39 protein-coding genes and 1 rRNA gene (1 of these 40 running past the window's edge) are annotated in these 42,178 nt (G+C 72.7%); 17 read left to right on the plus strand and 23 right to left on the minus strand.

Going from position 1 to position 42,178, the window contains the following annotated elements:
- Positions 1-243, minus strand: partial view of a MarR family winged helix-turn-helix transcriptional regulator gene (locus ACZ5FU_RS05490; RefSeq protein WP_451529535.1) — the 5' portion only. The gene continues 231 nt to the left of window position 1, outside the view; 243 of the gene's 474 nt are visible here — the first part of the coding sequence; the start codon lies at positions 241-243; its stop codon lies beyond the left edge, outside the window.
- A 247-nt stretch (positions 244-490) separates the two neighbouring features.
- Here ACZ5FU_RS05490 and ACZ5FU_RS05495 point away from each other — a divergent pair, with 247 nt between their 5' ends.
- The 3 genes from ACZ5FU_RS05495 to ACZ5FU_RS05505 are packed head-to-tail and all read left to right on the plus strand — an operon-like array spanning position 491 to position 2,224.
- Positions 491-1,270 carry an SDR family NAD(P)-dependent oxidoreductase gene (locus ACZ5FU_RS05495; protein ID WP_451529536.1) on the plus strand — a complete coding sequence of 260 codons (780 nt, stop codon included), beginning with the start codon at positions 491-493 and terminating at the stop codon, positions 1,268-1,270.
- Complete coding sequence (locus ACZ5FU_RS05500; RefSeq protein ID WP_451529537.1) at positions 1,267-1,440, plus strand: hypothetical protein; 174 nt, start codon at positions 1,267-1,269, stop codon at positions 1,438-1,440. The genes ACZ5FU_RS05495 and ACZ5FU_RS05500 overlap by 4 nt, the downstream gene beginning before the upstream one ends.
- A gap of 28 nt (positions 1,441-1,468) precedes the next feature.
- Positions 1,469-2,224, plus strand: a complete 756-nt coding sequence (locus ACZ5FU_RS05505; RefSeq protein WP_468643227.1) for a tyrosine-protein phosphatase — start codon at positions 1,469-1,471, stop codon at positions 2,222-2,224.
- 71 nt (positions 2,225-2,295) lie between these two features.
- On the opposite strand, the gene ACZ5FU_RS05510 is transcribed toward ACZ5FU_RS05505, so the two are convergent.
- Positions 2,296-3,489, minus strand: a complete 1,194-nt coding sequence (locus ACZ5FU_RS05510; protein ID WP_451777572.1) for an RtcB family protein — start codon at positions 3,487-3,489, stop codon at positions 2,296-2,298.
- 203 nt (positions 3,490-3,692) lie between these two features.
- On the opposite strand from ACZ5FU_RS05510, the gene ACZ5FU_RS05515 reads away from it, so the two are divergent.
- The 3 genes from ACZ5FU_RS05515 (at position 3,693) to ACZ5FU_RS05525 (ending at position 7,026) form a co-directional block, all read left to right on the plus strand.
- On the plus strand, positions 3,693-4,544 hold the full coding sequence (locus ACZ5FU_RS05515; RefSeq protein ID WP_468833807.1) for a DUF3558 domain-containing protein: 852 nt from the start codon (positions 3,693-3,695) through the stop codon (positions 4,542-4,544).
- 118 nt (positions 4,545-4,662) lie between these two features.
- Positions 4,663-5,628: a DUF3558 family protein gene (locus tag ACZ5FU_RS05520; protein WP_451529541.1), complete on the plus strand. Its 966-nt coding sequence runs from the start codon at positions 4,663-4,665 to the stop codon at positions 5,626-5,628.
- A 75-nt stretch (positions 5,629-5,703) separates the two neighbouring features.
- Positions 5,704-7,026: a DUF2637 domain-containing protein gene (locus ACZ5FU_RS05525; protein ID WP_468833811.1), complete on the plus strand. Its 1,323-nt coding sequence runs from the start codon at positions 5,704-5,706 to the stop codon at positions 7,024-7,026.
- Positions 7,027-7,097: 71 nt separating this feature from the next.
- Here ACZ5FU_RS05525 and lysS read toward each other — a convergent pair whose 3' ends face one another.
- Positions 7,098-8,864, minus strand: a complete 1,767-nt coding sequence (lysS, locus tag ACZ5FU_RS05530; protein ID WP_451777564.1) for a lysine--tRNA ligase — start codon at positions 8,862-8,864, stop codon at positions 7,098-7,100.
- A 142-nt stretch (positions 8,865-9,006) separates the two neighbouring features.
- On the opposite strand from lysS, the gene argS reads away from it, so the two are divergent.
- The gene (argS, locus tag ACZ5FU_RS05535) at positions 9,007-10,776 is read left to right on the plus strand and encodes an arginine--tRNA ligase (RefSeq protein WP_451530973.1); all 1,770 of its coding nucleotides are present in this window, start codon (positions 9,007-9,009) and stop codon (positions 10,774-10,776) included.
- A 93-nt stretch (positions 10,777-10,869) separates the two neighbouring features.
- On the opposite strand, the gene ACZ5FU_RS05540 is transcribed toward argS, so the two are convergent.
- On the minus strand, positions 10,870-11,316 hold the full coding sequence (locus ACZ5FU_RS05540; protein ID WP_451530969.1) for a peptidoglycan-binding domain-containing protein: 447 nt from the start codon (positions 11,314-11,316) through the stop codon (positions 10,870-10,872).
- 262 nt (positions 11,317-11,578) lie between these two features.
- On the opposite strand from ACZ5FU_RS05540, the gene ACZ5FU_RS05545 reads away from it, so the two are divergent.
- The 3 genes from ACZ5FU_RS05545 to ACZ5FU_RS05555 all read left to right on the plus strand — a co-directional run bounded on the left by ACZ5FU_RS05545 (position 11,579) and on the right by ACZ5FU_RS05555 (position 14,185).
- Positions 11,579-12,373 (plus strand): peptidoglycan-binding protein, encoded by a 795-nt coding sequence (locus ACZ5FU_RS05545; protein WP_469044631.1) that lies wholly within the window; start codon positions 11,579-11,581, stop codon positions 12,371-12,373.
- Positions 12,370-13,323, plus strand: a complete 954-nt coding sequence (locus ACZ5FU_RS05550; RefSeq protein WP_469044632.1) for a helix-turn-helix domain-containing protein — start codon at positions 12,370-12,372, stop codon at positions 13,321-13,323. Before ACZ5FU_RS05545 ends, ACZ5FU_RS05550 begins: the two co-directional genes overlap by 4 nt.
- A gap of 76 nt (positions 13,324-13,399) precedes the next feature.
- Complete coding sequence (locus tag ACZ5FU_RS05555; protein WP_451777555.1) at positions 13,400-14,185, plus strand: DUF4253 domain-containing protein; 786 nt, start codon at positions 13,400-13,402, stop codon at positions 14,183-14,185.
- A gap of 6 nt (positions 14,186-14,191) precedes the next feature.
- Here ACZ5FU_RS05555 and ACZ5FU_RS05560 read toward each other — a convergent pair whose 3' ends face one another.
- Entirely contained in the window at positions 14,192-15,424 is a 1,233-nt protein-coding gene (locus ACZ5FU_RS05560) for an aminotransferase-like domain-containing protein (RefSeq protein ID WP_468833818.1), read from the minus strand.
- Between the two features lie 168 nt (positions 15,425-15,592).
- On the minus strand, positions 15,593-16,999 hold the full coding sequence (locus tag ACZ5FU_RS05565) for a helix-turn-helix domain-containing protein (protein ID WP_469044634.1): 1,407 nt from the start codon (positions 16,997-16,999) through the stop codon (positions 15,593-15,595).
- A gap of 215 nt (positions 17,000-17,214) precedes the next feature.
- Here ACZ5FU_RS05565 and ACZ5FU_RS05570 point away from each other — a divergent pair, with 215 nt between their 5' ends.
- Positions 17,215-17,964 (plus strand): DUF4232 domain-containing protein, encoded by a 750-nt coding sequence (locus ACZ5FU_RS05570; protein WP_468643240.1) that lies wholly within the window; start codon positions 17,215-17,217, stop codon positions 17,962-17,964.
- 81 nt (positions 17,965-18,045) lie between these two features.
- Here the strand turns inward: ACZ5FU_RS05570 and hemB are convergent, their stop codons facing one another.
- Positions 18,046-19,038 carry a porphobilinogen synthase gene (gene hemB, locus ACZ5FU_RS05575; protein ID WP_451530962.1) on the minus strand — a complete coding sequence of 331 codons (993 nt, stop codon included), beginning with the start codon at positions 19,036-19,038 and terminating at the stop codon, positions 18,046-18,048.
- 287 nt (positions 19,039-19,325) lie between these two features.
- Between hemB and ACZ5FU_RS05580 the strand changes: the two genes are divergently transcribed.
- Positions 19,326-21,593, plus strand: a complete 2,268-nt coding sequence (locus ACZ5FU_RS05580) for a peptidoglycan recognition protein family protein (RefSeq protein WP_469044636.1) — start codon at positions 19,326-19,328, stop codon at positions 21,591-21,593.
- Between the two features lie 78 nt (positions 21,594-21,671).
- Here ACZ5FU_RS05580 and ACZ5FU_RS05585 read toward each other — a convergent pair whose 3' ends face one another.
- Together ACZ5FU_RS05585 and ACZ5FU_RS05590 are read right to left on the minus strand one after the other, a co-directional pair.
- Complete coding sequence (locus tag ACZ5FU_RS05585; protein WP_469044637.1) at positions 21,672-22,010, minus strand: hypothetical protein; 339 nt, start codon at positions 22,008-22,010, stop codon at positions 21,672-21,674.
- 1,373 nt (positions 22,011-23,383) lie between these two features.
- The gene (locus tag ACZ5FU_RS05590; RefSeq protein WP_469044638.1) at positions 23,384-23,794 is read right to left on the minus strand and encodes an ATP-binding protein; all 411 of its coding nucleotides are present in this window, start codon (positions 23,792-23,794) and stop codon (positions 23,384-23,386) included.
- A gap of 174 nt (positions 23,795-23,968) precedes the next feature.
- Here ACZ5FU_RS05590 and ACZ5FU_RS05595 point away from each other — a divergent pair, with 174 nt between their 5' ends.
- Positions 23,969-24,805, plus strand: a complete 837-nt coding sequence (locus ACZ5FU_RS05595; protein WP_468643247.1) for a helix-turn-helix domain-containing protein — start codon at positions 23,969-23,971, stop codon at positions 24,803-24,805.
- Positions 24,802-25,008, plus strand: coding sequence for a DUF397 domain-containing protein (locus ACZ5FU_RS05600; RefSeq protein ID WP_468643249.1), 207 nt, complete (start codon positions 24,802-24,804; stop codon positions 25,006-25,008). Before ACZ5FU_RS05595 ends, ACZ5FU_RS05600 begins: the two co-directional genes overlap by 4 nt.
- A gap of 94 nt (positions 25,009-25,102) precedes the next feature.
- Here ACZ5FU_RS05600 and ACZ5FU_RS05605 read toward each other — a convergent pair whose 3' ends face one another.
- From ACZ5FU_RS05605 to ACZ5FU_RS05625, 5 genes are all read right to left on the minus strand, one after another.
- Positions 25,103-26,806, minus strand: coding sequence for a bifunctional uroporphyrinogen-III C-methyltransferase/uroporphyrinogen-III synthase (locus ACZ5FU_RS05605; protein ID WP_451530958.1), 1,704 nt, complete (start codon positions 26,804-26,806; stop codon positions 25,103-25,105).
- Positions 26,803-27,762 carry a hydroxymethylbilane synthase gene (gene hemC, locus ACZ5FU_RS05610; protein ID WP_451530957.1) on the minus strand — a complete coding sequence of 320 codons (960 nt, stop codon included), beginning with the start codon at positions 27,760-27,762 and terminating at the stop codon, positions 26,803-26,805. The genes ACZ5FU_RS05605 and hemC overlap by 4 nt, the downstream gene beginning before the upstream one ends.
- A 5-nt stretch (positions 27,763-27,767) precedes the next feature.
- Positions 27,768-29,471: a glutamyl-tRNA reductase gene (locus tag ACZ5FU_RS05615; RefSeq protein WP_451530956.1), complete on the minus strand. Its 1,704-nt coding sequence runs from the start codon at positions 29,469-29,471 to the stop codon at positions 27,768-27,770.
- Positions 29,468-30,235, minus strand: a complete 768-nt coding sequence (locus ACZ5FU_RS05620) for a redox-sensing transcriptional repressor Rex (RefSeq protein ID WP_451530955.1) — start codon at positions 30,233-30,235, stop codon at positions 29,468-29,470. Before ACZ5FU_RS05620 ends, ACZ5FU_RS05615 begins: the two co-directional genes overlap by 4 nt.
- 288 nt (positions 30,236-30,523) lie before the next feature.
- Positions 30,524-30,811 (minus strand): glutaredoxin family protein, encoded by a 288-nt coding sequence (locus ACZ5FU_RS05625; RefSeq protein ID WP_451777530.1) that lies wholly within the window; start codon positions 30,809-30,811, stop codon positions 30,524-30,526.
- Positions 30,812-30,931: 120 nt separating this feature from the next.
- On the opposite strand from ACZ5FU_RS05625, the gene ACZ5FU_RS05630 reads away from it, so the two are divergent.
- The 3 genes from ACZ5FU_RS05630 (at position 30,932) to ACZ5FU_RS05640 (ending at position 34,547) form a co-directional block, all read left to right on the plus strand.
- Positions 30,932-31,834, plus strand: coding sequence for an HAD family hydrolase (locus tag ACZ5FU_RS05630; RefSeq protein ID WP_392248135.1), 903 nt, complete (start codon positions 30,932-30,934; stop codon positions 31,832-31,834).
- Positions 31,835-32,222: 388 nt separating this feature from the next.
- Positions 32,223-33,056 carry an ECF subfamily RNA polymerase sigma factor, BldN family gene (locus ACZ5FU_RS05635; RefSeq protein WP_451777527.1) on the plus strand — a complete coding sequence of 278 codons (834 nt, stop codon included), beginning with the start codon at positions 32,223-32,225 and terminating at the stop codon, positions 33,054-33,056.
- A 264-nt stretch (positions 33,057-33,320) separates the two neighbouring features.
- Positions 33,321-34,547 (plus strand): DUF5667 domain-containing protein, encoded by a 1,227-nt coding sequence (locus tag ACZ5FU_RS05640; RefSeq protein ID WP_468643255.1) that lies wholly within the window; start codon positions 33,321-33,323, stop codon positions 34,545-34,547.
- A gap of 156 nt (positions 34,548-34,703) precedes the next feature.
- Here ACZ5FU_RS05640 and ACZ5FU_RS05645 read toward each other — a convergent pair whose 3' ends face one another.
- The 9 genes from ACZ5FU_RS05645 to rrf all read right to left on the minus strand — a co-directional run.
- Positions 34,704-35,795 carry a lysophospholipid acyltransferase family protein gene (locus ACZ5FU_RS05645; protein ID WP_451530951.1) on the minus strand — a complete coding sequence of 364 codons (1,092 nt, stop codon included), beginning with the start codon at positions 35,793-35,795 and terminating at the stop codon, positions 34,704-34,706.
- Positions 35,796-35,809: 14 nt separating this feature from the next.
- Entirely contained in the window at positions 35,810-36,871 is a 1,062-nt protein-coding gene (locus ACZ5FU_RS05650) for an NAD-dependent epimerase/dehydratase family protein (RefSeq protein WP_451530950.1), read from the minus strand.
- Positions 36,872-37,159: 288 nt separating this feature from the next.
- On the minus strand, positions 37,160-37,258 hold the full coding sequence (locus ACZ5FU_RS05655; protein WP_003948845.1) for a 30S ribosomal protein bS22: 99 nt from the start codon (positions 37,256-37,258) through the stop codon (positions 37,160-37,162).
- Positions 37,259-37,413: 155 nt separating this feature from the next.
- On the minus strand, positions 37,414-37,626 hold the full coding sequence (locus ACZ5FU_RS05660) for a helix-turn-helix domain-containing protein (RefSeq protein WP_004984898.1): 213 nt from the start codon (positions 37,624-37,626) through the stop codon (positions 37,414-37,416).
- A 134-nt stretch (positions 37,627-37,760) separates the two neighbouring features.
- Positions 37,761-38,558, minus strand: a complete 798-nt coding sequence (locus ACZ5FU_RS05665) for a phosphatase (protein ID WP_469044743.1) — start codon at positions 38,556-38,558, stop codon at positions 37,761-37,763.
- Positions 38,559-38,918: 360 nt separating this feature from the next.
- Positions 38,919-40,091: an acetoin utilization protein AcuC gene (locus ACZ5FU_RS05670; protein WP_451530949.1), complete on the minus strand. Its 1,173-nt coding sequence runs from the start codon at positions 40,089-40,091 to the stop codon at positions 38,919-38,921.
- A complete protein-coding gene (locus tag ACZ5FU_RS05675; RefSeq protein ID WP_468833843.1) occupies positions 40,042-41,268 on the minus strand; it encodes an MFS transporter in 1,227 nt (408 codons plus the stop codon). Before ACZ5FU_RS05675 ends, ACZ5FU_RS05670 begins: the two co-directional genes overlap by 50 nt.
- Before the next feature lie 90 nt (positions 41,269-41,358).
- Positions 41,359-42,003, minus strand: coding sequence for an HAD family hydrolase (locus ACZ5FU_RS05680; RefSeq protein ID WP_451777521.1), 645 nt, complete (start codon positions 42,001-42,003; stop codon positions 41,359-41,361).
- An 80-nt stretch (positions 42,004-42,083) separates the two neighbouring features.
- Positions 42,084-42,178, minus strand: a 5S ribosomal RNA gene (rrf, locus tag ACZ5FU_RS05685); the annotation flags it as partial.

Raw genomic sequence — 42,178 nt, forward strand, 5'->3', positions numbered from 1 at the left:
CGCCTTCTCCAGCCGGTCCACCAGCCGCGTCGCCGACCCCGTGGTCAGCCCCGTCAGCTCCGCGACCCGGCCCGCCGTCACCGGCTCCCGCTCCAGCGAGAGCAGGTTCAGGCACTGCAGATCGGTCGGGTGCAGCCCCAGCCGGTCCGCGACGGCCTGGTTGAACAGCGCGAACGCCGCGACATACCGCCGGGAGACCGCGGACAACTCGCCGAGCAGCCGCGACCGTACGTTCCCCGACATCGCCCGCACACCCCTTCGTAGCGTCGTCCGCAGATCGTACGACGTACCCGGACCCGCCCCGTCGACAGCGCGACCCCGCCCGCCGGGACGTCTCCGGCGCCCTCGTCCGCCTCGCCGGCGGGGACGTCGTCAGGGGGCACCGCGCGGACGGTGGGCGCGCGGCCCCGCCTATCCTGACCGGGCGGGCGCCCGCCCGTCCGCGTTCCGCGCACGTCCGCCCCGCCCGAGGAACCGAGGAGCAGCCCCCATGGCCACCGCCGCCCCGTCCGCCGCGTCCCGCATCGCCGTCGTCACGGGCGCGAGCAGCGGCATCGGCGCCGCCACCGCCCGGCAGCTCGCCGCGGCCGGCTACCGCGTCGTCCTCACCGCCCGCCGCGCGGACCGCATCGAGGCGCTCGCCGAGGAGATCACCGCGGCGGGCGGCTCCGCGACGGCCTACCCGCTGGACGTCACCGACCGCGCCGCCGTCGACGAGTTCGCGACCGCCTTCCGCACCATCGGCGTCCTGGTCAACAACGCGGGCGGAGCACTCGGCGCCGACCCGGTCGCCACCGGCGACCCCGCCGACTGGCGCACGATGTACGAGACCAACGTCATCGGCACCCTGAACCTCACCCAGGCCCTGCTCCCCCGGCTGGTCGCGAGCGGCGACGGCACGGTCGTCGTGGTCTCCTCCACCGCCGGCCACGGCACGTACGAGGGCGGCGGTGGCTACGTGGCCGCCAAGCACGGCGCTCACGTCCTCGCCGAGACCCTCCGCCTGGAGATCGTCGGGCAGCCCGTCCGCGTCATCGAGATCGCCCCCGGCATGGTCAGGACCGACGAGTTCGCGCTGACCCGCTTCGGCGGCGACGCCGAACGGGCCGCGAAGGTCTACGAGGGCGTGGCCGAGCCCCTCACCGCCGACGACGTGGCCGAGACGATCACCTGGGCGGTGACCCGTCCCAGCCACGTCAACGTCGACCTGCTGGTCCTGCGTCCGCGCGCCCAGGCCTCCAACACCAAGGTCCACCGGGAACCGCGATGACCGGCGCGGAGGCGGGCCTCCCGCAGACCCCCGAACGGGCCGCGGAACGACGCCGCCTGGCCCAGGAGACCAAGGACGAACGCCAGGTCTGGTACTTCCTGGCCTACTTCCTCTTCGGCATCCACGTCATCGCCTTCGTGATGATCTACGCCGTGAGACACGGCAACTGAGCAGGGTGCCCCGCGAGTCCTCACCGGTGTGGACAGACATCTTCCCTTCGAGGCCCTGCACAACTTCCGCGACCTGGGCGGCCACCGCACCCCGGACGGCCGCCACCGCGTCCGTCCGGGCCGCCTCTACCGCGCCGACTCCCTGGGCAAGCTCACCCCGGGCACCCCCGACTGGGACCTCTTCCTCTCCCTGGGCATCGCCACGGTCGTCGACCTGCGCCACCCCTGGGAGGCGGAGCGCGCCGGCCGTGTCCCGGCGCACCCCTCCTTCACGTACCGCAACCTCAGCATCGAGCACCGCTACTACGACCAGGCGGCACAGACCCCCGACGTCGCACCCGGCCCCTACCTGGCCGAGCGGTACATGGAGGTCGCGCAGGACGGCACCGCCGAGATCCGCGAGGCCCTGGAACTCATCGCCGGCACGGACGCCCCCCTGGTCTTCCACTGCGCCTCGGGCAAGGACCGCACCGGCCAACTGGCCGCCCTGGTCCTCGCCCTCCTGGGCATCGACGACGACCTGATCACCGAGGACTACACCCTCACGGAACGCGCCACCCCCGCCCTCCTCGCCGACTGGCGCGCCCGCCACGACGGCGCCTCCCCCACCTGGCCGTACTACCTCCACGCCCCCGCGTCGGTGATGCGCCTGTACCTGGCGGCCCTGGCCTCCCGCTACGGCTCCACGGACGGCTACGTCGAGAAGGCCCTGGGCATGGACCCGAAGACCCTGTCCGCGACCCTGCGGAACAACCTCCTGGAGCCCTCGGGCGAAGCCGCCTGAGGCCCGGCGCCACCGCCCGCACGGGCGGCACCGGTGGGGCGCGGCCCGTGCGCCGCGCCCCACCGGTGCCGCTATCCCTTCACGCAGACGACCTGCTTGAGCTTCGCCACGACCTCCACCAGGTCCCGCTGCTGGTCGATGACCTGCTCGATGGGCTTGTAGGCCCCCGGGATCTCGTCCACGACGCCGGAGTCCTTGCGGCACTCCACGCCCCGCGTCTGCTCCTCCAGGTCCGTCGTGGTGAAGCGGCGCTTGGCCGCGCTCCGGCTCATGCGCCGACCCGCCCCGTGCGAGGCCGAGTTGAACGCCTTCTCGTTCCCGAGGCCCTTCACGATGTACGAACCCGTGCCCATGGAACCGGGGATGATCCCGTACTCACCGGAGCCGGCCCGGATCGCGCCCTTGCGGGTGACGAGCAGGTCCATCCCCTCGTAGCGCTCCTCGGCCACGTAGTTGTGGTGCGCGCTGATCTCCTTCTCGAAGGTGGGCTTGGCCTTCTTGAACTCCCGGCGGATCACGTCCGTCAGAAGCGCCATCATGATCGTGCGGTTGTGCCTCGCGTACTCCTGCGCCCAGAACAGGTCGTTGCGGTACGCCGCCATCTGCGGGGTGTCCGCGACGAACACGGCGAGGTCGCGGTCGATCAGGCCCTGGTTGTGCGGGAGTTTCTGCGCCACGCCGATGTGGAACTCGGCGAGTTCCTTGCCGATGTTCCGGGAACCGGAGTGGAGCATCAACCAGACAGAACCCGTCGTGTCCGTGCACACCTCGACAAAGTGATTTCCGCTGCCGAGCGTTCCCATCTGCTTCGTGGCGCGTTCCTGACGGAATTTGACCGCCTCCGCGATCCCCCCGAACCGCCCCCAGAAGTCGTCCCACCCGCCGGTGGCCAGTCCGTGGAACCGGCCCGGATCGACCGGGCTGTCGTGCATCCCGCGTCCCACCGGGATCGCCTGCTCGATCTTCGAGCGCAGCCGGGACAGGTCCCCCGGCAGGTCGTTGGCGGTCAGGGAGGTCCTGACCGCGGACATCCCGCAGCCGATGTCGACCCCGACCGCCGCCGGGCACACCGCGCCCTGCATGGCGATGACCGAACCGACCGTCGCGCCCTTGCCGTAGTGGACGTCCGGCATCACGGCCAGGCCCTTGATCCACGGCAGGGTGGCGACGTTGCGCAGCTGCTGGAGCGCGCCGTCCTCGACCGTCGCGGGGTCGGCCCACATGCGGATGGGCACCTTCGCGCCCGGCATCTCCACGTACGACATATCGTCCTCATTCCCCCGGAAAGCAACAGAAGTCCCGAAACGCAAAACCGGTGCCAAGGTCGGCAAGAGGGACGGCGGACCGGCATCCACGGCGTTGCGTGCGATACACATTGTCTGCCGGTGCCGCCCCCGTCCGGCAAGCGAATAACCAGCGGGGACACTGGACCCGCCATCCACGATGTGACCGTCGAGAGGAGCCGACCGTGCAGCGGAAGGCGTACGTACCCGGCGTCGCCGCGCTCCTCGCGGCCCTGCTGGCCGGCTGCTCGAGCAGCGCGGACGACGGCGGCCCGACGGACAACTCCAATCCGGGCGACGCCGGCACCGTGACCGCCGCCGCGCAGCCGGGTCGCTACGACGCCCTCCCCGAGGCCTGCGGGGCGGTGGGCCGCGGCACCCTGGACTCCCTTCTGCCGGGCATCGCCCTGATTCCCGACGAGGCGCGGCGCGAGGCCGTGTACGCGGGCCAGGCGACGCCGACGTTCGACACGGACCGCAAGGCGGGCTGCCGCTGGAAGGTGGACTCCACCGACGCCATCGACCACCTGAGCGTCGACTTCGAGCGGGTGGTCTCGTACGACAACGCGGTCAGTGACGACAGCCAGGCCGAGACGCTGTTCGCCGGGAAGGTGACGGCGGCCGGTCTGCCCGCGCCCACCGCGTCGCGGGCGGCGGTCGACGCGGCGACTCCCCCCGGCGGTACGACGGCGGCCCCTTCCGCCCCGTCCTCCTCCGCCCCGTCACCCTCCGCCTCCGCCTCCGCGTCGGCGTCCGCCTCCACTTCCCCCTCCGCCTCCGCCTCCGCCTCCGCCGACCTCCAGTCCCGGCTCCTCGACGATCTCGGGGACGAGGCCTTCGTCGACGACGTGCTCGCCGACTCCGGTTCGACGGCGAAACAGCGCACGGTGACTGTGGTGTTCCGCACGTCGAACGTCATCGTGACCATCGGGTACGAGGAGCAGGCGACGTCCCTCGGCGTCGTCCCGGACAGCAAGGAAATGCAGGACAACGCCCGGAAACTGGCCGCGCAGCTCGCCGACTCCCTGGCCGGCTGAGGCCACTTCGGGCGCACGGGCCCCGCGCGTGCGATGCCCCGGAAGCGGAAACGCACGACTCCCTCACCGCGTACCGTGGCCCACCGGACCCGATCCGACCGCAGGAACCACGAGCGTCATGAGTGAAGGAACCATGCAGCGACGAGCCCAGCGAGACGACCAGTGCGACCGGCGAGACCGGCGAGCGATGCGTGCGGGAGGCGTGAACCGTCTCCTGGCCGCGGCGACCGTGGTCCCCGTGATGCTGATCGCCGCGGGCTGCTCCTCGGACTCCGGCTCCGACTCCGCCTCCGGCTCCGGTGGCGGGTCCGCGGCGCAGAAGACCGGCGGCGCGTCCGCCACCACCCCGAGCGCCGAGCCGACCGTGCAGGCGGCCGCGTACCGGACGCTGCCCGAGGCGTGCGGCGTGCTGTCGAAGAAAACGCTGACCTCGTTGGTGCCCAAGGCTCCGGCCAAGGGCAAGGAGGGCACGTCGAGCGACGCGGCGGCGCGGGCCTCCTGCTCCTGGTCGAGCCTGGACAACAACGGGGTGAAGGGGTCGCAGTTCCGCTGGCTGAACGTCTCGATGGTCCGTTTCGAGACGGACGCGGCGAGCAGCGGCGAGCAGCAGGCGCAGGAGTACTACGCGAAGCAGGTGCAGGGGGCGTCGGCGACGACGGGGGCGAAGAACGCGAAGTCGCAGCCGCTCGCCGGGGCGGGTGACCAGGCGACGACCGTGCGCTACGACCTGAAGAAGTCCGAGGGCGCCTTCAAGCAGCAGACGGTGGTCGCGCGCGTGGAGAACGTGGTCGTCACGCTGGACTACAACGGCGCCGGTCTGGCCGGTGAGAAGACGCCGGACGCGGACGCGCTGGTGAAGTCCGCGGAGCTGGCGGCGAAGGAGACGGTGGCGTCGGTCGAGGCGGCCAACGGCCAGGGCTCGGGCGGCGGTTCGGCCTCCCCGGCACCGTCGGGCACCTCGTCGAAGGCCCCGTCCGCGTCGGCGTCGCCCTCGGCCCCGTCGTCGGCGTCGGCGGCGGCCTCGGCCGCGGCATCGGCGGCGGTCGCCAAGAAGACCTCGACGCCGGCCGCCGGGAAGAGCTGACGTACCGGCAACACGTGTGCCGCACACATGTGCCACCCTGTTGCGCGCAACAACACGCAAGGGAGGGGAGTACGGGTGGCCGCGCCAATCCAGCTGACCCGGACGCACCGCATTCTCATCGGTGTGGTCGTGGCCGGCGCCGTGATCATCGCCGCGATCGGCTTCGCCGGTTCCTATGCGGCCGTTCGCGAGCTGGCCATCGAGAAGGGCTTCGGGAACTTCGCGTACGTGTTCCCGATCGGCATCGACGCGGGCATCTGCGTCCTGCTGGCCCTGGATCTGCTGCTGACGTGGATCCGTATTCCGTTCCCCCTGCTGCGGCAGACGGCGTGGCTGCTGACGGCGGCGACGATCGCGTTCAACGGCGCGGCCGCCTGGCCGGACCCGCTGGGCGTCGGCATGCACGCGGTGATCCCGATCCTGTTCGTGGTCTCCGTCGAGGCGGCCCGGCACGCGATCGGCCGGATCGCCGACATCACGGCGGACAAGCACATGGAGGGCGTGCGGCTGACCCGCTGGCTGCTGTCCCCGGTGCCGACGTTCCTGCTGTGGCGCCGGATGAAGCTGTGGGAGCTGCGCTCCTACGAGCAGGTCATCAAGCTGGAGCAGGAACGTCTCGTCTACCAGGCCCGGCTGCGTTCCCGCTTCGGCCGCGCCTGGCGCCGCAAGGCCCCGGTGGAGTCCCTGATGCCGTTGCGGCTGGCCCGTTACGGCGTTCCGCTGGCGGAGACGGCCCCGGCGGGCCTGGCGGCGGCGGGGATCGAGCCGGCGGTGCTTCCGCCCGCACCGGCGCAGACCCTCGCGCCCCAGCAGGAGCTGCAGGAGCTGTCGGCGGGCCCGGCACCGCAGCAGTTGCCGCAGGGGCGGCAGCGGCAGCAGGAGGAGCGGGTGCCGCAGCAGCAGGCCCGGCAGCAGGACCGGCGGACCGAGCAGGCGGAGCAGGCGGAGCAGCCGCCCGAGGACGACCAGAGCCCGTGGTTCCAGTCGCCGCACGAGGTGCGGTACCAGGGCGGCTACGACCCCACCTACGACCCCTCGGAGCAGTACGCACGCTGGTACGAGGAGCAGCAGCAGGCCGAGCAGTACGCGGACCAGTACCAGGAGGAGCCCCCGGCGCAGGAACCCTCCCCGGAGGAGACCGGTTCCTTCCCCATCCCGGTGGTCCCGGGCCGCAACCGCGAGCTCGGTGAGGGCGGCGGCAGCCCGGAGCCGACCGAGGAGGACTACTACCTGGTCTTCAAGAAGTCGATCAACGGCAGCTACCCCACCTCGGGCCAGCTCAGGGACGACGTGGAGGCGACGTTCGGCGTGGCGCTCCCGCCGCGCGAGGCCGACCGCATGGTCAACCGCTTCACCAACCGCCACACGGCGGAACTGCAGGACGACCACATCGCGTAGCCGGCCGGCACGGAGACGACGGAAGGGCCCCCGGTGCCGGCACCGGGGGCCCTTCCGTCGTCCGGCCGGGGCTACTCCCCGAGCAGCGCCCGCACCCTGTCCTGGCCCACGGCCAGCAGCAGGGTGGGCAGCCGCGGCCCGGTGTCGCGTCCGACGAGCAGGTGGTAGAGCAGCGCGAAGAACGTCCGCTGGGCGGTCTTGATCTCCGGCGGCAGTTCCCTGGGCGTGGCGTCCGGGGAGAACCCGGCCTGCACCTTGGGCACGCCGTACACGAGGTGGGTGAGCCCGTCGAGGGACCAGTTCTCGGCGAGGCCGTCGAGCAGGAGCCGCAGCGACTGGCGGGCGTCGTCGTCGAGGGACTTCAGCAGTTCGCCGTCGGGCTCCTCACGCACGACCGTCCGCTGGTCGGCGGGGACGTGCGTGTTGATCCAGGCCTCGGCGCGGTCGAAGCGGGGGCGTGCCTCGTCGAGGGTGGCGAGCGGGTTGTCGGGGTCCAGTTCGCTGAGGATGCGCAGCGCCTGGTCCTGGTGTCCGGCGGTGATGTCGGCGACGGAGGCGAGGGTGCGGTAGGGCAGCGGCCGGGGCGTGCGGGGCAGCTCGCCGCCGGCGGTGCGGACCGCGCGGGAGTGGGCGGCCACGTCGGCGGGCAGGGCGGAGCCGTCGGCGACCTTGCCGTCGAGCTTGTCCCACTCGTCGTAGAGGCGCTGGATCTCCTGGTCGAAGGCGATCTTGAAGGACTGGTTGGGGCGGCGGCGGGCGTACAGCCAGCGCAGGAGCTGCGGCTCCATGATCTTCAGGGCGTCGGCGGGGGTGGGGACGCCGCCCTTGGAGGAGGACATCTTGGCCATGCCGCTGATGCCGACGAAGGCGTACATGGGGCCGATCGGCTGCCGGCCGCCGAAGATGCCGACGATCTGCCCGCCGACCTGGAAGGAGGAGCCGGGCGAGGAGTGGTCGACGCCGCTGGGCTCGAAGACGACGCCCTCGTACGCCCAGCGCATCGGCCAGTCGACCTTCCAGACCAGCTTGCCGCGGTTGAACTCCTCGAGGCGGACCGTCTCGGAGAAGCCGCAGGGGCCGCAGACGTACGTCAGCTCGGTGCTGTCGTCGTCGTAGGCGGTGACGGTGGTGAAGTCCTTCTCGCAGTTGCCGCAGTAGGGCTTGTACGGGAAGTAGCCGGCCGAGCCGGAGCTGCCGTCGTCCTCGGCGGCGGCGCCGGAGCCCTCGGCGGCCTCCAGCTCGGCCTCGTCGAGCGGCTTCTGCTGCTGCTTCTTGGCCGGGGCCTTCTTGGTGCGGTACTGGTCGAGGATCGCGTCGATGTCGCCGCGGTGCCGCATGGCGTGCAGGATCTGCTCGCGGTAGACGCCGGAGGTGTACTGCCGGGTCTGGCTGATCCCGTCGAACTCGACGCCCAGCTGCGCCAGCGACTCGACCATCGCGGCCTTGAAGTGCTCGGCCCAGTTCGGGTGGGCCGAGCCCGGCGGGGCGGGGACGGAGGTCAGCGGCTTGCCGATGTGCTCGGCCCAGGACTCGTCGACCCCCGCGATCCCGGCCGGGACCTTGCGGTAGCGGTCGTAGTCGTCCCAGGAGATCAGGTGGCGCACCTGGTGGCCGCGCCGGCGGAGCTCGTCGGCGACGAGGTGCGGCGTCATGACCTCGCGGAGGTTCCCGAGGTGGATGGGGCCCGAGGGGGAGAGACCGGACGCGACGACGATCACCGGGGCGGTTGCGGGTGATGTCGCCTCACCCCCGGCCCGACGCTCCGACTCCTCGATGACCTCATCCGCGAAACGGGAGACCCAGTCGGTGGTCTCGGTGCTCTGAGCCACGATCGGCACGTCCTCTGGTGTGAAGGCTTGACGGTTTGCAGTGCGTTCCATTGTCCCAGGCCGGGCCGCTTCCGCGAAAACCGCTTTTCACCGCGTGGGATACTCGGTGTCCGTAGTACGTCCGGAACCCGAGCAGAACGGCAGCCACCCCATGGCCTCGGTCACGTCCCTCACTCACTCCGTCGAACAGCGCCTCGCGTCCGCCCTCTCGGCTGCTCTGCCGGAGGCCGTCGGCGCGGACCCGCTGCTGCGACGCAGCGACCGGGCGGACTACCAGGCGAACGGGATCCTGGCCCTGGCGAAGAAGGCGAAGGCCAATCCGCGGGAGCTGGCGACGCGGGTCGTCTCCGAGGTGGTCGCCGGTGACCTGATCCAGGACATCGAGGTCTCCGGCCCCGGCTTCCTGAACGTGACGCTCACCGACCGGGCGATCGTGGAGAACCTCGGCGCGCGGTACGCGGACGCCGACCGCCTCGGGGTGCCCCTCGCGGACGCGCCGGGCACCACGGTGATCGACTACGCCCAGCCGAACGTGGCGAAGGAGATGCACGTCGGCCACCTGCGGTCGGCCGTCATCGGTGCCGCGGTCGTGCGGATCCTGGAGTTCACCGGCGAGACCGTGGTGCGCCGGCACCACATCGGCGACTGGGGCACCCAGTTCGGCATGCTCATCCAGTACCTGGACGAGCACCCGCACGAGCTGGACCACAAGGACGCCGAGGTCAGCGGCGAGGAGGCGATGTCGAACCTCGACCGCCTCTACAAGGCCGCGCGCAGGCTGTTCGACGCGGACGAGGAGTTCAAGACGCGGGCCCGGCGCCGGGTCGTGGACCTGCAGGCCGGGGACCCGCACACCCTCGCGGTGTGGCAGCGGTTCGTCGACGAGTCGAAGATCTACTTCTTCTCCGTCTTCGAGAAGCTGGACATGGAGGTCCGGGACGAGGACATCGTCGGCGAGTCGGGGTACAACGACATGCTGGCGGAGACCTGCCGCCTCCTGGAGGAGTCGGGCGTGGCGGTCCGCTCGGAGGGCGCCCTGTGCGTCTTCTTCGACGACGTCAAGGGCCCGGACGGCAACCCGGTCCCGCTGATCGTGCAGAAGTCGGACGGCGGCTACGGCTACGCGGCGACCGACCTGTCGGCGATCCGCGACCGCGTCCTCCAGCTCAAGGCGGACAAGCTCGTCTACGTCGTCGACGCCCGGCAGTCGCTGCACTTCAAGATGGTCTTCGAGACCGCGCGCCGGGCCGGCTGGCTGAACGGCGACGCCACGGCGCACCAGCTCGCCTTCGGCACGGTCCTGGGCAAGGACGGCAAGCCGTTCAAGACCCGTGAGGGCGAGACGGTCAAGCTGGTCGACCTCCTCGACGAGGCGGTCGAGCGGGCCACGGCGGTCGTGCGGGAGAAGGCGGAGAAGGTCGGCCTGTCCGAGCGGGAGATCGAGGAGAACGGCCGGTACGTCGGCATCGGCGCGGTCAAGTACGCCGACCTGTCGACCTCCGCGGTGCGCGACTACAAGTTCGACCTGGACCAGATGGTCTCGCTGAACGGCGACACGTCCGTGTACCTCCAGTACGCGTACGCCCGGATCCGGTCGATCCTGCGCAAGGCGGGCGAGGCCCGCCCGGTCGCGCACCCGGAGCTGGAACTGGCCCCGGCGGAGCGGGCGCTGGGCCTGCACCTGGACCAGTTCGGCGAGACGGTCGGGGAGGTCGCGGCGGCCTATGAGCCCCACAAGCTGGCCGCGTACCTGTACCAGCTGGCCTCGCACCTGACGACGTTCTACGACCAGTGCCACGTGCTGTCCGCCGACAACGCGCCGGAGGTCGTCGAGAACCGCCTCTTCCTGGTGGACCTCACGGGCCGCACCCTCCACCAGGGCATGGCCCTGCTGGGCATCCGGACGCCCGGGCGCCTGTGAGCACCGGCCGGCCGTGACGGCCGGCGTACCGCGGCCCGTCCTCCCCTCCCCCGTTCTCCGGGGAGGAAGGGCCACGGTCGTGGCGGTGGTCCGTCAGCCGGCGAACCGCTTGAACGCCGCCCGGGTCTCGGTACCGGCGATGCCGTCGATCTTGCCGGTGTAGCCGTAGTCGTCCGCGAGGAGCCGCTGGAGCGCCTTGATCGTGTTGGTGCCGGGGTCGCCGTCGATGGCACCGGTGTAGCCCCAGTACTTCTTGAGGCAGCGCTGGAACGCCTTCCAGCTCTCGGTGCCCAGCAGTCCGTCGATCTTGCCGGTGTAGTCCCAGTCGCCCGCCAGGAACGTCTGGACGTTCTTGGCCTGGGCGGTGGTCAGGCCGAAGTTCTCCGTCGCGAGTGCGGCGGCGGGGGCGCCCACCGCGGCCGTCGTGGCGGTCGGCGCGGACGCCGCGTGGCCGGTGCCCGCGGCCGCCAGACTCGTGACGGCGATGCCGGCGACGGCGGTGAGGCTGACGGCGGTCCTGGCCAGGACGTGCGATCGCATGTGTTCCTCTTTCGGGATCGTGGGTGGACGCCCGGCTCGGCCGGCGAGCGGGTGACGGATCGAGAGTGCGGGGTGGCCGGCGCCGGCCGCCACGACTTCTGCGCAAGTGACGGCCATCCGGGACGCGGCACGCGCTGACCTGCGCGGACACCGTCCAACGGGACGCCTCGGCGGGACAGTTGTGGCAGACGTCGTGATGCTGATGCAGAATGCGACGCAGCGGGGGGCCGTTGACCATGGCCATGACCGCATTGGGGGGAACATGCCGCGCCGCACAGCGCTGCCCGCCGAACCGAACCCGCACGCAGAGCAGTTGGCGGAGCGGCTGCGCCGGCTGAAGGACCACGGCGAGCTGAGCATGCGCGCGCTGGCCGTGAAGACGGGGTACAGCGCGAAGTCGTGGGAGCGCTACCTGGCCGGCAGGTCGTTGCCGCCGCGGGCCGCCGTGGAGGCGCTGGCCCGCGTCCGCGGCGTCGATCCGGTCCCGCTGCTGGCCCTGCGCGAGGTGGCCGCCTGCACCCGGGACGGCGACCGCGGGTCCCCGCCGCCGCCGCACGACGCGGCGTGCCCCGAGGAGGTGCCGGTGGTTTCGGACACCGTGGCGCCGGGGGCCGGGACCGGGCCGTCCGCCGGGCGGGCGCTGCGCATCGCGTTCGGGGCGGGCGCCGTCGCCCTGGTGCTGGCGGTCTCCTCGGCCGTCCTGCTGATCGGGCGCCTGGGCGCGGACGAGGGCGGACCGGCGGTGTCCTCCCCCGTCCCGGCCGCCGCCCCGGCGTCCGCAGCGGACCCCGTCTACACCTGCAGGATCCAGCGGATCGACGGACTCTGGTACGCGGGCGTCAGCCGCACCCTGGACGCCGAGCTCTCCTACGGCAACGGCGGGCCCGAAGTGGCCGAGGCACAGTGCCTGTTGCGCCGGGCGGGCATCTCGCCGGGAGGCATCGACGGGATGTTCGGCCCCCTGACGCAGCGCGCGGTCAGGGCCATGCAGAAACGGTCCGGTCTGGTCGCGGACGGCATCATCGGGCCGCTCACCTGGAAGGCCCTGCGCGGATGAGCCGGCCGGTCCCGTCCCCCGGGGGCGAGCGGCTGGCGGCGGCCCTGCGGGAGTCGAGGCGGCGCACGGGTCTCAGCCTGGCGGGGCTGGCGGACCGGACGGCGTACAGCAAGTCGTCCTGGGAGCGCTACCTCAACGGCAGGACGCTGCCGCCGCGTTCGGCGGTGCGGGAGCTGTGCCGTCTCGCCGGGGAACCGGACGGGCGGTGTCTGGCGCTGTGGGAGATCGCGAAGTCGGAGAGCGGCGGGCAGCCGAGGGAGGCGGCGCGGCCGCGGCCGCCCGCCCCGACGCAGGGACCGACGGCCGCGGCCCCGCCTCCGGAGGCAGGGACGGAGGCGGAGGCGGCGCCCACGTCCGCCGTGCCCGTGCAAGCGGCGGAAAAACCCGCGCCGGCCGGGCACCGGGGCGCGGCCGTCGCGGCGGTCCTGGCGTCGGTGTGTGCCGTGGTGTTCGGGGCCGTCGCGCTGACCCTGCTCCTCCTCCCGGACGACGGGCCCGCCCCGCGGCCGGTGGCGGCCCCGTCCGGTGCCGGCCCGTACTGCCGGGGAGCCGCGTGCGAGGGCCGGAACGCGATGGCCATGAAGTGCGCCGCCGCGCCGGAGACGCTCGCCGAGCACGTGACCGCCACCGGGGCCTCGGTGCAGTTGCGCCACAGCGCGGTGTGCGGGACGAGTTGGGCCCGGATGTGGGGCGCCCGGATCGGCGACCGGATCGAGTTCACGGCGGCCGGTGGCGCCGGCGGCTCCCGCGGTGCCCGGGTGGAGAACCAGGCCGACGCGGACGGTTACGTCTCCACCCTCATGACGGTGACGCGTCCCGGCACCGCCGTCCGGGCCTGTTTCCTGCCCACGCCGGGCGGCGACGGACGGGAGTGCTTCGAGGCCCGGGTGGGCCAGGGGCCGACGGCCACCGCACCCGCCCCGCGCACCGGCTCCGCCACCGCGCGCTGACCCCTGCCGCGCGCCGGTCCCCGCCGGTTCCGGTCACGACGGCACGGTGTCAGTGCCTGCCCCTACAGTCACCGGCATGGCGACTCTTCCCAACCCGCTGCCCAGGCTGGCCTCCGACCCCAGCGGACGTTCCCTCGGTCTCCAGCTCCCGCCGGGGCGGCTGATCGACACGACGGACCGGGGGGTGTGGCACGAACCGCTGTTGTGGCATGCCGAGCGGGCGGCGGCACCGGGCAACTGGGCAGCGCTGGGCGGGTCGGCGGGGCGGGCCGGACTGGTCCCGGTCCTCGTCGACCTGGGCGGTTCCCGGGGCGGGCCGCAGCGGTGGGACCTGGCGCCCGCCGACATGTCCTACCCGGGCGACCACGACGCGGAGGAGGTGCTCGCGGACCTCTGGGAGGAGTGGGCGGCGGAGGACGAGGAGTGGCCCGGTCTGGCCGACGCCCCCTCGCTCCACGCCGATCCGGACGCGCGGGCCGCGCAGGTCGCCGACCTCCTCGCGGGCGAGGGACCCTCGTGGTTCGAGGCGCCGCACCTGGCCCTCGTACCGGCCCGCCGCAGCGCGGACGTGCCGGCGGCCATCGGCTGGTCGGGCCCGACGAACCACGAGAACGACACGGCGCGGCTGTCCGCGGTCCTGCGTTCGTGGGAGGACCGCTTCGGCATACGGGTCGTGGGCGTCGGCTTCGACGTCCTGGCCGTCTCGGTGGCGGCCCCGCCCACCACCGTCGCGGAGGCGGAGTCGGTGGCCGCCGAACACTTCGCGTTCTGCCCGGACAACGTCCTGCAGGGCTCCGGCACCCTGAAGGCGTACGCCGCCGGGCTGATCGGCGAGCACGCCTGGTCCTTCTGGTGGGACTGACCGCCCTCACCGCTCTGTCCTGAGCCCCCGTCCCAGCCTCCGCAGGCCCTCCGCGATCTCCTGCGGGGTCTGGGTCACGAAGCACAGCCGGAGGGTGGAGCGGTCCGGGGCACCGGCGTGGAAGGGGGCGCCGGGGACGTAGGCCACGTCCTGGCGCACCACCGCGGGGAGCAGTTCCGTGGTGTCGTACGCCGCGGGCAGCCGGGCCCACAGGAACATGCCGCCCTCGGGACGGCTCCACACCGAGCCCTCCGGGAGGGCGTCCGGCAGGCCGGCGAGCATGGCGTCCCGGCGCTCGCGGTACACGCCGGCGACCCTGGCCACGTGGGCGTCGAGGTCGGAGGCGGCCAGGTACCGCGCGGCGGCGAGCTGGTTGACGGTCGGGGTGTGCAGGTCGGCGGCCTGCTTGGCGACCGCGCAGGCCCGGCGCAGCCCGTCCGGTGCGCGCAGCCAGCCCAGCCGCAGGCCGGGGGCCATGACCTTGGAGAGGGAGCCGAGCAGCACGGTCCGGTCGCGGGCGTCGGGGTGGGCGGCGATCCAGGGGACGCGCTCGCCGTCGTAGCGGAGTTCGCCGTAGGGGTCGTCCTCGACGATCCACAGGCCGTGCCAGGCGGCGACGGAGGCGAGGGCGGCGCGGCGCCCGGCGGGCAGGGTGCGGCCGGTGGGGTTCTGGAAGGTGGGGACGGTGTAGAACAGCTTGGGGCGTTCGCGGACGATCAGGTCGGCGAGGGCCTCGGGGTCCGGTCCGTCCGCGTCCCCGGGCACGGCGAGGACCCTGGCTCCCGCGAGGCCGAAGACCTGGAGGGCGGCCAGGTAGCAGGGCTCCTCGACGAGGACGGTGTCGCCGGTCTCGAGGAGCGCGGTGGCGAGCAGCGACAGGCCCTGCTGGGAGCCGGTGGTGACGAGCAGGTCGTCGGCGTCGGTCGGCAGCCCCCGCACGGACATCCGCCGCGCCAGCCGTTCCCGCAGGGCGGGCTCGCCCTCGGTGGTGGCGTACTGCAGCGCCCGCCCCGGCGTCTCCTCCAGCACGTGGCGGAAGGCGGCGGCGACGCCCTCCCGGTCGAACAGCTCGGGCGCGGGGAGCCCGCCCGCGAAGTTGATCACCTCGGGCCGCGCGGTGACCGCGAGGATGTCCCGCACGGGCGACCCCCCGACGGCACGGACCCGCGCCGCGAGCGGCGGCAGCGGTGCGGAAGCGGCGACTTCGGCGGCTGTGGCGGGGGCGGCGTCGACGGTCATGAACGGCTCCTTCGGCTGCGGGCGCGGCGGTCACGCACACGGTCTTGCGCGCACCCGCGCAGCCTAGGGAAATGCCTTCCACCTACACATACTTTTTCACCATGCGGACGCCGGACGACGTGGGCCGGACGGCGTGGGACGACGGCGGACGACCACGACTCCGGACGGTTACGACGCCGGTGACGCCCCCGTCCGCTGCCACGCGGACCCGCCGAGCGGGAACTCGTACGCGGGCCGCCCGTTGTTGCCGCTCGTGCGGAAGGGCCTGCCCTTGTCGTCCACGACCAGCGTGCCGTGCCGGGACCCGCTGGACCAGGACAGCTCCAGCGTCCAGCTCACGTCGTACGCGGAGGCGTCGGCGTCGATGTAGTAGACCTCGGGGTCGGACTCGCTGACCTTGAAGGGGAAGTCGGCGTGCCCGGCCTCCGGCACCAGCGCCGGCCGCGCGGCGTCGAGGGCCACGGTGAAGTAGTGGGTCGGCACCCCGCCCCCGCAGCCGACGCCCGGATAGCCCATGGCGTAGTCGTTCCAGGCGAGCGGCGTCCGCTTCTGGACCGTGCGGACCTTCAGCCCGTCGACGACCACCGTCTCCTCGCCGGTCCCCTGCACGGTCACCTGCACGAACTGCGACCCCGAGGACACGGCCCCGTGCGCGGCCACCCAGGCGGGCGCGTCCTGCTCGACGGGCGGCGGAGAGACCCGCCCCGGCTCACGGTCGATCAGGTAGCGCTGGCCGCAGGGGTCCAGCCAGGCGTTCGGGCGGACCTCCACCGTGAGCGGAGGAGCGCCGGTGCCGTCCTCGACGGCCGCGCCGGGCCGCCCGCCGTCGGAGGCCGAGGGCGACGGGGACGCCGCAGGGGACGCGGAGCCGGATGCCGAGGGGGACGCGGACGGCGAGGCGGAGACCGGCCCGCTCCCGGACGGCGTCACGCTCCCCGCCCCCCGCACGGACGAGGCGGCCCCGGCTCCCCGCGCGCCCGGGGTGTCCCCGGCCCCACCGTCGGACAGCCGCATCCCGAGCACCACGGCCCCGGCCACGGCGACGACGGCGACCCCGGCCAGCACGGCCCGGCGCCGGCCGGCGGGCGAGGGCGGTACGCCGTCCCGCACGAGGTCGGTGACGAGCCCGGCCGGCTCGGGGCCGGGCTCAGGGGGAGGACCGGGGGCGGGGTCGAGGGCGGGGGCGGAGTCGAGGGCGGGGTCCAGGCCGGAGGCAGAGCCGGGGCCGGAGCCGGGCTCAGGGGCGCCTCTCCCCTCCTCCACGGACCCCGCGTCCGGCCCGGCCGCCGGCACCGCCGCCGGCCCGCTCTCCTTCTTTCCGCGCCCCGCGTCCTTTCCGCGTCCCGCGTCCGCGAGCACCCACCGTCGGTGCAGCTCCACCAGCTCGGCCGGCGAGGCCTTGCACAGCCGGGCGAACCGTTCCACGGGCGCGTAGTCCGTGGGGACGGCGTCCCCGTTGCAGTAGCGGTGCAGCGTCGACGTACTCATGTGGAGCCGTTTCGCGAGCGTGCCGTAGCTCAGCCCGGATCGGTCCTTCAGTTCTCGCAGCAGTTCCGCGAACTCGGCCGCAGCCACCGTTCGTCCACCCCTCGTGTCCCGTCCCGGCGTTCCAGGGACGGCGTGTTTCCCCAGCTCAGACCCGCTGCGGGCGTTCCAGCGTCCCGGATCGTCCGCAGGTCGTGGCGGCCGGGACGGATCTCCCCACAAGCTGTGGCCATCCAAGCACGCCGCTCCCGGCACCCGGTCGAGCGGTGTACGCCAACCACCCTTTTCGGCAAGAGGAATTCACCATGCGCATCCGCCGCACCAGCCGCCTGCTCGTCCCCGCCGTCGCCGCGCTCGCCGCCCTCTCGCTCACGGCCTGCGAGAACGGGACGGGCACCGAGGACGAGGGCGCGTCCACCCCCGCGTCGTCGGCCACCGCGCAGCCGCAGGGGACCGACAAGCCGGCCACCGGCTCGGGCACGGGTACCGACACGGGCACGGGCACCGGATCGGGCACCGGAAGCACCGGATCGGGCACGGGATCGAGCGCCAAGCCGGCCGGCGGGACGTCCGCCGGGACGGGCGCCGCCCCCGCCACGGACGACGAGGACCCGAACGCCCCCGAGAACCGCGTCCTGTGCAACGGCTCGAACACGAAGGTCACCGCGCAGCCGGTCCCGCGCCCCCTCAACCACATGCTGATCACGGTCACCAACACCGGCAGCAAGGTGTGCGACCTGACCTACTACCCGGTGCTCCGCTTCGACGAGATGCAGTGGGCGCCGACAGCGGCCGAGGCGACCAAGCCGCAGGCGGTCACGACCCTCTCGCCCGGCGAGTCCGGCTACGCGGGCGTCCTGCTGTCGGCGGCCGACGGCAGCGGCGACGGCGGCACGACCGCGAAGAAGCTGACGATCGCCTTCCAGGGCCGTACCCCGAACAGCGACGGCGGCGCCTCCGCGGTGCCGCCGCTCCCGGCCAAGGGCGTCTACTACGACAGCTCGCTGACGGTGACGTACTGGCAGCAGAGCATGGACGACGCGCTCGCCTGGTGAGCCGTCGCGCCGACGGGTCACCAGGCCCGCGGATCACCAGGCCCGCGGATCACCAGGCCCGCGGGTCACCAGGCCCGCGGGTCAGCGCAGGTTCCGGGCCACCTCGGTGGCCCAGTAGGTGAGGATGTTCCGCGCGCCCGCCCGCTTGATGCCGGTGAGCGCCTCCAGGATCGCCCGGTCGCGGTCGATCCAGCCCTTCTCGGCGGCGGCCTCGATCATCGAGTACTCGCCGGAGATCTGGTAGGCGGCGACGGGCACGTCCACCGCGTCGGCGACCCGCGCGAGGATGTCGAGGTAGGGGCCGGCCGGCTTGACCATCACCATGTCGGCGCCCTCCTCGAGGTCGAGGGCCAGCTCGCGCAGGGACTCCCGCGCGTTGGCGGGGTCCTGCTGGTAGGTCTTGCGGTCCCCCTGCAGCGAGGAGCCGACGGCTTCCCGGAAGGGCCCGTAGAAGGCGGAGGAGTACTTGACGGTGTAGGCGAGGACGGCGACGTCCTCCCGCCCGATCTGGTCGAGGGCGTCGCGGACGACCCCGATCTGCCCGTCCATCATGCCGCTGGGCCCCACGACGTGGGCGCCCGCGTCGGCCTGGACCTGCGCCATCTCGGCGTACCGCTCCAGGGTGGCGTCGTTGTCGACCCGGCCCTGCTCGTCGAGGACCCCGCAGTGCCCGTGGTCGGTGAACTCGTCGAGGCAGAGGTCGGACATCACCAGCAGATCGTCCCCGACCTCGGCCCGCACGTCCCGCAGCGCGACCTGGAGGATGCCGTCCGGATCGGTGCCCGTGGTCCCGAGGGCGTCCTTCTTGGAGTCCTCCGGCACCCCGAAGAGCATGATTCCGGAGATCCCTGCCTCGACGGCCTCCGCTGCGGCCTTCTTCAGGCTGTCGCGGGTGTGCTGCACGACCCCGGGCATCGCCTGAACCGGCACCGGCTCGCTCACGCCCTCCCGCACGAACGCGGGAAGGATGAGGTCGGCCGGGTGCAGCCGGGTCTCGGCGACCATGCGCCGCATGACGGGAGTGGTCCGCAGTCGCCGCGGACGCGAACCGGGAAAGGATCCGTACGTCGTCATGCGTCCACGCTACGCCCGTCCCGCCCACCCCTTTGCCGACGCCCCGTCGGTCCCGTCTCGGCCGCGCACCGGCGCACGCGCCGGACCGTCGACTCCCCTGCGGGTGTGACGCTCTGCGACAAGCCGCCGCTGTATGCATGGGCCACCTTTTTTTGGATGTGCCCTTTATGGCAGTTTTCGCGAGATAGGGGTGGGGTTTCGTCGTGAGTCGACGTCAACGCCGTGGTGCGACAAGGGCGTACAGACCGCTGAGCACGCGCAGGAGGACCTGGCTGACGCTCGCGGCGGTGCTGCTGGGGAGCGGCGGGGTGGTGGCTTACGCCTCCGCCGACCCGTCCGGCGGCCGGAGCACCCGGCCCGAGCGGCCGGTGAAGGTCCACGGCCTCGCGCTGAAGGGCGCCGCCGCCGACCGCCGGGAGCTGCCGCGCACGGACACCGAGCCGTTCTCGCTGCTCGGCGTCACCTGGACCGGGGGCGCCAGGCGGCTGGCGGGCACCGCGCAGGTGCGCACCCGCAGCACGGCGACCGGAGAGTGGAGCGCCTGGCGCGGCCTGGAACTGGACGCCGACCCGCTGGACCGGCCGGGCCCGAAGGTGCGCGGCACCTCCGAGCCGGTCTGGGTCGGCCCGTCCGACGGCGTCGAGGCGCGGGTCGTCCGCAGGAACGGCACCACCGCCGCCCTGCCCGCCGGGCTGCGGGTCGACCTGGTCGACCCGGGAGTGGTGACCGGCGCCGAGACGAGGACCGGCGCCGAGCCCGCCGCCTTCGTGGCGGACCCGAGCCCCGGCGGCACGGACCCCGCCATCGCCGATCCCGGCACCGCGGACCCCGGGACCACCGACCCGTCCGCCTCCCCCGGCGACCCCACCGACACGCCCCCCGGCACCTCCGGCGAGCCCACCGACACCGTCTCCGCCTCCCCGACGGAGACCACGCCCGAGGCCACCGCGAGCACCCCGACGGACACCGCGTCCCCGGACGTGAGCCCGTCGCCCACCACGTCCGCGCCCCCCGTGCCCGCCGCGCCGGCGTCCACCGTGCCCCGGCCGCCGATCCTCTCGCGTGCCGAGTGGGGCGCCGACGAGTCGATCAGCCCGGACGCACCGGAGTACAACGCCGACGTCAAGGTGGTGTTCGTCCACCACACGGCCGGCAGCAACGACTACACCTGCGACCAGGCCCCGGCGGTCATCCGCAGCATCTACACGTACGACGTGCAGGTCCTCGGCTGGAAGGACATCGGCTACAGCTTCCTCGTCGACAAGTGCGGCACCCTCTACGAGGGTCGCAGGGGCGGCACGGACCTGCCGGTGTTCGGCGCCCACACCTACGGCTGGAACCGCGAGTCCGAGGCCGTCGCCGTCATCGGCGACCAGACGCGGACGGCCGCCACCGACGCCACGCTGACCTCCGTCGCCCGCCTGGCGGCCTGGAAGCTCGGCCAGTACGGCGCCGACCCGGCCGGGACCGTCGAACTCACCGCGGGCGCCACGCAGAAGAACCTGTCCGGCACGTCCTTCACCACGGGCGGCCGCTACACCTTCGACCGGATATCGGGCCACCGCGACGGCTACAACACCGAGTGCCCGGGCGGCCTGCTCTACGACCAGCTGCCGGCCGTCCGCGCCCTGGCGGCCGGACCCGTGCAGGGGCTGAAGGTCACCTCGGTGGCCGGCGGCGCCAGCCTGACGGGCTCGACGTACTACACCAAGGGTGCCGTCACCGTGACGTGGGCGACGGCCACGCCCACCGCGCTGATCTCGAAGTTCGAGCTGCTGGCCGACGGCAGGGCCGTCGCCACCGCCGCCGGCACCGCCACGTCCGCGAGCGCCGTCCTGCCGGCGGGCGGCCACACCCTCGCCGTACGGGCCGTGCACCAGTCGGGCAGGGCCACGACGACCACCGCGCTGAGCGTCGTGGCGGACGCCACGGCACCGCTGTTCCCCACCGCCCCGAAACTGTCCCTGCGCACCGGCACCGTCGGCGCCACCGCCGTCCCGGTCACCCTGGCCTGGAAGGCCACCGACGACCGGGCGCTGCGCTCCGTGCGGCTGCTGTCGCCCACCACCGCGACCTTCGGCCCGACCGTCACCGCCTCCAGCCGCACCGCCAGGCCGGCCACCGCGACGACCTGGTCGATGCGGGCCTACGACTACGCGGGCAACTACCGCACGGTCTCGGCCTCCTCGACCCCGGTGATCCTCCAGGAGACCTCCGCGACGAGGTCCGGCAGCTGGACCTCGCGTTCCGGCTCCAGCTACCTCGGCGGCAAGTCGTACTCCAGCGGTACGAAGGGCGCGTCCCTGACCTGGACCTTCACGGGCCGCTCCGCCGCCTGGACGGTCTCCCGTGCGGCCAGCTCCGGCCAGGCGTACGTCTACGTCGACGGCGTGAGGACCGCGACGGTCGACCTGAAGTCCGCCACCACGCTCTACCGCCAGGCGATCTGGACGAAGACCTGGTCGGGCAGCGCCAAGCACACGGTCAAGATCGTCGTGGTGGGCACCAGCGGCCGCCCGACGATCACGACGGACGGGCTGGTCTACCTCAAGTAGCCCACGGACCCGGCTCCACGGCATCGGCGACGGCCCTCACGATCACCTCCGACCGTGAGGGCCGTCGCCGTCCCGGTCTCACGTGGACGCCGACCGGCCGCCCTCGCCGCCGCCCTCGCCGGGGACGACGCGCAGCGCGGGCTCCGGCGCGAACTCCCCCACCCCGAACGCGGCGTCACGCCAGTTGACGCACAGGTCCAGCAGCCGGTCGGTGTCCTGGGACCAGGGCGGCGCCTGGCAGGGCACGGCGGGGAACAGCACGGCCGAGGCGAGCCTGACCGCCGCCAACGCGGCACCGGCATGGGGTTCCAGTCCGGCCTCAGCACCCTCCTGCTTCAGGATCTCGAGGTCGTCGGCCGCTTCGAGCAGGACTCGGTACACGCGTGCGTAGGCGAAGTGGGTCGTGTCGTCGGGCACGGGCTGTCTCCTCGGAAGTGGTGGGAGTCGGCGGGAAGGCTCACGGATGCGGAGGACTCAGACGGTGCGGACCGGCGGCTCCGGGGACGCCGCCGCTCTGCGCGCACGGCATTCCCGGCAGCACTTGTCGGGCACCGACTCCCGGAAGACGCGCGTACAACCGCCCTCGCAGTCCGTCCAGAGATCCAGCCAGGGGGCAGCGGGGCCGACGTGGAGGCGGGTGGCGGGGCACCAGGGAGATCCTCGTGCGGCTCAGGCGTCGGCAGGGGCGGCGGGAGACCCTCCCGGAGCCGGTGGGCGAGGAACCCGGCGGGAGACTTCAGCAGGACGGGAACGTCAGCGGTCACGGCGTGGATCACGGCGGCCCGGGAGGCGCCGTGATCGAACCAGGCGGCGGCAGCGGGAACGAGGCTCTCCACGTCCTTCCGGGAGAGCGTGAAGCGGTCGTCGGTGCGGCGCAGCCCCGCGAGCAGGGCGAAGGCCTTGTCGCGGTGCTCGCTGCCGGACGGCCCCGGTCCGGACGGTTCGGACGGCGACGGCTGAGCCTCTCCGGGGACGGAATCGCCCGCCGCCCCGCCCGCTACGGCTTCCACGACCGCGACCGGCGTGGCGGGGGCCACCGGCACGCCGGGGACGACGGACGCGAACGGGGCGACGGACGCCACCGGGGCGACGGCTGCGGCGGGAACGGCCGGCTCGTCCCGTACGCCGGGCGTCTCCGCCCGCCCCCGGGTCAGCGCCGGGGCGTTGTGCGCGTACGTCCGCGTGACGAAACGGCCCCCGTCCACGCGCTCACGCACCCGCTCCAGATAGCCGTGCGCCTCCAGCTCCCGCAGCGCGAACGCGATGCGGTCCCGCCCCTCGGGGAAGCGGTCGGCGAGGCTGCGGATGTCGACGGGGGCACCCTGCGGCAGCGACAGGATATGGGTGGCCAGTCCGATCGCGGTCAGCGACAACGCCCGGTGCTGGGCGAGGTGGTTGCCGATGATCGTGTAGCGGCTCGACTGGTACGCACGTACGTGGGTGACACCGGAGGGGGTGGCGCTCCGCCGAACGCCCGTTGCCGGGCGCGGGGCAGCGATAGTCTTTGTCACAGCCATGGGGAAGGTCTGTACTTCCTCGTTGGTCAGGCCCTCGCACTGGGATGGCAGTCCCGGCGGGGGCCGATGCATGTGTGGGGTCGTTCGTGCTGAGCGTGCACGGCGGAACGACGCACACGCCAGCCACAACGGCCCGTTTCACCCACCCGAGTGACACACGCGGGGTTTGGTTTGGTTGGAAGGGTTTTTTCCACGGTTCCTTTGATCCTTTACGGCCCGCGGCCCCGACCTTCCCCGCACCGGGTCCCGTGTTTCCGGGCTCCGGTGCGGAGTTCACCGGGACGGGACGAGATCCAGTTCCGCCCACACGGTCTTGCACGGCACCGGCCCGCATCGGACGCCCCACCGATCGGCCAACTCTTCCACGAGCAGCAGCCCGTGGCCGGATTCCGCGAGGGGGTCGCGATCTGCTCGCGCCGGGGCGGGCAGGTGATCCCCCAGGGTGTCCGCGACCTCGATGCGCAAGATCGCGGACCCGACGACGGAGAGCGTGAGGCGGAAGCTCCGGCCGGGGACGCGGCCGTGCAGGGCGGCGTTCGCGGCGAGTTCGGCCACGACGAGCCGGGCCGGATCCAACGGCAGCCCCCAGGCCTCCAGTTGCTCGGCGGCGAGGAGGCGGGCGAGACGGGCTCCGCGACGGGTGGCGGAGAGCGGGACAGAGAACTGACGGAGGGGTGTACGCACGGATTGCTGATTCACGTCACTCAGCGTCGTCACGCGTGCGTAACCTGTGAAGGATCGCGGGCCGTGCGGACGGTGTCTGTCCGTGAGGTGTCCGGTTCTGTCCGGGCCGTACGGGGTGACCGCGGGCGGGCGCCGGGGTTGGACCGGGAAGGGCGCGACGGGAGGACGGCGGACGTGAGCGCATGGGACGCGGGACCGGAGGACGACGAGGAGGCCGGGGCGGTGATGAGGACCGTCCAGCGGCAGTTGAAGCTGTGGCGGGAGTCGGCAGGCCTCACCCAGGCCGAGTTCGGGGCCGCCATCGGGTACGGCGAGGAGCAGGTCTCCGCCGTGGAGCGGGGCCGGCGCATCCCCCGGCCCGAGTACCTGGACCGCGCGGACGAGGCCCTGTCGGCGGGCGGCAGGATCGCCGCGCTGAAGGAGGACCTGGCGGAGGTCAGGTATCCCAAGAAGGTCCGGGACCTGAAGAGACTGGAGGCGGACGCGGTCGAGCTGTGCGCCTACAACAACTCGGTGATTCACGGGTTGTTGCAGACCGAGGAGTACATTCGAGCATCGGTCGCCACCCGTCGCCCTCCGTTTCCCGACGACGAGCTTGAGCAGCACGTGGCGGCCCGCCTGGCCCGACAGGACATCGTCGGCGGCAAGGCACCACTGCGCGTCTTCAGTTTCGTGCAGTGCGAATCGACGCTGCGACGTCCCATCGGCGGCAAAATGGTGATGCGCAGGCAGCTCGAACACCTGCTGAAAGTGGGCCGGTTGAGCAACGTCGACCTTCAAGTACTGCCGCTGGAGCGCGAAGACAACGCCGGTTTGGCCGGATCGTTCAGGCTGCTCAGGTTGCGGGACGGAAGCACTGTGGGGCACAACGAGGTCCAGCTCATCAGCCGGGTGATCACCGACCCCAAGGAGGTTCAGATCCTGGACATTCGCTATGGGATCATCCGGGCACAGGCTCTCGCCCCCCGGGAGTCGCTGGCCTTCATCGAGACAGTGCTGGGAGAGACATGATCCGCAAGCCTGCAAGGGAAGACGGACCGGCTCTGGAGTGGATAAAGAGCAGTTACAGCACGCCCGACGGCCCCGACTGCGTGGAAGTCGCCCCGGCCCCCGCCCACATCCTGGTCCGCGACTCCAAGCACCCCCAGGGCCCCCGCCTCGCCCTCGCCCCCACCGCCTGGACGGCCTTCCTGCCCTACGCGTCCGACCACTGACGCCACGCACCACGCGTACCGCACCACGCACGACGCCCCGCCGTCTCCGACCGGAGACGACGGGGCGCGCAAGGTGCTTCCGGAGCCGAGGCGACTACGTCGCCCGCCGCCGCCGCGCCCCCGGCCGCCGCTCGCTGGGCCGGCTGACCGGGTCGCCGGCCTCCCGGGCGGCGGCGCGGCGCCGCAGGCCGAACTCGGCCAGCGCCTCCGCGAGCTTGTGCACGGACGGCTCCGGGGCCATCACGTCCACCCGCAGCCCGTGCTCCTCGGCCGTCTTCGCGGTCGCCGGACCGATGCAGGCGATCACCGTCACGTTGTGCGGCTTGCCGGCGATGCCGACGAGGTTGCGCACGGTGGAGGACGACGTGAAGAGCACGGCGTCGAAACCGCCGCCCTTGATCGCCTCCCGCGTCTCGGCCGGCGGCGGCGAGGCCCGCACGGTCCGGTAGGCGGTGACGTCGTCGACCTCCCAGCCCAGCTCGATGAGCCCGGCCACGAGCGTCTCGGTGGCGATGTCGGCCCGCGGCAGGAACACCCGGTCGATCGGGTCGAAGACCGGGTCGTAGGGCGGCCAGTCCTCCAGCAGGCCCGCCGCGGACTGCTCGCCGCTGGGCACCAGGTCCGGCTTCACGCCGAAGGCGACCAGCGCCTTGGCCGTCTGCTCGCCCACCGCCGCGACCTTGATCCCGGCGAAGGCGCGGGCGTCGAGCCCGTACTCCTCGAACTTCTCCCGCACGGCCTTGACCGCGTTCACCGAGGTGAAGGCGATCCACTCGTACCGCCCGGTCACCAGGCCCTTGACGGCCCGCTCCATCTGCTGGGGCGTGCGCGGCGGCTCGACGGCGATGGTCGGCACCTCGTGCGGCACGGCGCCGTAGGAGCGCAGCTGGTCGGAGAGCGACGCCGCCTGCTCCTTCGTGCGCGGCACGAGCACCTTCCAGCCGAACAGCGGCTTGGACTCGAACCACGCGAGCTGGTCGCGCTGGGCGGGGGCGGAACGCTCGCCGACCACGGCTATGACCGGCCGGCCGCCCTCGGGCGAGGGCAGCACCTTCGCCTGCTTCAGCGTCTGCGCGATGGTCCCGAGCGTGGCGTTCCAGGTCCGCTGCCGGGTCGTCGTACCGGCGACGGTGACCGTCATCGGGGTGTCGGGCTTGCGCCCGGCCGCGACCAGTTCCCCCGCGGCCGCGGCCACGGAGTCCAGCGTCGTGGAGACGACGACGGTCCCGTCGGACACGCCGACCTCGGTCCAGCACCGGTCGGAGGCGGTCCGCGCGTCGACGAACCGGACGTCCGCGCCCTGCGCGTCGCGCAGCGGCACACCGGCGTACGCGGGCACGCCGACGGCGGCCGCGATGCCGGGGACGACCTCGAAGGGAACACCGGCCGCCGCGCAGGCGAGCATTTCCTCGGCCGCGTACGTATCAAGTCCCGGGTCCCCGGACACCGCACGGACGACCCGCCTGCCGCCCCGCGCGGCCTCCATGACAAGATGTGCGGCATCCCGCACGGCGGGGCTCCCGGCGGTTGTTGACGCGACGTCAACGAGCGTCGGGTGCGGCGCCCCCGTGCCCGGAAGCGGACCCGAGGCCGGGCCTGTCTCCGCGTGCACGACGGTGACGCCGGGGCGGGCGTGCGTGCGCACGACGTCGAGCACCTCGTGCTCGGCGACGAGGACGTCCGCGTTCGCCAGCGCCTCCACGGCGCGCAGAGTCAGCAGTCCCGGATCCCCGGGTCCGGCACCCAGGAAGGTGACGTGCCCGTGTTCCGGAGCGGCGGGAAGAGTGGTGGGGCTCACTGTGCTCGCTCCCCCATCAGACCGGCCGCGCCCTGGGCGAGCATCTCGGCGGCGAGTTCGCGGCCGAGCGCCATTGCCCGGTCGTGCGTCTCGGGCACGGGACCGGTGGTGGACAGCTGCACCGTGCGGGAACCGTCGGGGGTGCCGACGACGCCCCGCAGGCGCATTTCCTTGACGATCTGCCCGTCGGCCAGCAAGTCGGCCAGCGCGCCCACGGGGGCGCTGCAACCGGCTTCCAGGGCGGCGAGCAGGGACCGTTCGGCGGTCACGGCGACCCGGGTGAAGGGGTCGTCGAGTTCGCCGAGCGCGGCGATCAGGTCCGCGTTGCCCGCGGCACACTCGATCGCCAGTGCTCCCTGGCCGGGAGCGGGCAGGACGGTGTCGACCGACAGGAAGTCGGTGATCTCGTCACTGCGGCCGATGCGGTTCAGCCCGGCCGCGGCCAGCACGACCGCGTCCAGTTCGCCGTCGCGCACGTACCCGATCCGGGTGTCGACGTTCCCCCGGATCGGCACGGTCTCGATGTCCAGCCCGTGGCCGCGCGCGTACGCGTTCAGCTGCGCCGTGCGGCGCGGCGAACCCGTACCGATGCGCGCCCCGCGCGGCAGGTCGGTGAACTTCAGCGCGTCCCGGGCGACGATGACGTCGCGCGGGTCCTCGCGCTGCGGTATCGCGGCCAGGACCAGGTCCTCGGGCTGCCCGGTCGGGAGGTCCTTCAGCGAGTGAACCGCGAAGTCGACCTCTCCTCGCGACAGCGCGTCGCGCAGCGCGGTGACGAACACGCCCGTGCCGCCGATCTGCGCGAGGTGCTCCCGGGAGGTGTCGCCGTACGTGGTGATCTCCACGAGTTCGACGGACCGGCCGGTCACCTGGCTCACGGCGTCCGCCACCTGCCCCGACTGGGCCATGGCGAGCTTGCTGCGCCTGGTCCCCAGCCTCAGTGCGTTCGTACTCATGCCGCTCATGCCGGCCCTCGGTTCTCTGCGTTCTTCTCGGTGCTGTCCTCGGCGCGCGAGACGGAGGCCACCGTCTCCTGGTCGAGGTCGAACAGGGTCCGCAGCGCGTCCGCGTATCCGGCGCCGCCGGGTTCGGCGGCGAGCTGCTTGACCCGTACGGTCGGCGCGTGCAGCAGCTTGTCGACGACGCGCCGCACGGTCTGGGTGATCTCCGCACGGTGTTTGTCGTCCAGGCCGGGCAGCCGGCCGTCGAGCCGGGCGATCTCGCCGGCGACGACGTCGGCGGCCATGGCGCGCAGGGCGACCACGGTCGGGGTGATGTGCGCGGCGCGCTGCGCGGCGCCGAACGCGGCGACCTCGTCGGAGACGATCCGCCGCACCTGGTCGACGTCGGCGGCCATCGGCGCGTCCGCGGAGGCCTCGGCGAGCGACTCGATGTCCACCAGCCGCACCCCGGCGAGCCGGTGCGCGGCCGCGTCGACGTCCCGCGGCATCGCCAGGTCCAGCAGGAACAACGCCGGCTCGGGCCGCACCGGCACCGGGCCGGGCTCGGGCCTGCGCCGCTCGGGGATGCGGCCCACGGTGGCGGCGGTCGCGGCCAGCGCGGTGATCAGCTCGGCGTCGGCCTCGGGCCGGCGCACGGTCTCCCGGCGGTCGACGGCCGCACCGGCCGCCCAGGCGGCGTGCTGCTCCAGCGTGGCCGCGTCCATGCCGGCCACGGCGGCCTCCCCCATCGGGGAGAAGCCGGGCTGCACGGCGGAGAGGTCCAGCGGACAGCCCTCGTCGGTTCCCACGGAGGTCGGCGGCAGCGGCCGTACGTCCGCGTGTTCCGGCCGGTCGCCGTCGACGGGTGCGACGGGCGCCGCGGTACGGCCCTCGACGGCGGCGGCGACCGCCTCCGCCGTGAGGACGAGTCCGGTCGCGCCGGTGCAGGAGACGGCGACGTCGGCGCGGGCCAGCTCCGCCGGCACCGACTCCATGGGCACGGCCCGGGAGACGATGACCGGCTCGCCGTTCTCGGCGAGGATCTGCGCGAGGCGCTCGGCGCGGTCGAAGGTGCGGTTGGCGACGACGATCTCGGCGACGCCGGCGCGCGCCAGCGTCGCGGCGGCCAGGGAGGACATGGAGCCGGCGCCGATGACCAGGGCGCGCTTGCCCCGCGCCCACGCGCCGACGTCCCCGCCGGCCGCGAGCTGCTCCAGGCCGAAGGTGACCAGGGACTGTCCGGCGCGGTCGATGCCGGTCTCGGAGTGGGCCCGCTTGCCGACCCGCAGGGCCTGCTGGAACAGGTCGTTCAGCAGCCGTCCGGCGGTGTGCAGCTCCTGGGCCCGGGCCAGGGAGTCCTTGATCTGGCCGAGGACCTGCCCCTCGCCGACGACCATCGAGTCCAGTCCGCAGGCCACCGAGAAAAGGTGGTGGACGGCGCGGTCCTCGTAGTGCACGTAGAGGTAGGGGGTGAGCTCCTCCAGGCCGACGCCGCTGTGCTGGGCGAGCAGCGTGGACAGCTCGGCGACACCGGCGTGGAACTTGTCCACGTCGGCGTAGAGCTCTATGCGGTTGCAGGTGGCGAGCACCCCGGCCTCGGTGGCCGGTTCGGCGGCGACGGTGTCCTGCAGCAGCTTGGCCTGGGCGTCCGCGGAGAGCGCGGCCCGCTCCAGGACGCTCACGGGGGCACTGCGGTGGCTCAGCCCGACGACGAGGAGACTCATGCCGGCATCACGGCGGGTACGTCCCCGTCGGGTTCCTGGTCGGTGGCCTCCACGCGACGCGCGGTGGGGGCGGGGGCGGCGCCGTCGTTCGACGCGGCCTCCTCACCGGCCTTGCGCTGCTCGTGGAAGGCGAGGATCTGCAGCTCGATGGAGAGGTCCACCTTGCGCACGTCGACGCCGTCCGGGACGGACAGCACGGTCGGCGCGAAGTTCAGGATGGAGGTGACGCCGGCGGCGACGAGACGCTCGCACACCTGCTGGGCGACGCCCGGCGGGGTGGTGATGACCCCGATGGAGACGCCGTTGTCGGAGATGATCTTCTCCAGGTCGTCGCTGTGCCGGACCGGGATACCGGCGACCTGCCGTCCGGTCATCTCCGGGTCGGCGTCGATGAGCGCCGCGACCCGGAAACCGCGGGAGGCGAACCCGCCGTAGTTGGCCAGTGCCGCGCCGAGGTTGCCGATACCGACGATCACGACCGGCCAGTCCTGGGTCAGGCCCAGTTCGCGGGAGATCTGGTAGACGAGATACTCGACGTCGTAGCCGACGCCCCGGGTGCCGTAGGAACCCAGGTAGGAGAAGTCCTTGCGCAGCTTCGCGGAGTTGACCCCCGCCGCGGCCGCGAGTTCCTCGGAGGAGACCGTGGGAACCGAGCGCTCCGACAGTGCGGTCAGCGCGCGAAGGTACAGCGGAAGCCGGGCGACGGTGGCCTCGGGAATTCCTCGGCTACGGGTCGCCGGTCGGTGAGTTCGGCCAGTTGCCACGGTGCTCCTGCGGGTAGAGCGGGGCTGCAGGCGGTCACACGTCACCGGACCGCCCCGTCGACTGCAGGCTATGTCTTTGTGAACGCGTGCACAAAGATGATGTCCGATTTGCCCGGCGAACGTGACCGGGGTCACGCGCCCCCGGCGCCTTCGCGGGGAACCGGTGCGAAGCCGCGCGCGTTCCTTGATTTTCGGGGGCAAAACCGCACACTCTCCTCACGAATCCCGCCCCCGAGATCTGGTCACCATCGATCCTAAGCGACTTTTCGCCATACTTGGACTGCCCGGTCAGTTCCCTGTGAGTTCCGCGCGCAACCGTTCCCCGTCCACGCGCCAGAAGGTGTGCTGCCGTCCGTCCACGAGGACGACCGGGACCTGCTCCCAGTACTGCTCGTGCAGCCGCGGGTCCTCGGTGATGTCCCGCTTCTCCCACGGCACGCCGAGATCACCGCACACCTTCTCGATCACCTCCTGGGCGTCGTCGCACAGATGGCATCCGGGCTTTCCGATCAACGTCACGAGCCGGTCCCGCGGAGCGGGGCCCTTGCGGCGGAAGAGGGGACTCATGCCCGCCATTGTCCCGCGCGCCCCGCACGGGCGTCCGCACGCCGTCCTCGACGACACGGCTGCGCACCGTTCACCCCCTCCCGCCCCGCGACCGACGGAACCACCGCGCGGAATGGCTATGCTCACGCCATGGCCGCTCTTGGATGGCTCACCCCCCGTAGGCGCTCCGCCACGGCGCGGAGCGTGTTGGCAGGCGAGGCCTCGGCGGAGGCCGCCCGCAAGGACGTCTCGGCCCAGGAACCGCAGTTCCCCGTGCAGGGCGACGACCTGGCCGCCGCGTTCTTCGACCTCGACAACACGGTGATGCAGGGCGCCGCCCTCTTCCACTTCGGCCGGGGCCTGTACAAGCGGAAGTTCTTCGAGACCCGCGACCTGGCCCGGTTCGCCTGGCAGCAGGCGTGGTTCCGGCTGGCCGGCGTCGAGGACCCGGAGCACATGCAGGAGGCCCGCGACTCGGCCCTGTCGATCGTCAAGGGCCACCGGGTCTCCGAGCTGCAGTCGATCGGCGAGGAGATCTACGACGAGTACATGGCCGAGCGGATCTGGCCCGGCACCCGCGCCCTCGCCCAGGCCCACCTGGACGCGGGCCAGCGGGTGTGGCTGGTCACCGCGGCCCCCGTGGAGATCGCCCAGGTGATCGCCCGCCGCCTCGGCCTCACCGGCGCCCTCGGCACGGTCGCCGAGTCCGTCGACGGCATCTACACGGGCAAGCTCGTCGGCGAACCGCTGCACGGCCCCGCGAAGGCCGAGGCGGTGCGCGCCCTGGCCGCGGCGGAGGGCCTGGACCTCTCGCGCTGCGCCGCCTACAGCGACTCCCACAACGACATCCCGATGCTCTCCCTCGTCGGCCATCCCTACGCGATCAACCCCGACGCCAAGCTCCGCCGGCACGCCCGCGAACTCGACTGGCGGCTGCGCGACTACCGCACGGGCCGCAAGGCGGCGAAGGTCGGCATCCCGGCGGCGGCGGGTGTGGGCGCGGTGGCGGGCGGCACCGCGGCGGCCATCGCACTGCACCGCCGCCGCCGCTGACCTCCGACCGCCGACCGGTAGCCGGTAGCCGACCGTCCCCTCACGGTCACGGCACTCACCCGGACGGACGGCCGCGGCGAGAAGCGGCCGATCCGACGGTCTCACCCCCGCACGTCCCCGGCCGGTCCCGTTGTCCGCACACCGCCACGACCCGCCCCCGTCCGACCGGAAAGACGAACCTTTCCGGTCAACAAACGTTCACCCTGCGCTACTCGAACGGGCGTCAACAGGCTACGGAAGTGACGTAACCGGTGAATTGAGCAACTGGGCGTAGCAGAGCCTGCACGAAGCGTTATTCTCCTCAGACGCATTCCGGTGCCCCTCCGTCGCCACGACGGGTGAAAGGTTCCGCACTGCACGTGATGGAAGCTCTGCCTCTGGGAGTCCCGTGTACCCACACGTCGGGGTTGACGCCTCGGGCCTGGCTACGCTGCGCGCAACGGTCGCTACGGTCCAAGATCTGTTGCGCGGCTTCGTCCCCACCGCGTACGCCGTCCCCGCCTTCGCCGCCACCGCACCCGTCGGCCCGTGCTACGCACTGGCCGACGGCCTCGAGCAGGTGCCGGCGCGCGCCGCTGTCGCAGAGGGGCGGCGGTCGGGCGACGGACGGCCTGCCGGCAGACGCGGACGCGCGGCCGGCACGACCACCGCCCGTCGGCCGGCCGCCGACAGCGACAGCGCCCGCATGATGGACCTCGTCGAGCGGGCCCAGGCCGGCGAGGCCGACGCGTTCGGGCGGCTCTACGACCAGTACAGCGACACGGTGTACCGGTACATCTACTACCGCGTGGGCAGCAAGGCCACCGCCGAGGACCTGACCAGCGAGACCTTCCTGCGCGCCCTGCGCCGGATCGGCACCTTCACCTGGCAGGGCCGCGACTTCGGCGCCTGGCTCGTCACCATCGCCCGCAACCTCGTCGCCGACCACTTCAAGTCCAGCCGCTTCCGGCTGGAGGTCACCACCGGCGAGATGCTCGACGCCAACGAGGTCGCGCGCTCCCCGGAGGACTCCGTCCTCGAGTCCCTCTCCAACGCCGCCCTGCTGGACGCCGTACGACGGCTCAACCCGCAGCAGCAGGAGTGCGTGACCCTGCGCTTCCTCCAGGGCCTCTCCGTCGCCGAGACCGCGCGGGTCATGGGCAAGAACGAAGGTGCCATCAAGACCCTCCAGTACCGGGCCGTCCGCACGCTCGCCCGCCTCCTGCCGGACGACACCCGCTGACCCGGTGCCCGGCCCGACCGCCCCACCCGCCCCCGCTCACTGTCGGCGACCTCAACTCACGTTCGGTGAAAGTCCGTTGACTTCCCCATCCGATCATCCGCCGTCCGTAACCCAAGTGCCGCGCCAGTCGTTGTGCGGGATACAGGCTCCCTGTGGTCACGTCCTGGCCGGCCCCGATCACCCGTTCGCGTACAAGCGGTCGGGGGCGCGCACCCCTCAGGGCCCCCCGGGAGCCGACCGTCATGACGAGAGGAGGTGCCGCCAGTGATCGCGAACGTATCGGCGCACCGGCGGGCGAACGCCTTCGCCCAGGCCCTGGAGGAGCAGTCCGACCGGGGCACGGCGGCCGAGCAGACCGAAGGACCACCACCGGCCCCGGCAGTCGCGGGCCAGACCGAGCAGGGCCGGATCCTGGCCCTCGCGACGAGTCTCGCCGAACTGCCCAGACCGGAGATGGACCCCGAGGTCAAGGTCGTCCAGCGGGCGCAGTTGGTCGCCGCGATGGAGGCCATGCTGCAGGCGGGCACCCTGGGCGAGGCGGCGGACCGTTCGGTCCCGGAACAACGCACCGCCCGGGCGCGGGGTACCCACAGGGCGACGCCGCTGGGCAAGTTCCGTCCGCGGACACGGCTCGCCAAGAGCCTCACCGCGGGCGGCCTGAGCATCGGAGTGGCCGCCGGCGCCTTCGGCGGGGTCGCGGCCGCGAGTTCCGACGCCCTCCCCGGTGACTCGCTCTACGGCCTGAAGCGCGGCATAGAGGATTTCAAGCTCAACTACCTCGCCGAGGGCGAGAGCGAACGCGGCCAGGCCTATCTCGACCAGGCCGCCACCCGGCTCAGCGAGGCCCGCCGGCTCATGGAGCGCGGACGCGGCGACGCCCGGCTCGACCACGAGTCCGTCGGCGAGATCCGCCGTGCCCTGTCCGGCATGCGCTACGACGCCGCCGAGGGGCACCGCCTGCTCCACGAGGCGTACGAGCGCGACCCGGACTCCCTCGGCCCCATCCAGGCCCTGTCCACCTTCTCGCACGCGCACCGCGAGGTCTGGGGCGCCCTGCGCGACCGGCTCCCCGTCCAGCTCGGGGACGTCAGCCGGCAGGTGTCGTCGGTCTTCGACGCCATAGACGAAGAGGTCGCCCCGCTGCGCTCCCTGCTGCCCGAGCCCCCGGCCCCGGACAGCGGCCGGGGCGGCGGTCGGGGCGCCGGTCCGACGTCCCCCGGCCCGACGGGCACCGGCAGCCCGGCCACGCCCGGCGCGGACGGCGGCTCCCCGGCCACCGGCAGCTCCGAGAGCGGCGCCCCCAGCGCGTCGGCCGACCCCGACGAGGGCGGCCTGCTCGGCGGCGACACGGGCGGTCTGCTCGACCCGCCGCAGGCCACCGGCACCTCGTCCCCGCCCGTGACGCCCGCCCCCGAGCCGGACGTCACCCTGCCGCCCCTCCTCCCCGGCCTCCTGCCGGGCCTGGGCATCGACAGCAAGGACGCGGGCTAGCGCCCTCCGCACGGGCCGGTACGGCGGTGGGGGCGACCTTCGGAGGAAGGCCGCCCCCACCGCCGTGGCCGTGCCCGCGTCCGGCCCGGACGACGCCGAGGGCCGGGCCGCGCCGAAGACCCGGAGAACATCGAAGACCCGGAGCAGCCCGAAAGCTCAGAAGAACACCGACCGCCGCTGCACCAGCAGTTTGTAGAGCGTGTGCTGGATCTGCTCCCTGACCTGGTCCGTCAGGTTGAACATCAGCATCGGGTCCTCGGCCGCCTCCGGCGGATAGCCGTCCGTGGGGATCGGCTCGCCGAACTGGATCGTCCACTTCGTGGGCAGCGGGATCGCGCCGAGCGGACCGAGCCAGGGGAACGTCGGGGTGAGCGGGAAGTACGGGAAGCCGAGGACACGGGCGAGCGTCCTGGCGTTGCCGATCATGGGGTAGATCTCCTCGGCCCCGACGATCGAGCAGGGGATGATCGGGGCGCCCTGCCGCAGCGCCGTCGACACGAAGCCGCCCCGGCCGAACCGCTGGAGCTTGTAGCGCTCGCCGAAGGGCTTCCCGATGCCCTTGAAGCCCTCCGGCATCACCCCGACCAGCTCGCCCTGCGCCAGGAGCCGTTCGGCGTCCTCCGAGCACGCCAGGGTGTGCCCGAGCTTGCGGGCCAGCTCGTTGACGACCGGCAGGACGAACACCAGGTCGGCGGCGAGCAGCCGCAGATGACGGCCGGCCGGGTGCCGGTCGTGGACGGCGACCTGCATCATCAGCCCGTCCAGCGGCAGCGTCCCGGAGTGGTTGGCGACGATCAGCGCACCGCCGTCCGCCGGGATGTTCTCGATGCCCTTCACCTCCACCCGGAAGTACTTCTCGTACAGCGGGCGCAGCATCGACATCAGGACCTGGTCGGTCAGCTCCTGGTCGTAACCGAAGTCGTCGACCTCGTAGTCACCGGTCAGCCGGCGGCGCAGGAAGGACAGCCCGCCGGCGATCCGCCGCTCCAGACCGCCGCCGGTGTCGCCGTCGTCGCCGTCCGGCCGCGACGGCTTCTCCTCACCGGTCACGGGGACATCCTCCTGCGGAACGGCCCTGGCGGGCAGGGCCTGGAGCTCACCGGCGCCGGCGGCCTCACCGATCTCACGGACCGGTGCCGGTTCGCCGTTCCCGCGCCGGTTCCCCGCGCCCCGGCGCCGCGCCGGCCGCTGCACGGCACCCCCGCGGGACCGGTCGTCGTCGAACGGAATGACCTTGGCGTCCGCCATCGTTGATGCGCTCCTCAGTTGGCGCCCCGCGTCGGGAGGTGGCCGCCACCCGCGCGGGGCAGCGCGGCGATCCGGTCGACGACCCCGGCGAGGGCCTCGGGGGGCAGGAGACCCGGCCCCTGACTGTGTGCGAAGTCCTCGAAGGTCTCCGCGGTGGTGTACCTCGGTGTGAATCCCAGCGTCTCGCGCATCTGGTCGGTCGACACGACCCTGCCGTGCGTGAGCAGCCGGATCTGCTCGGGCGAGAAGTCCGTCACGCCCAGCGTACGCACCAGGGTGCCCGCCCAGGTGACGGCCGGCAGCAGGAGCGGGACGGTGGGCCGGCCCAGCCGCCGCGAGCACTGCGACAGCAGCAGCACGCCGTCGCCGGCGATGTTGAAGGTGCCGCTGTTGAGCGTCCCCCGCCGGGGTTCGTGCGAGCCGATCCGCAGCACCTCGATCACGTCGTCCTCGTGCACGAACTGCAGCCGCGGGTCGTAGCCGAACACGGTCGGCAGGACCGGCAGCGAGAAGTACGCGGCGAGCGGGGTCTCCGCGGTCGGGCCGAGGATGTTGGCGAACCGCAGCACGCACACGGCGACGTCGGGCCGCCGCCGGGCGAACCCGCGGACGTACCCCTCGACCTCCACGGTGTCCTTGGCGAACCCGCCGCTGGGCAGCGACTTGGCCGCGGTGGTCTCGGTGAACACGGCGGGATCGCGGGACGCGGAGCCGTACACGTTGGTACTGGACTTCACCACGAGCCGCTTCACGTTCGGCGACTTCTGGCAGGCACCGAGCAGCTGCATCGTCCCGATGACGTTGGTCTCCTTGACCGTGGTCCGGCTCCCGCTGCCGAGCGCGGTGGCCGTCACGTCCAGGTGCACGACCGTGTCGGCGCCGGTCTCGGCGAGGACCCGCGCGATGGTGGACTGCCGGATGTCGGCCTCGATGAAGTCCGCGCCGCCGAGATGGTGTCCGGGCCGCACGGCGTCCACCGCGATCACCCGGTCCACGTCCGGGTCACGCTGGATCCGCCGCACGAACCGGCCCCCCAGCTGACGGGCCACTCCGGTCACCAGCACGACCTTGCCCAAGATCAGCGCCTTCCCTCCGCACTAGGTCCCGTCCTGCCCTGCCGCGTCGCCCACCTTGCCGGGTTCCCCGCTGCGGGCCAACTTAGCGGGTCGGTGTTGCGCTGTGATGACCCCCTGATGCGCCATGTGACGACGCCGGCCGGCCGTACGACCGGATCGGCCACGCTCCCGTCCGGGCACACGCACGGGGGTCGGCCCGCCGCACAGGAGGCGGACATGCGTGTGGCCCCCCGGCCGGTTACGGGCCGGGGGGCCACACCACGCTTTCGCGGCTCGCGTCGAGCGAACTTACTTCTTGTTACGACGCTGAACGCGCGTGCGCTTGAGCAGCTTGCGGTGCTTCTTCTTGGCCATCCGCTTGCGCCGCTTCTTGATAACAGAGCCCACGACTACCCTCGCTCACTTCTCATCACTCGGTGCTGGGCGCCATGGGCCCATACGACCTACGAGGGGCTAGCCTACCCGCCCGAGCGCTGAGGTCGTAATCGAGGCGGCGGAGGGACCCCGGAGTGGCCTGCGGCACGGATCCCCCCGCCCTGCCGTCAGGCGGTTTCCACCCCCACGTAGCTCTCGCGGAGGTACTCGTGAACCGCTTGCTCCGGGACGCGGAAGGACCTTCCGACCCGGATCGCGGGCAGATGACCGCTGTGCACCAGCCGGTACACGGTCATCTTCGACACTCGCATCACCGAGGCGACTTCCGCCACGGTAAGGAACTGAACCTCGTTCAGAGGCCTCTCGCCAGCTGCAGCCATGACACACCTGAACCTTCCGCACTCGACTCGACGGCCACCGGCTTCCCCTTCCGGTGACTCTTCGTCGTTGCGTGCTCACTCCCCAATGTAGGGGCGGGTGATGCGAGTGGGGAAGAGGTGCACCCGTCGGCGGCCTACCGTGACAGACGGGCCCGATCGAGCACGTAACGGGTGAGTGGCACGTAGGAGCCGGCGCGCGCGCCGTCATCAAGTGGAACGGCCACGGAGACGGCTCCCTCGGCCTGTCCGACGAAGATCGCGGGATCGTCGGTGTCCGCCGGGCCGATCGCCTCGAACCCCAGCTGACCTGCTCCGCAGACCCAGCCGTGGTCCCCGATCACCAGGTCCGGCAGCCGTCCGCCGGCCTCCGCGGCCGCCGCCAGCGCCAGTCGAACCGGGAGGGGTGAGTGCGTGTGCGCGCCGGTCGCACCACCGGGGCGCCCGGCTCCGGGTTCCCGCACCAGCCCGACACCGCGTACGTAGGTGAGGCGGAGCGTGCGTAGACCGAACCGGGTCGTTATGTCGACACAGCGACCCTGCGCCGGGGTGAGGACAACACATCCCGCCGCCGACAGGGCGTCTGCGATCCCTGCGTAGAACCCGAGCAGCCGGTGCGGATGCCCGGTCCCGAGCAGCACGGTCCCACCACGCTGGGCGACCACGGCGAGCCGCCCGGCGAAGGCGTCCAGCGCGAGAAGCGTCAGTCCGGGATCGATCACATCATGCCCTGAAGTGTGCTCCGGATCGGCCGAAACCCCACACTTCTCCGCCATGAGCGCGATCACCTCCCGCTCCGACCAGACCCCCTCGGGGTCGATCCCGATCAACACCCGGGGATCCCGGGCCGCGAACGCCCGGTACCGCCGAAGACTCCCCTCCCGCTCGGTCCCCACCACCCCCGCCAGCCCCGCCCGAACCAGATACTCCGCCATACCGCCCCGGCTCAACACCCTGAGATCCTCCCGGACACCCCCCTGCCCCACCACCCGAACCCCCCAAGCCCCCACGGTCGGCGTAAGCGCCGCCCCGTCCCCGAACCCTCGCGAGAACACGGCGCCCCCTGCCCCGCGAAGGCCCGGATCCCCGCGGAACCCGGGCCCCGCCCGGCCTCAGGAACGGATCCGCCCCAGAGACACGGAGTACGGCCCCGCAGGGGTACAGGGGACGCAGTCCCCGCAGGGGTGCCCCGCTCGGGTACAGGGGAGGAGCCCCTGGGGGGCGAAGGGGCGGAGCCCCTGGGGACGGACGGGACGGGTAGGGGCGGCGCGGACGAACTCCCCGCACCCCGCCCCCTACGCCAGCAACCCCCGCAGCGGAAACGCCGCCCGCCGGGTCGCCAGCACCGCCTGGTCCAACCGGTCCGCGGGGTCGTACCCCGCTTCCCAGTCCTCCCAGGACACCGGCCACCGCCCGTCGGTCATCCGCATCGGCCCCAACTGCCGCGTACGGGCGAACACCTCCTGCCGCCACCCCTCGGGGATCACCGTCTCCGGCACCACGGGCCGCCCCGCCGCGATCCCCACCAGATGCGTCCACGACCGCGGCACCACCTCCACCACCGCGTAGCCACCGCCCCCCAGCGCGACCCACTTCCCCCCGGCGTACTCGTGCGCCAGCTCGTGACAGGCGACCTGCACGGCCCGCTGCGCGTCCAGGGAGACCGCCAGATGCGCCAACGGATCCTCGAAGTGCGTGTCCGCCCCGTGCTGGGTGACCAGCACGTCCGGCCGGAAGTCGGCGACCAGCTCCGGCACCACGGCGTGGAACGCCCGCAGCCACCCCGCGTCGCCCGTCCCCGCCGGCAGGGCCACGTTCACCGCGGCCCCCTCCCCGTCCCCCGCCCCGGTCTCCTCCGGCCACCCGGTCTGCGGGAACAGGGTCCGGGGATGCTCGTGCAGCGAGATCGTCAGCACCCGCGGGTCCTCCCAGAAGGCCGCCTGCACACCGTCCCCGTGGTGCACGTCGACATCCACGTACGCGACCCGCCCGGCCCCCAGCTCCAGCAACCGCGCGATGGCCAACGAGGCGTCGTTGTAGACGCAGAACCCCGCCGCGCCCCCGGGCATGGCGTGGTGCAGCCCGCCCGTGAAGTTCACCGCGTGCAGCGCGTCCCCCCGCCACACCGCCTCCGCCGCCCCCACCGACAGCCCGGCGATCAACGAGGAGACCTCGTGCATCCCGGCGAAGGCGGGGTCGTCCACCGTGCCGAGCCCGTACGCCACGTCCGCCGCCCGCGGATCGGCGGAGGCGGCCTTCACGGCCTGGATGTAGTCCTCCCGGTGGACGAGCCGCAGCGTCGATTCCCCCGCGGGCTTGGCGGAGACGATCTCCACCTCCCGGTCGAGCCCCAGGGCGCCGACCAGTCGCCGGGTCAGGGCCAGCCGTACCGGATCCATCGGATGGTCCGGGCCGAAGTCATACCCCGTTACTGCCTCGTCCCACATCAGCTGTGCGCGGCCGCTCATGTCCGCCACCGTATCGGTCGAGTCGAGGCGCGAAGGATCTGGCGTACCCGAACGTCACCAGCACCAACACCATCGGCACAGCCATCGCCCCCCGGTAGCTCCACGCGTCCCCCAGCGCCCCGACCAACGGCGAACCGACCAGGAAACCGACGTAGTTGAAGACGTTGAGCCGGGCGACGGCCGCGTCCGAGGCCCCGGGGAACAGCCTCCCCGCCGCCGCGAACGTCTGCGGCACCAGCACGCACAGCCCCAGCCCCACCAGCGTGAACCCGCCCGTCCCCGCCCAGGCCCCCGGCGCGACGGCCACCACCGCGAACCCCGCCGCCGCCACCGACGCGCCCACCCGCACGACCACCACGGCCCCGTACCGCCGTACCCCGAGGTCCCCGATGGCCCGCCCGAGCAGCGTGGTGACCATGTAGACGTTGTACGGGACGGTCGCCATCTGCTCGGAACCACCGAGCACGTCCTGGAGGTACTTCGCACTCCAGTTGGACACGGTCGAGTCCCCGATGTAGGCGAAGGTCATCACCAGGCACAACGGCAGCAGCGCCTTGAAGACGACGCCCCCGCCCCGCTCCGCCCCGTCCGCGTCGGGGGCCGCCGCACGCCCGCCGCCGTCCGCGTCGACGTACCACCGGCTCCCCACCAGCACCGCCGGCAGCAGCACCAGCACCACCGGCAGGTACGACACCCACAGCGCGAGATGCCAGTGCGCCCCGGCCCACGCCAGTGAGGCCCCCACGATGCCGCCGAGGCTGTACACCGCGTGGAAGCCGAGCATGATGCTCCGCCCGTACTCACGCTGGAGGCTGACCCCGAGCATGTTCATCGAGGCGTCCAGCGCTCCCACGGCGAGCCCGAACAGCGCGAGCGCGGCGCCCAGCCCGGCCATCCGCTCCCCGGCCCCCACCCCGAGCAGCGCGAGCAGCACGACCGGCTGGGACCAGCGCAGCAGCCGGCTGGGCGGTATGCGCTTCACCAGCCGCTCGGTGGCCACGCTCCCCGCCCCGGCCAGGATCGGTACGGCGGCGAGGAAGACCGGCAGCAGCGCGTCGGAGACGCCGTACCGGTCCTGGATGGCCGGGATCCGGGTCACGAGCAGCGCGAAGGCCACGCCCTGGGCGAAGAAGCTGAACGCCAACGAGGCCCGGCCGCGCCGCAGCACTTCTGTCATGGCGGCGAGCGTAGGGCCCCGGCGTACTCGTGGGTAGATCCAGCCAAAGATGAATTCCCCTCAGCTCTGCCGCAGCCGTGCCGCCGGAGGTCACCTCAGCAGGTCGGCCAACTCCCCCATGTCGGCGAAGAGTCTGGTGGCACCGGCGAGCTTCGCGGCCGGCGTCATCGCGGTGAACCCGTAGACGTCCATCCCGGCCGCCACGGCCGCCCGCACCCCGAGCGGGCTGTCCTCGACGACCACGCACCTCTGCGGCGCCACCCCCATCCGCTCGGCCGCGTACAGGAACAGGTCCGGCGCCGGCTTGCCCTTGCCCACGTCCTGCGCACTGAAGATCCGCGCGTCCTCGAACCACCGGTCCAGCCCGGTCGTCCGGTGCCCCACCCGTATCCGCTCATGGCTCCCGGAGGAGGCGACACAGTACGGCACCCCGTCCGAGGCGAGCTTCTCCAGCACGTCGGTCACTCCGGCCACGGGCTTCAACTCCCGCTCGAACGCGGCGAACACCCGGGCGTGGAAGACGTCGTCGAAGTCCGCCGGCAACCGCTGCCCGGTCCGCTCCAGCACCAGGTCGTGAATCCGGTGCATGGCGGACCCCATGTAGTCCCGGATGGAGTCCTCGTACGAGGTCGGGTGCCCGAGTTCCGTGAGGTGGGCGGCCAGCAGTCGGTTGGAGATCGACTCACTGTCGACGAGCACACCGTCATTGTCGAAGACGACCAGGTCGTAGCGCATGAGTCGATCCTAGGACGCGAAAAGCACCGTGAACGCAGAAGACCCCCGTGCCAGTGGCACGGGGGTCTCCCGGAATGATTGTTCGGCGGCGTCCTACTCTCCCACAGGGTCCCCCCTGCAGTACCATCGGCGCTGTAAGGCTTAGCTTCCGGGTTCGGAATGTGACCGGGCGTTT

The sequence above is a fragment of the Streptomyces sp. NPDC031554 genome, assembly GCF_055580685.1.

Bases quoted from the DNA above. Each gene is read 5' to 3' on its own strand.
- ACZ5FU_RS05495 (WP_451529536.1), top strand. From the start codon at position 491: ATGGCCACCGCCGCCCCGTCCGCCGCGTCCCGCATCGCCGTCGTCACG.
- ACZ5FU_RS05500 (WP_451529537.1), top strand. From the start codon at position 1,267: ATGACCGGCGCGGAGGCGGGCCTCCCGCAGACCCCCGAACGGGCCGCG.
- ACZ5FU_RS05510 (WP_451777572.1), bottom strand. From the start codon at position 3,489: ATGTCGTACGTGGAGATGCCGGGCGCGAAGGTGCCCATCCGCATGTGG.
- ACZ5FU_RS05520 (WP_451529541.1), top strand. From the start codon at position 4,663: ATGAGTGAAGGAACCATGCAGCGACGAGCCCAGCGAGACGACCAGTGC.
- argS (WP_451530973.1), top strand. From the start codon at position 9,007: ATGGCCTCGGTCACGTCCCTCACTCACTCCGTCGAACAGCGCCTCGCG.
- ACZ5FU_RS05540 (WP_451530969.1), bottom strand. From the start codon at position 11,316: ATGCGATCGCACGTCCTGGCCAGGACCGCCGTCAGCCTCACCGCCGTC.
- ACZ5FU_RS05545 (WP_469044631.1), top strand. From the start codon at position 11,579: ATGCCGCGCCGCACAGCGCTGCCCGCCGAACCGAACCCGCACGCAGAG.
- ACZ5FU_RS05550 (WP_469044632.1), top strand. From the start codon at position 12,370: ATGAGCCGGCCGGTCCCGTCCCCCGGGGGCGAGCGGCTGGCGGCGGCC.
- ACZ5FU_RS05555 (WP_451777555.1), top strand. From the start codon at position 13,400: ATGGCGACTCTTCCCAACCCGCTGCCCAGGCTGGCCTCCGACCCCAGC.
- ACZ5FU_RS05560 (WP_468833818.1), bottom strand. From the start codon at position 15,424: ATGACCGTCGACGCCGCCCCCGCCACAGCCGCCGAAGTCGCCGCTTCC.
- ACZ5FU_RS05570 (WP_468643240.1), top strand. From the start codon at position 17,215: ATGCGCATCCGCCGCACCAGCCGCCTGCTCGTCCCCGCCGTCGCCGCG.
- hemB (WP_451530962.1), bottom strand. From the start codon at position 19,038: ATGACGACGTACGGATCCTTTCCCGGTTCGCGTCCGCGGCGACTGCGG.
- ACZ5FU_RS05600 (WP_468643249.1), top strand. From the start codon at position 24,802: ATGATCCGCAAGCCTGCAAGGGAAGACGGACCGGCTCTGGAGTGGATA.
- hemC (WP_451530957.1), bottom strand. From the start codon at position 27,762: ATGAGTACGAACGCACTGAGGCTGGGGACCAGGCGCAGCAAGCTCGCC.
- ACZ5FU_RS05615 (WP_451530956.1), bottom strand. From the start codon at position 29,471: ATGAGTCTCCTCGTCGTCGGGCTGAGCCACCGCAGTGCCCCCGTGAGC.
- ACZ5FU_RS05625 (WP_451777530.1), bottom strand. From the start codon at position 30,811: ATGGCGGGCATGAGTCCCCTCTTCCGCCGCAAGGGCCCCGCTCCGCGG.
- ACZ5FU_RS05630 (WP_392248135.1), top strand. From the start codon at position 30,932: ATGGCCGCTCTTGGATGGCTCACCCCCCGTAGGCGCTCCGCCACGGCG.
- ACZ5FU_RS05645 (WP_451530951.1), bottom strand. From the start codon at position 35,795: ATGGCGGACGCCAAGGTCATTCCGTTCGACGACGACCGGTCCCGCGGG.
- ACZ5FU_RS05660 (WP_004984898.1), bottom strand. From the start codon at position 37,626: ATGGCTGCAGCTGGCGAGAGGCCTCTGAACGAGGTTCAGTTCCTTACC.
- ACZ5FU_RS05665 (WP_469044743.1), bottom strand. From the start codon at position 38,558: ATGGCGGAGTATCTGGTTCGGGCGGGGCTGGCGGGGGTGGTGGGGACC.
- ACZ5FU_RS05670 (WP_451530949.1), bottom strand. From the start codon at position 40,091: ATGAGCGGCCGCGCACAGCTGATGTGGGACGAGGCAGTAACGGGGTAT.
- ACZ5FU_RS05675 (WP_468833843.1), bottom strand. From the start codon at position 41,268: ATGACAGAAGTGCTGCGGCGCGGCCGGGCCTCGTTGGCGTTCAGCTTC.
- ACZ5FU_RS05680 (WP_451777521.1), bottom strand. From the start codon at position 42,003: ATGCGCTACGACCTGGTCGTCTTCGACAATGACGGTGTGCTCGTCGAC.